The organism is Bacillus sp. JJ1521 (assembly GCF_036965165.1).
In the GTDB taxonomy this organism is placed as follows: Bacteria; Bacillota; Bacilli; order Bacillales; family Bacillaceae_L; genus Ferdinandcohnia.
The window spans coordinates 14,709-61,473 of sequence record NZ_JBALOX010000067.1; the positions used below are offsets into that span (position 1 = coordinate 14,709).

Annotated in this window: 48 protein-coding genes, 1 pseudogene and 1 riboswitch (1 of these 50 running past the window's edge); of the genes and pseudogenes, 32 read left to right on the forward strand and 17 right to left on the reverse strand. The window is 36.3% G+C overall.

The genetic code is table 11. The annotated features are described in order from the left end of the window. From V7147_RS10305 to V7147_RS10325, 5 genes are all read right to left on the reverse strand, one after another. Nucleotides 1-932 carry the 5' portion of a peptidoglycan recognition protein family protein gene (locus tag V7147_RS10305; protein ID WP_438824575.1) on the reverse strand. It extends 34 nt beyond the left edge of the window, so 932 of the gene's 966 nt are visible here — the first part of the coding sequence; it begins with the start codon at nt 930-932; its stop codon lies off the left edge, out of view. A gap of 437 nt (nt 933-1,369) precedes the next feature. Then, complete coding sequence (locus V7147_RS10310) at nt 1,370-2,458, reverse strand: DnaD domain-containing protein (protein ID WP_335367767.1); 1,089 nt, start codon at nt 2,456-2,458, stop codon at nt 1,370-1,372. Nucleotides 2,459-2,569: 111 nt separating this feature from the next. Beyond that, the gene (locus V7147_RS10315; protein ID WP_335367768.1) at nt 2,570-3,073 is read right to left on the reverse strand and encodes a competence protein ComK; all 504 of its coding nucleotides are present in this window, start codon (nt 3,071-3,073) and stop codon (nt 2,570-2,572) included. Nucleotides 3,074-3,209: 136 nt separating this feature from the next. Next, complete coding sequence (locus V7147_RS10320; RefSeq protein WP_335367769.1) at nt 3,210-3,563, reverse strand: helix-turn-helix domain-containing protein; 354 nt, start codon at nt 3,561-3,563, stop codon at nt 3,210-3,212. Between the two features lie 656 nt (nt 3,564-4,219). Then, on the reverse strand, nt 4,220-4,780 hold the full coding sequence (locus V7147_RS10325) for a hypothetical protein (RefSeq protein WP_335367770.1): 561 nt from the start codon (nt 4,778-4,780) through the stop codon (nt 4,220-4,222). Between the two features lie 218 nt (nt 4,781-4,998). Here V7147_RS10325 and V7147_RS10330 point away from each other — a divergent pair, with 218 nt between their 5' ends. The 9 genes and pseudogenes from V7147_RS10330 to V7147_RS25195 form a co-directional block, all read left to right on the forward strand. Beyond that, nucleotides 4,999-5,766 carry an IclR family transcriptional regulator gene (locus V7147_RS10330; RefSeq protein WP_335367771.1) on the forward strand — a complete coding sequence of 256 codons (768 nt, stop codon included), beginning with the start codon at nt 4,999-5,001 and terminating at the stop codon, nt 5,764-5,766. Between the two features lie 157 nt (nt 5,767-5,923). After that, the gene (locus tag V7147_RS10335; protein ID WP_335367772.1) at nt 5,924-7,327 is read left to right on the forward strand and encodes an APC family permease; all 1,404 of its coding nucleotides are present in this window, start codon (nt 5,924-5,926) and stop codon (nt 7,325-7,327) included. Between the two features lie 15 nt (nt 7,328-7,342). Next, nucleotides 7,343-8,152, forward strand: a complete 810-nt coding sequence (locus tag V7147_RS10340; protein WP_335367773.1) for a creatininase family protein — start codon at nt 7,343-7,345, stop codon at nt 8,150-8,152. Nucleotides 8,153-8,892: 740 nt separating this feature from the next. Next, complete coding sequence (locus V7147_RS10345) at nt 8,893-9,861, forward strand: LacI family DNA-binding transcriptional regulator (protein WP_335367774.1); 969 nt, start codon at nt 8,893-8,895, stop codon at nt 9,859-9,861. A 63-nt stretch (nt 9,862-9,924) separates the two neighbouring features. Next, nucleotides 9,925-10,806: a ribokinase gene (gene rbsK, locus V7147_RS10350; protein WP_335367775.1), complete on the forward strand. Its 882-nt coding sequence runs from the start codon at nt 9,925-9,927 to the stop codon at nt 10,804-10,806. Nucleotides 10,807-10,834: 28 nt separating this feature from the next. Then, nucleotides 10,835-11,248 (forward strand): GNAT family N-acetyltransferase, encoded by a 414-nt coding sequence (locus V7147_RS10355; protein ID WP_335367776.1) that lies wholly within the window; start codon nt 10,835-10,837, stop codon nt 11,246-11,248. Nucleotides 11,249-11,345: 97 nt separating this feature from the next. Further along, on the forward strand, nt 11,346-12,266 hold the full coding sequence (rihC, locus tag V7147_RS10360; RefSeq protein WP_335367777.1) for a ribonucleoside hydrolase RihC: 921 nt from the start codon (nt 11,346-11,348) through the stop codon (nt 12,264-12,266). 117 nt (nt 12,267-12,383) lie between these two features. Then, nucleotides 12,384-13,802 (forward strand): C4-dicarboxylate transporter DcuC, encoded by a 1,419-nt coding sequence (gene dcuC / locus V7147_RS10365; protein ID WP_335367778.1) that lies wholly within the window; start codon nt 12,384-12,386, stop codon nt 13,800-13,802. A 784-nt stretch (nt 13,803-14,586) separates the two neighbouring features. Beyond that, nucleotides 14,587-14,781 (forward strand): annotated as a pseudogene (locus tag V7147_RS25195) (helix-hairpin-helix domain-containing protein); the annotation flags it as partial. A 98-nt stretch (nt 14,782-14,879) separates the two neighbouring features. Here the strand turns inward: V7147_RS25195 and V7147_RS10370 are convergent. The 8 genes from V7147_RS10370 to V7147_RS10405 all read right to left on the reverse strand — a co-directional run bounded on the left by V7147_RS10370 (nt 14,880) and on the right by V7147_RS10405 (nt 22,917). Next, nucleotides 14,880-15,746: a YitT family protein gene (locus tag V7147_RS10370; RefSeq protein ID WP_335367779.1), complete on the reverse strand. Its 867-nt coding sequence runs from the start codon at nt 15,744-15,746 to the stop codon at nt 14,880-14,882. A gap of 688 nt (nt 15,747-16,434) precedes the next feature. Continuing rightward, the gene (locus V7147_RS10375; RefSeq protein ID WP_335367780.1) at nt 16,435-17,277 is read right to left on the reverse strand and encodes a YitT family protein; all 843 of its coding nucleotides are present in this window, start codon (nt 17,275-17,277) and stop codon (nt 16,435-16,437) included. Nucleotides 17,278-17,299: 22 nt separating this feature from the next. After that, nucleotides 17,300-19,219: a BglG family transcription antiterminator gene (locus V7147_RS10380; protein ID WP_335367781.1), complete on the reverse strand. Its 1,920-nt coding sequence runs from the start codon at nt 19,217-19,219 to the stop codon at nt 17,300-17,302. Between the two features lie 65 nt (nt 19,220-19,284). Next, complete coding sequence (locus V7147_RS10385) at nt 19,285-20,103, reverse strand: PTS system mannose/fructose/sorbose family transporter subunit IID (protein ID WP_335367782.1); 819 nt, start codon at nt 20,101-20,103, stop codon at nt 19,285-19,287. After that, nucleotides 20,096-20,878 (reverse strand): PTS mannose/fructose/sorbose/N-acetylgalactosamine transporter subunit IIC, encoded by a 783-nt coding sequence (locus V7147_RS10390; RefSeq protein ID WP_335367783.1) that lies wholly within the window; start codon nt 20,876-20,878, stop codon nt 20,096-20,098. Before V7147_RS10390 ends, V7147_RS10385 begins: the two co-directional genes overlap by 8 nt. Nucleotides 20,879-20,902: 24 nt before the next feature. After that, a complete protein-coding gene (locus tag V7147_RS10395) occupies nt 20,903-21,388 on the reverse strand; it encodes a PTS system mannose/fructose/N-acetylgalactosamine-transporter subunit IIB (protein ID WP_335367784.1) in 486 nt (161 codons plus the stop codon). A 16-nt stretch (nt 21,389-21,404) separates the two neighbouring features. Continuing rightward, nucleotides 21,405-21,833 (reverse strand): PTS sugar transporter subunit IIA, encoded by a 429-nt coding sequence (locus tag V7147_RS10400; RefSeq protein ID WP_335367785.1) that lies wholly within the window; start codon nt 21,831-21,833, stop codon nt 21,405-21,407. A gap of 25 nt (nt 21,834-21,858) precedes the next feature. After that, nucleotides 21,859-22,917 carry an SIS domain-containing protein gene (locus V7147_RS10405; RefSeq protein WP_335367786.1) on the reverse strand — a complete coding sequence of 353 codons (1,059 nt, stop codon included), beginning with the start codon at nt 22,915-22,917 and terminating at the stop codon, nt 21,859-21,861. A 357-nt stretch (nt 22,918-23,274) separates the two neighbouring features. Between V7147_RS10405 and V7147_RS10410 the strand changes: the two genes are divergently transcribed. From V7147_RS10410 to V7147_RS10435, 6 genes are all read left to right on the forward strand, one after another. Next, the gene (locus V7147_RS10410; RefSeq protein ID WP_335367787.1) at nt 23,275-24,105 is read left to right on the forward strand and encodes a hypothetical protein; all 831 of its coding nucleotides are present in this window, start codon (nt 23,275-23,277) and stop codon (nt 24,103-24,105) included. A gap of 277 nt (nt 24,106-24,382) precedes the next feature. After that, a riboswitch (cyclic di-GMP riboswitch) is annotated at nt 24,383-24,468 on the forward strand. A 445-nt stretch (nt 24,469-24,913) separates the two neighbouring features. Further along, entirely contained in the window at nt 24,914-25,147 is a 234-nt protein-coding gene (locus tag V7147_RS10415) for a hypothetical protein (RefSeq protein WP_335367788.1), read from the forward strand. Between the two features lie 393 nt (nt 25,148-25,540). Beyond that, a complete protein-coding gene (locus tag V7147_RS10420; RefSeq protein WP_335367789.1) occupies nt 25,541-25,813 on the forward strand; it encodes an HU family DNA-binding protein in 273 nt (90 codons plus the stop codon). A 298-nt stretch (nt 25,814-26,111) separates the two neighbouring features. Further along, complete coding sequence (locus V7147_RS10425; protein ID WP_335367790.1) at nt 26,112-26,390, forward strand: hypothetical protein; 279 nt, start codon at nt 26,112-26,114, stop codon at nt 26,388-26,390. 349 nt (nt 26,391-26,739) lie between these two features. Continuing rightward, entirely contained in the window at nt 26,740-27,273 is a 534-nt protein-coding gene (locus V7147_RS10430; protein ID WP_335367791.1) for a sigma-70 family RNA polymerase sigma factor, read from the forward strand. Continuing rightward, nucleotides 27,266-28,303, forward strand: a complete 1,038-nt coding sequence (locus tag V7147_RS10435; RefSeq protein WP_335367792.1) for a DUF4179 domain-containing protein — start codon at nt 27,266-27,268, stop codon at nt 28,301-28,303. Before V7147_RS10430 ends, V7147_RS10435 begins: the two co-directional genes overlap by 8 nt. A 169-nt stretch (nt 28,304-28,472) precedes the next feature. On the opposite strand, the gene V7147_RS10440 is transcribed toward V7147_RS10435, so the two are convergent. Together V7147_RS10440 and V7147_RS10445 are read right to left on the reverse strand one after the other, a co-directional pair. Further along, nucleotides 28,473-28,691, reverse strand: a complete 219-nt coding sequence (locus V7147_RS10440) for a hypothetical protein (protein ID WP_335367793.1) — start codon at nt 28,689-28,691, stop codon at nt 28,473-28,475. Nucleotides 28,692-28,711: 20 nt separating this feature from the next. Then, complete coding sequence (locus tag V7147_RS10445; protein ID WP_335367794.1) at nt 28,712-29,002, reverse strand: ArsR/SmtB family transcription factor; 291 nt, start codon at nt 29,000-29,002, stop codon at nt 28,712-28,714. Nucleotides 29,003-29,659: 657 nt separating this feature from the next. On the opposite strand from V7147_RS10445, the gene V7147_RS10450 reads away from it, so the two are divergent. From V7147_RS10450 to V7147_RS10490, 9 genes are all read left to right on the forward strand, one after another. After that, a complete protein-coding gene (locus tag V7147_RS10450; protein ID WP_335367795.1) occupies nt 29,660-30,127 on the forward strand; it encodes a VOC family protein in 468 nt (155 codons plus the stop codon). A gap of 306 nt (nt 30,128-30,433) precedes the next feature. Further along, on the forward strand, nt 30,434-30,931 hold the full coding sequence (locus V7147_RS10455; protein ID WP_335367796.1) for a DinB family protein: 498 nt from the start codon (nt 30,434-30,436) through the stop codon (nt 30,929-30,931). A gap of 571 nt (nt 30,932-31,502) precedes the next feature. Further along, on the forward strand, nt 31,503-31,769 hold the full coding sequence (locus V7147_RS10460) for a hypothetical protein (RefSeq protein WP_335367797.1): 267 nt from the start codon (nt 31,503-31,505) through the stop codon (nt 31,767-31,769). 88 nt (nt 31,770-31,857) lie between these two features. Continuing rightward, complete coding sequence (locus tag V7147_RS10465) at nt 31,858-32,673, forward strand: lipid II flippase Amj family protein (RefSeq protein ID WP_335367798.1); 816 nt, start codon at nt 31,858-31,860, stop codon at nt 32,671-32,673. A gap of 404 nt (nt 32,674-33,077) precedes the next feature. Further along, nucleotides 33,078-33,329, forward strand: coding sequence for a hypothetical protein (locus tag V7147_RS10470; RefSeq protein WP_335367799.1), 252 nt, complete (start codon nt 33,078-33,080; stop codon nt 33,327-33,329). Nucleotides 33,330-33,388: 59 nt separating this feature from the next. Then, a complete protein-coding gene (locus V7147_RS10475) occupies nt 33,389-34,429 on the forward strand; it encodes an alpha/beta fold hydrolase (protein WP_335367800.1) in 1,041 nt (346 codons plus the stop codon). A gap of 61 nt (nt 34,430-34,490) precedes the next feature. Continuing rightward, nucleotides 34,491-35,186: a DUF1361 domain-containing protein gene (locus V7147_RS10480; protein WP_335367801.1), complete on the forward strand. Its 696-nt coding sequence runs from the start codon at nt 34,491-34,493 to the stop codon at nt 35,184-35,186. A 131-nt stretch (nt 35,187-35,317) separates the two neighbouring features. Then, nucleotides 35,318-35,878, forward strand: a complete 561-nt coding sequence (locus V7147_RS10485; protein ID WP_335367802.1) for an NADPH-dependent FMN reductase — start codon at nt 35,318-35,320, stop codon at nt 35,876-35,878. A 26-nt stretch (nt 35,879-35,904) separates the two neighbouring features. Continuing rightward, nucleotides 35,905-36,210, forward strand: coding sequence for a monooxygenase (locus V7147_RS10490; protein WP_335367803.1), 306 nt, complete (start codon nt 35,905-35,907; stop codon nt 36,208-36,210). Nucleotides 36,211-36,238: 28 nt separating this feature from the next. Here the strand turns inward: V7147_RS10490 and V7147_RS10495 are convergent, their stop codons facing one another. After that, on the reverse strand, nt 36,239-36,613 hold the full coding sequence (locus V7147_RS10495; RefSeq protein WP_335367804.1) for an SLAP domain-containing protein: 375 nt from the start codon (nt 36,611-36,613) through the stop codon (nt 36,239-36,241). 38 nt (nt 36,614-36,651) lie between these two features. Then, on the reverse strand, nt 36,652-36,786 hold the full coding sequence (locus tag V7147_RS10500; RefSeq protein WP_335367805.1) for a hypothetical protein: 135 nt from the start codon (nt 36,784-36,786) through the stop codon (nt 36,652-36,654). Between the two features lie 387 nt (nt 36,787-37,173). On the opposite strand from V7147_RS10500, the gene V7147_RS10505 reads away from it, so the two are divergent. The 8 genes from V7147_RS10505 (at nt 37,174) to V7147_RS10540 (ending at nt 46,523) form a co-directional block, all read left to right on the forward strand. Then, nucleotides 37,174-37,989: a ZIP family metal transporter gene (locus tag V7147_RS10505; RefSeq protein WP_335367806.1), complete on the forward strand. Its 816-nt coding sequence runs from the start codon at nt 37,174-37,176 to the stop codon at nt 37,987-37,989. A gap of 103 nt (nt 37,990-38,092) precedes the next feature. After that, on the forward strand, nt 38,093-39,637 hold the full coding sequence (locus tag V7147_RS10510) for a spore germination protein (protein WP_335367807.1): 1,545 nt from the start codon (nt 38,093-38,095) through the stop codon (nt 39,635-39,637). Beyond that, the gene (locus V7147_RS10515) at nt 39,634-40,734 is read left to right on the forward strand and encodes a GerAB/ArcD/ProY family transporter (protein WP_335367808.1); all 1,101 of its coding nucleotides are present in this window, start codon (nt 39,634-39,636) and stop codon (nt 40,732-40,734) included. Before V7147_RS10510 ends, V7147_RS10515 begins: the two co-directional genes overlap by 4 nt. Next, nucleotides 40,731-41,855 (forward strand): Ger(x)C family spore germination protein, encoded by a 1,125-nt coding sequence (locus V7147_RS10520; RefSeq protein ID WP_335367809.1) that lies wholly within the window; start codon nt 40,731-40,733, stop codon nt 41,853-41,855. The genes V7147_RS10515 and V7147_RS10520 overlap by 4 nt, the downstream gene beginning before the upstream one ends. Nucleotides 41,856-42,045: 190 nt before the next feature. Continuing rightward, complete coding sequence (locus V7147_RS10525; RefSeq protein ID WP_335367810.1) at nt 42,046-42,741, forward strand: response regulator transcription factor; 696 nt, start codon at nt 42,046-42,048, stop codon at nt 42,739-42,741. Continuing rightward, on the forward strand, nt 42,738-43,742 hold the full coding sequence (locus V7147_RS10530; protein ID WP_335367811.1) for a sensor histidine kinase: 1,005 nt from the start codon (nt 42,738-42,740) through the stop codon (nt 43,740-43,742). The genes V7147_RS10525 and V7147_RS10530 overlap by 4 nt, the downstream gene beginning before the upstream one ends. Before the next feature lie 91 nt (nt 43,743-43,833). Further along, nucleotides 43,834-44,589 carry an ABC transporter ATP-binding protein gene (locus V7147_RS10535; RefSeq protein ID WP_335367812.1) on the forward strand — a complete coding sequence of 252 codons (756 nt, stop codon included), beginning with the start codon at nt 43,834-43,836 and terminating at the stop codon, nt 44,587-44,589. Beyond that, nucleotides 44,586-46,523 carry an ABC transporter permease gene (locus tag V7147_RS10540; protein WP_335367813.1) on the forward strand — a complete coding sequence of 646 codons (1,938 nt, stop codon included), beginning with the start codon at nt 44,586-44,588 and terminating at the stop codon, nt 46,521-46,523. Before V7147_RS10535 ends, V7147_RS10540 begins: the two co-directional genes overlap by 4 nt. The last annotated feature ends 242 nt before the right edge of the window (nt 46,524-46,765 follow it).

Genomic DNA, 46,765 nt, shown 5'->3' on the forward strand with positions numbered 1-46,765 from the left:
ATGTAATACCCTTGATTTCTTAATTCGTTAATTAATCTTAAGTTTGATGTATCTACGACCTTGGCAAGGCGATACATATTTGGTGACTTTTTAGGTAGTAGATCTACTTTCATGCTTTCTTTTGACTCGATTGCATCACGCATTACATTTCCTACTTCTGTCGTATAAATAGCATTTTGGGTAAGTCCATAATCCTTCTGAAAAGCAAGCAAGGCAGCTTCTGTATATTGATCGAAAAGATCATCCGTTTTTGTTGTGTATTCAAGTTTATTCAGCATTTCATTAAGGATACGTACATTTGGACCACGTTCACCCCGTATTAATTTGCCATCAGCACTATCTGCCGGAGCCGCATCTACTGTTGCTTTTTCATCATTATGCCATCGATTATAATAATCAGTTACATGAGTAATAAAGTTTGTCCACGACACTCCGTTTTGTTTTAGCCAAGCAACGGGGTCAGTTCTTCTTTCAGGATCAAGGGTTTGATGCGCAACAATATGCTTCTTTGGATCTAAAGCAAACTTTCTACATAGATATGCATGGTACCAAACGTATTTGTCGTAGGACTTGCTGAAATCCCCGGGACGACATAATTCTACTCCAATTGCCGCGTCATTCGCATCAGCACCAAACATCCTGTTATCAGTGGGTTTGTTATAATTCACATGCCAAGCCTTCTCCCACAGGGGAATAATTTCAAGAATTTTATTCTCATCAACAAAAGTATGAGCAGATGCATTTGGCTGACTGTTATTAAAGTAATTAAAATGATTATCGGCATCTGCACTCGGATTAGCAGTATCATGAGATACGACGAATAACACCTTATTTATACGTTGACCAGACCGCGCATTCCCCAATTTAATGTATCGCCTTTCAATTTGATATTTATTTGAAAGTGTTGCCAATGAAATCACTCCTTTATCCACATAATATGAATTAATTGCCCTATTCGTTCAGGCGCTTAAAACAGTTGAAGATATGACCTAATATAGGGATGCTTGTCAGGCTATAAGGGGTAGGTCGTCGAGGATCTATATCAACGAATGGAAAGTATAGAAAAAATTGGAAAAAATTCAAAGTTACTGATGACTATTATGAGGTACATTTAGAAGTGGATAAGATAGAGCAGAAGTTATTCCAATTAAACAATAACATTTTTTACTGAAAAACAAAGTAGCTTACAATTAGAGTAGTTTAAAGATAACCCCAGTATGGAAAACTATGATGTATTAGAGTTAGAGACAGAATTATTACGAAAGGAATAATCGTTTGTGAACGCAACTGTTATACCATTAATTTAGTAGCCTAAAATAATGAAAATAGGTTAAGGGTTTGGAATGCAGTCCAGGTTCATTGTCCCAAATCATTTTTGCCCTTTCATCCTCTTTTTACGTTCCTCAAACAGCCTCTTTTTCTCCTCAAAACTGGGATTGTGTACAGGTCCTTGTTGTGGGTCAGGGGTTTCCTTAAGCTTATTCAATTGTTCCTCAATGCTCTTTTTATCTTCTTCAAAGGTAGTGCCATTTTTAGCTTTATAGTCCTGATTACGCTTATGAAACCAGTCTGGAAGTAGCTCCTTTCTGGTTGGCTTTTTTCTAGATTGGTGGTTCATTTGATTTTTAAAGGCTAGACGGGCAGCTTGTACATCATCCACAGTTTGATAGCCTTTATCGACCCAATCTCTTAGGATCGCTTCAACATAGTTCCATCGCTTTGATGAATTTACGATAGCTAGTTTCATAACCTCAATCACTAGCTGATCTGACAAATCAGTGCACCAAGCCTGTATTTTATCAGCTAGGAAACTGCCAATTGTTCCAAAGCCATTTTGCTCAAAGAAACGGAACGGGTCTTCTTTTACTTCTTCCTGTTGTAAATCTTTTGAAGAAGAAGAAGTCTCTGATGAAATCTTTGAAGTAATCTCTGTAGTAGTCTCTGGTATTGGTGTGTTCAGATTGAACTCCTCTGCGTGCCAAGTTGACTCGCTCGACTGATTAACTTGAATAGATGGACAGTTCACTTCGGGCATATGGTCTGTTTGTTCTGAACACTCCACTTGTTCAGAATGGTAAGATGGGGAAAGTTTATCTTCAACGATTGTATGGTCATCAGTCATTCCTTCTTTTTTTAGTTCATCTAGATTTTCATAATTGATTGTGTACCACTTCGTTTTGTCTATTTTCAACTTGTTGAAGTTATTGGAGGACAGGTAGCCATTGCGTTCCAATTTTAGAACGGTCCTTTGAATGGTGCTTTTTGAGAGGAAAGGAATTTGTTCCATCAATTGATCGTAAGTGAAATACACCCACTTTTGGTTGAGTTTGATATGACTGCTGCGCTTTAGCCAATAGTGAACCTGCTGTAGAATAATACATTCATTTAAGCCAACCATTTTTGCAAGAGTAGGCGCAATAATTAACGGGCTTTCATCGAGTAGAATATTTCCATACATGTTTATTTTCATCCTTTTTGATTATATTTTGAGGGCCATAGGGAAATATCCGTCGTCCCATGAGTTATTGAAGTTGGGGAGGAAGCGGCATAGTGACACTTACCCATATGGTTAGATTCCTAGTAGTGGATACGTTATCAATTTTTCTTGTGTGGCATATTGTAAGACGCACATAGCGGTACGTGTATATTGCTTTTCTAGCAGATAGTGAGATTCAGTCATGGGGAGCTCTTGTTGATTTTTGAATTGGATAATGGATTGGGTTGCATTGTTTATTTGTTGGATTGGTATGATTGTTTTTATGTGGTGGTAGAAGATCCAGCTGCACTCAAACGCGGTTGGTGAATGAGTGGGAAACGCGAAGATATTTCTTCGAGGGTTGATTGGAATGGGTACCTTCTGTATCGCGCCGGTCAGATAGGTGACGGCTTTTCGCCTTCCTTCATACGTGGCGCCACCTTCTAGGCAGGCCGTTTTGATGATTTGAAGTGGTGTTTGCCTTACGTAGAGGGTTTGATACTCCTCAATGACAATCGCAAAGTAGTCGATGTCCCTAGCGGGGAGGATTGACATTGTTAGGGGGGTTACTTCATAAATTGGTAGAATCATTTTCATGTGGTTCGCTCCTTTTTTTTGTGGTGGTGTTGCGGGGGATTTTTATTATTAGATTCAATAATTGGTCGGGATCAGGTGATATTGAGGTGGGACAATGTGGAATTAGTTCTTGATGTGTAATCCATATAGTCCTATATCACTTTGTTTCGAATTCCCTTTTGTTAATGATATTTGCTAAACTTTTATTAAAGTTTTTGATCTCTTCGTGATATTTTTGCGGAATGTCTTCATAAATTTCAGCAAGAGTTAGTTTTAAATCTATATTTTTGTCACTCTTAATTATTTCACCATTTACCAAAAGCTCATTACTTGAAATGTCAAGTTCAGAAGAAATCTTTTCAATCAATGGAATTGAAGGTGTTGCTTTACCGGTCTCAATATTACTTAAGTGGGTAGGGGATATCCCAATATCTAACGCTAAATCTTCCTGGTAGACTTTTTTCTTTGTTCGAATCCGCTTGATATTATGACCAATTACTTTTTCTAGCACAAAATCACCTCTAACCTTAGTAAAGCCTAGATCAAAGGAAACGTGAAGAAACCCCAAGTTCAATAATTGTCCAATTTAAACTAACAGTTCAACTGTTGCAAAATTAGTTATAAAAAGAGAAAAGAATCGCACTGGTTAGATTAGAAGTGATCATATTTAAGTTCCAATTTATAGCCCCAAAAGCGATTCGTAAAATGAGTTGTATATAGCAACTGAGGTTTTTAGATATGAATTTATATATAAGAGAATAGCAATAGCCCGATTAGTAAAAATCCGTACTAATCGGGCAATTTTTTTAAGTCGATTTCAAACAATTGTTTGTTTAATGGTCTGAGCCAGTAGTACCCAGTTAATTTGCGATAAGCATCAGTCCTCTCCCTTATGGAAGTACATTGGGTAAAATAGGTGTCCAAACAGTCAAGTGTATACTAGTTTATTTTTAGTCAGTCATGCCCTTATTTTTTATTTTTACTGTAACGGAATTTGATTATCATCCTCTTCATTAGAAAATCCCGTTGAGTATTTATAACTTACTTCATTCCAATATACAATCTCAACAAAGATTTTTGTGCCAATAATTTCAACTATTTGTTTTCTAAAATCATCCACATTGGTAGTGAGGAAATTCCCCTTATTTATATATCTTTTTACTGTTTTTAACTTTTCGGTTGTAAGTCTGGCTTTGGTCCAACCACCATATCGTAAAGAATTAACTTTTGGTCACCTATAAAAGCATCATCTTCATATATGGTGTTTAATAAAGTTCCACACCCATGTTTGATCCCTTCCTCTTTGTAAAAGTCCGGTATTCCCTTTTTGATGATGTAGTCCTCAATTTTTTTTGTCTTTATTCCTGTGTAGTCCGAAAGAAATTTTGTAGAGTATAGGAAATCATGTATTAGTTGATTTATTATTTTATAACGTAATTGCCAAGGAACATCACGATCTTGAAAGGCATTTGATAGTACTCTTAGTAACCGATCAGATTCATTGGGTGTTTCTGAATTAATTACATTGCATATGACTAATCTGTTCTTGTTAATTGTATTAAGAGCTGCAAAATTTTTAAAAAAGTTAATTAAAGAGCACTTTTTGTTAAAATACTCCACAATTAATACAGTCTGGTTTGTTAGGTTGGTTAGAATATTATAACGATTCTTAGCGCTTTCGGGCCCAAGAGTATAAGGGTAATCACAGATGATATCGTTAACAGACAAGAAGGCTAATCTAGTTTCATAGATTGTCTTATTACTGAAAAATAAAGGTGAAATAGGAACATTTAACTAGTTCTGGTAATGAAACAATGGGGCGGTTCCCCAGTGGCAGATATAACACACAACTGTTACACTTAGTGTGGGGGCAGAGGGCAGGTCCGTCGTCCTAGGAAAAAAACGGTGGGGCAAGAAACCAGTCCCCGTGTCCAGGAGATATGCAAATGAGAGAGAAAACAAGTAAGAATGGTAGTGTTGAAAAAGCGTTACAGGTTATTGAATGCTTTGATTTAAGAAGCCCATCTTTGTCATTGGACGAACTTTCGAAAAAGACGGGGTTCTCCAAGCCAACGGTCTTTCGCATGATTTCTTCGCTTGAGAAGTTTGGTTATTTGAAACGAATTAATGAGGATGGACTTATGAAGTATCGGCTGGGAATGGCATTTCTAGAAAAAAGTCATATTGTAAATAGTCATTTTGATATTCGAGAATTGGCCAAACAGGAAATGCTCGCACTTCGAAATGAAACTGGTTTATCGGTTCAATTAGCCATTCGAGATGGAAATGAGGCAATCTATATTGAACATTTTGAAGCCTTATCTGCTTTTCGGGTTTTTCCTCAGGTAGGAAGAAGAGTTCCTTTGTATGCGGCAGCTTGTCCACGAGTTTTACTCGCATTTGTTCAAAGCGAAGAACAAAAGTCAATATTAGATAGTTATACATATACCATGTTCACCCCACACACCAAAATTGATCACGAACTCATTTTTTCTGAATTAAAAGATATAAAAGAAAAAGGGTATGCGGTTAGTAGGGGAGAATTGCATGAGGGAACAGCTGCGATTGCTGTACCTATTTTTGATATCAATCACAATGTAATCGCTGCGTTAAGTGTGATTGGCCTTGACCACGAGTTCGATGAACAGTTATCGTCATATGTTGCTAGATTAAAAGTAAGTGCAGAGATAATACACGAAAAGTTACGCTATTAAATCTGTTTGTTACAGGCTATCCAATTGGATGGCCTTTTTTAGAATTAATTAAAAAACTCGAAAAAATAAGTGAAATATTTTGATTATTAGTGTAAAATGAAAACAATATTTTTAATTGTGAAATAATTATTTCATATAGTGAAATGGAGGTAGAGGTATGAATCTAGAAACATCAACCAATCAAGCTGTTTCAGGAACTGGAAAGCTTAATAGGGGATTAGGTTTTGTCGATTTATGGAGTGTTGGAGTTGGAGCGTTAATTGGGGGAGGGATCTTCACGGTAATTGGTCCAGCAGTAGCACAAGCTGGTCCAGCCTTATTTGTGGCCTTTTTGATTGCTGGTATCATTGCAATTCTTTCAAGTATGAGTTACTCAGAATTAGCTTCGAATTGGCCATATGAAGGAGCATCATATGCGTATTCTAAATTTGCGTTTTCTCCCATTCATAAGGATTTAGGAAGATTGATGGCGTTATGGTGTTCAGGTCTTTACTTTTTATCCTTTGCTTTTGCGGCAGGGGCAGTAAACCTAGGCTTTGCCGGTTATTTTAATTTTATTTTTCCATCACTTTCACCGACGATTGTGGCACCTTTGGTATCAATTGCGATCACAGGGTTGTTGTTAGTTGGAATTAAAACGACAGGAAAGGTAAATACCTTCTTCTCGATTATTCAAGTTGTGTCCTTATTTGCAATTGCTATTATTACGATTTTCCACAATCCAACAGGTCCCTTTATGCATAGTGACTTTTTACCAAATGGATGGACTGGGGTATTTGCAGCAACTGCGTTAATCGCTTTTGGACAAATGCAGGTAGAGGCAGTATTAACCCTAGGAGAGGAAGCAAAAAATCCAAGACGGAATCTTCCATTAGCGCAAATTTCAGCTCTTGTAACAGTCGTTATCCTCTATTGTTTGACTGGATTTGGTGTTGTTTCTGCAGCAGAACCAAGTGTGCTTTCGGCTTCCACAGCACCATTATCACTTGCAATTGAAACCGTATTACCTGGGTTTGGTGCCATATTGATTGCAATAGCAGCTCTTACTGCAACAGGAACCTCAACAGTAGGCTGTTTATTAGGGTCTTCAAGAATGTTATTCGCTGCAGCAAGGGAGAACGCTGTCCCAGCCTTTTTAGGAAAGGTCAGCCCGAAGACGCATGTTCCTGTGGCGGCGACTGTGTTTACAGGAATTATTGCGCTTGGAACTACCCTTATGAGTACAATGGGATATGGGCAGGCCATTTCAATTGCAGTTGGTGCAGCCGTATTTGCAAACTGGCTGATGATGGGTCTTATGAACATTGCATTAGTTATAGTAAGGATCAAGCAACCGCACTTAAAACCGGTATTTCGTTTTCCTGTGAATATTAAAAACATTCCAGTGCTTGCAATAGTCGCAGCGGTAGCATCATTCTGGATTTTAACGTATATACAGCCAATTCCATTGTTAATTGGGATTAGCTGGCTTGTATTGATCACTGCATTTTATTACCTTTATTCAAGAAGTCGTTGGAACTATTTAGATGAAAACGATATGGAAACACTCACAAAAGACTAACGGGAGATGAGATAGTTGAAAAGCGTATGGCTTCAAGAAAATAAGTGGGAAGATGTAGAAAGTTATTTACAAACTAAAAAAACTATTATTGTACCAGTTGGAAGTGTGGAACAACATGGCAAGCATTTGCCACTTGGAACAGATTCCTTTGTGGCGCTACGTGTTGCTGAGGAAGTAGGGAGAAAAACACATACATTGGTGGCTCCTCCGAACTGGGTCGGATGGGCACCCCATCATATGGCGTTTCCAGGAACGATTACATTGCGGCCTGAAACATTAACAAACCTTGTCTATGATATTTGTAAAAGCTTAGTCTACCATGGTTTTGAAAAAATCATAATCCTAAATGGCCACCGAGAGGCAAATTTACCACCGCTAAAAATAGCAATTACAAAACTTCGTAATGAAACAGGTGCTTTTTTAGCAATAGCTGATCCATTTTACATTGCGGATCAAATTGGAAGAGAGATTAAGGTATCCGAACCAGGTGGAGTAGGCCATGCAGCTGAAATGGAAACATCTCATATGTACTACTTATATCCAGACCTTTGTGATCCTTCACAGGCTGTGAAGAATGTACACAACAAGCATCCATTCCTACAACATGACCCATTTGTGGAAGGGGACACTGTATTTGTACCAAGTGATGTAGCTATGTACCGAGAAGGAGCGAAAAACATTGGGGTAATCGGTGACCCAACCGTTTCAACAAAGGAAAACGGGGAAATCTACCACAACGCACTCGTTAAAAACCTAATCGAACTCATCCGCTACTGCGAAGAAGAAGTAAAAATAGAAATCAGAAATAGAGAAATCCCACTCTAAGGGGGAACAGGGGGACGGTTCTCCCGTTCCCCTGTTTTTTCCCATTCCTAGATCGTAGTGACGCCACGAACGTCCCGATACAATATTTAACCATAACAGTCTTCAGATAGAACAGATGGCTTTTTGTGTTCAGATGGATGCGAAATGAGCTTTTTTACGATCTGTACTGATCGAAAATTTTAATTCGAACAAATGTTTGTTTGGCGAATCACCACTACAGCCCCAACCGTTTCAAATTTCAAACAAGCGCTTGTTTGAATGACTTTTTGGCTGATTTGAGATTATAGTTAATTAGTATTCCTGATACTAGCCAGTCATATCAGAAATGAATAATTCATGAGAGGAATGATTTTCATGTGGTTCGCTCCTTTTTTGTGGTGGTGGCACGGTGGATTCTAATTAATAGATTATATTATTGGTCGGTTGAGAGGTGAATCAATATTGGAGGAAGAACAGATAGAAGTTTGCATTTATTATTTCTTTTTAGGATCGGAATTAATAAACTTTACAATTTTTTGATTCATTATTAATATGTCTTCGTGGTATTCCTTAGGGATTTCTTTATACATCCCGCCCCCCGCCAAAATAAAGTATTATGCTGTTGACAAATTAATTATTTTGATTTACGATAAATGTGTAACCGGTTACGGAATATCGCTTTATTTTTTTTGTTGGTGTGTAACCGGTTACGCATCAGTTTGCTTTAAAAATAGAAACAATTAGGGATGGTTGGTGCGATAATGGCAACAATTCGGGATGTGGCAAAGCTGGCTGGTGTATCAGTAGCAACAGTGTCACGTGTATTAAATAATCAGGGATATGTCCATGAAGATACTAGGAAAAATGTGGAACAGGCGATTCAATCATTAAATTATCAACCGAATGCTGTTGCAAGAAGTTTATTTAAAAAAACATCGAAAACAATTGGGTTTATTATCCCAGATATTACAAACCCATTTTTTCCACAACTAGTCAAGACTGTCGAAGAAACATTAAGCAAGGCAGGATATAGCATACTCTTATTTAATAGCGATGAACAATTAGAAAATGAACTTAAATTAATCGAAATAATGATCTCAAAATATGTAGATGGAATTATCATTGTTTCGAATACCCTCAAGAAGGAACATTTGAAAAATGTAAAGGTTCCCATCGTTGCTTTGGACCGTGTAATAAGTAGAGATATTCCGTCTATTTCATTAAACAATTACGAAGGTGCAAGAGAAGCAGTACGCTATTTATTGTCGAAAGGCTGCAGCCATATTGCTCATTTGCAAGGGCCAAAGGATATCCATGTGGCAGATGAAAGGTTGCGTGGATACATAGATGAATTACAGGAACATAAAAAGTCTACCTATATTTATGTTGGAAACTATGATTTAAAAACATCCATGAAATCCACAATGAAACTTCTTTCTGAACATCCAGAAGTTGATGGGATTTTTGCTGGTAATGATATTATGGCGGTCGGTGCAATTAAAGCTATCACTGAACTTGGTTTGCAAATACCAAATGATATAAAAGTAATTGGATTTGATGGCATTGAATGGGGAATAGCAATTACCCCGGAGCTTACAACAATGGAACAACCGATCTATAAGCTGGGAGAAAAAAGTGTGGAACTTCTTCTAGAATTAATGACGGGAACTTACACAGGGCAAAAACATTATGTTTTTGACGCAAACTTAATTGAACGCCGTTCTACTTAACTATTAAAATCTACAAAATAGTATCCCATTGTGCAACTAAGAATGAAGGAGAGATTCATACAGATGATTACGGTAATAGGGAGTTTAAATGTCGATTTAATGACAACAGTAAATCGTTATCCTCGATTAGGAGAAACATTGCTTGGGAAGACTTTTCAAAGAAATTTTGGGGGAAAAGGTGCAAATCAAGCAGTAGCTGCAGCAAGACTAGGCGGGGCGGTGAGGATGATAGGTTGTGTCGGACAAGATTTATTCGGTGAAGAATACATTTCCCACTTGAATAAGGAGGGAATTCTTATAGACAATGTGGAACCGGTTACACATGCAAGCACTGGTACAGCATCCATATTTATTACGGAAGGTGATAATTTAATTGTTGTTGTTCCGGGTGCAAATTTCGAGCTCACGCCTGAGAAAATTGAGAAATATAAAGAGATAATCTCTCAAAGTAATATCTTACTTATTCAATTGGAGATTCCAATGGAAACTATTGAGAAGGTATTAGAAATAGCTCAAGAATTTGGGATTAGAGTTATCTTAAATCCTGCACCTTTTCGATCGATTCCATCACATTGGTGGGACACTATCACTTATCTGACGCCAAATGAACATGAAGCAGAGTGTTTAATGCAAGAGGATTCATTTAAAGAAGAATATAGGGAAAAATTAATAATAACAAGAGGAAATAAAGGACTTTCTTTTTTTAATCATGGCACAGAGATTGAAATTTCTGCACCAAAAGTAGAAGTCGTAGATACTACTGGAGCTGGTGATACATTTAATGGGGCTTTAACACATTTTCTTAACGAAGGCTATTCTCTTAAAGAAGCTTGTCAATATGCAGTTCATGCAGCAAGCCTATCCGTTACCAAGGCTGGAGCCCAAGGTGGAATGCCTTCACTACAGGAATTGCAAGACTTTATAACATCTACTTCATCCAAGTAAGATACATCCAACTAACAGGTGATAAAAAATGTTAACAAAAATTAAAAACGGGTTAACTCCAAATATTTACTTTGAACTTAGACAAAAAGCTTCATTCCAAGAGTATTCTTTCCATGATGTTGAGATTGCCTTGAAAAACACATTATTTTCTATTGTAATTTACGAGGATGATCGCCCAATTGGTATTGGAAGAGTGGTTGGGGATGATAGAATTGTATTTTTTATCAAAGATGTTGTTGTTGACCCAGAGTTTCGACAAAGGTCAATTGGTAAGCTCGTTATGGAATCTCTTCTAGAATATATTGAAGAAAAGGCTTGTTCGAATGCTTATGTCGGCTTGATGGCAACTCCAAATACAGAAAAGTTTTATGAAAAATTTGGTTTTATACAACGTCCAACAGACACATTAGGACATGGAATGGTCAAATTTGTAAATTTGTAAAACAGTAGTTTTAGATAGAACTTAAGGGGGTGATGACAAAAATTCAAAAAAAACTTTCCTTTATAAAAACAAAATCACACTCAAAAGGAGAATGAACATGAATAAACGACCAATTATTATTGATACAGATCCTGGAATTGATGACGCAGTTGCATTGGCTATCGCACTTTTCAGTGAAGAACTGGATGTTAAATTACTTACGACAGTTGCAGGAAATGTGGGAGTAGATAAGGTAACTTACAATACACTTAGACTATTAAAATATTTCAATAAAGAAGTGCCAGTTGCAATCGGTGCAAATGAACCACTTATTAGACCAGCGGTAGATGCGAGTAATGTTCATGGTGCAAGTGGTATGGAAGGCTTTGACTTTGAAGAGCCAACCTATGATTTAGTATTAGAGGAAAACGCTGTTAACGCAATGTACCGAGTTATTATGGAAAATGATACTCCTATTACTCTAGTACCCATTGGACCATTAACCAATATTGCTCTTCTATTTAAAGTTTACCCAGAAGTAAAGGAGAAAATTTCCGAAATCGTCCTAATGGGGGGCTCTGCTTCTAGAGGGAATATGGGAGTTATGTCGGAATTCAATATGCATGTAGATCCTGAGGCAGCAAAAATTGTATTTAACAGTGGTGTCCCAATCGTGATGGCTGGATTAGACGTTGGATTGAAAGCGCTTGTCTTCCCTGAAGATAGTGCACAAATAAAAGAGATGAACAATGTAGGTAAAATGATTTATTCTTTATTCCAAAAATATCGTGGTGGCAGTATGAAAACTGGCTTGAAAATGTATGACAGTACGGCCATTGCCTATCTTCTGAAACCAGAAATGTTTGAAGCGATAGACACATATGTAGATATTGAATTGAATGGGGAAATGACAGCAGGTTGTACGGTAGTCGACTTGAAAGGTTATTATAAAAAACCAAGTAATGCAAAAGTATGTATGGATATCGACCAAGATATGTTTAGAAATTGGTTACTCGATAGTTTGAGAAGATGTAACTAATAATCAGTTTCCCTTTTCAAACATGTAAAGGAAACCTATATAAATTTCACACATAAATGAAAAATCAATCGCACTATTATCTTCCAGTAAGGAAGGAATTATTAAGGGGGAACAATTATGACGGATATCATGATGTATGGTTCCGCAATACTCGCAGTATTACTCGTAATCTACATGCTTATAAAACAAATGGATATAAAAATCACTTTATTCTTGATTGGAATTATCCTGATGTTTATTGCCATCGGAATGGGCAAAGGTATTAATGTGGCAGATTTCACCTCAACAGGTTCTGTTTTTCTGGATCCGTTGTTAACCATTGCAGACCAATTTAAGTCCACACTTACTTCAGCAGGGTTTATCATTCTTTTACTCGGTGGTTATACAGCTTATATGTCATACATTAAAGCAAATGACGTAACCGTTAACGTATTGACTAAACCAATTGCAAGTATTAAATCAGTTTATATTTTAGTTCCAATCGTTTTTCTACTAGGTAATCTATTATCTTTGGTAATTCCTAGTGCATCAAATCTGGCAATTATCTTACTTGCAACACTCTTTCCAGTCTTAAAAAAGGCGGGAATGTCAACTTTATCTGCGGCTGCTGTCATAGCAACCTCAGCAACTGTAATTCCTACACCTTTAGGTGGTGATAACGTTGCAATTGCAGTTGAGCTTGCCAAATATCCTGAATTTGCCAACTTAACCGTAACTGATTACGTTATCCGTTATCATGCCATAATATCTATTCCTACTTTGATAGTAATGGCGATTGCTCATTACTTTTGGCAAAAACATATGGATAAAAAACAAGGCGCAAATAGAAGTGAGGAAGAGGTTGTTGTAAAAGAATTAACGGAAATCGAAGGCGGAAAATTATTTAAGACTGTTTATGCTATTCTCCCTATATTTCCGATATTGCTACTTATTTTTGTGTTTATTCTTCAATCCGTTTCGGATGTTACAATAGACATTAGTGTTGAAGTAGCCACTTTATTCTCATTTGTACTTGCCATTATTTGTGAAGTAATTCGTCATAAAGGCGTTAAGGTAGTACTTGATGGCACAGAAAGCTTCTTTAAAGGTATGGGTGGTGCAATGCCAATTGTTGCCTTGCTCGTTGCGGCTTCTGTCTTTGTAACAGGACTTAAATCAATCGGACTAATTGAAGCATTGCAATCAGCTATGGTAAGTATACATGGTTCTGGCCTTGGATTTGTACTTCCATTAATACTAGTTGGTTTGACAGCTATAATCGTTATACTAAGCGGAAGTGGTACAGCCTTGTTCTACGCTATGGTTCCACTTATCGTACCTTTAGCAGTTGCTGCAGGTATTAGTCCAATTGCAGTTTCTGTCCCAATGGGACTTGCAGGAAATCTCTTAAGAGCTGTTTCACCAGTTGCAGCCGTTGTTATGATTGTGGCAGGAACTGTCAAATACAGCCCGATTGAGATTGTAAAGCGGACTTCCGTTCCAATGATTATTGGTGTGATTTTCATGTTTGTACTTTCTATGATTGTGCTTCTTTAATAAGAATATCAAAGGCTTGCTCATAGTCAGAATTACTCATGGGTAAGCCTTAGTATCGACTTGGTGAAAGTACACTACTGGCTGGCAGTTTTCCAGACAATACTACTGTGGTTGGAGAAAGAACAACCTATATTGAACAATAGATATTGATGTGACAAAAAAGTATTAACCTAATCCCTTCGGACACAAAGAGTAGCCGAAGGTTTTTTTGTTTTATTTTTCTTTTCACAAAATATACATTTTCCACTGTAACAATCGAATTTATGGTACCTACGAAAAAAACATAAAATAGAATAAATTAAAAGGAAGAAATAATATTTTTACAGTTTATTTGTTCTAGTTCAAAAGTTGATGGTGATGGTCCCGTTGCTATAGTAGGCTACTAAATTAATAGTATAACAGTTTAACTTTTCAACTCGTTTTTTCACGAAAATAATTCAAACAAACGATTGTTTGAAACAAAGTATTCGCGGTATCATCGGGCTATCCTGTTAAACAAACATTTGTTTAAAATCGCATTTTTGAAAATGACCAAATTAGTACAGATTACTGCATAGTCGTGTATTGGTATTGTAATATGATTTAAAATTATTCTAATTTTATCCCCCTACATCCATTCCTTTTTAGAATCCATAGTAAATAATAATAGGAGCCCTCCCGTATTACAGCAATGTTTTCAAATATTCGAAGAACTGGAAATAGGTTTTTTAATCGCAATATAATATGAGGAAGAGTATAAATTGACTCGAAATAGTACTTTTCATGGAATGCAAATTTATTATCTCTCCCAGGGATTAACTTGAATGTAGCCGAGAAGTTTATCGAGGAAAGAACCAAGAGAAACGGGTTTACTCATTTTCATGAAGTAAGAAAAGTAATGAACCTACAGCCTCACCAATTCGAAAAAATTCGTAAAACCACTACTTTACAATCATTGCGTTCAAATGTTGTGGGGAGGGGATGGGTGATTGATTATTAATGGGGAAACACAGGGGATGGTTCCATTGTTCCCCTATTTTTTTACGTTTTTTCAGTGAACAAATTTGAAAAAGCGATTTTACAGCTCTATACTATACCTTAAGAAACTAGCATTTTGCTAGGGGAAGACTGCAAATCTGGAGTGAATCCCTCACCGAAAACCTTGGTTGCATCATATAAGATGATAAAAGCATGAGGATCGATTTCCTGAACCATTAATCTTAGATCATTTACCATAGATACATCGAGGACAGTCATCATAATCACTCTCTCGCTATTGGTGTATCCCCCTGCACCTATTATTTTGGTTAAACCTCGATCTAAACAATGCAAGACAGACTCTGTTATTCTTTGTTCATATTCTTTCGATGATATGATATATGCAACCTTAGATTCTTTATTTTTCCCTTGAATAAAATCTATCGTCTTTCGTGTCACAAATGCCCCAACCAAAGCGTATAAGGCTTTTTCAGGTGAAAAAATGAGTCCTCCTCCAAGCATAACTGTGGCATCCATAAACATAATCGTAGTACTGTGTTTAACAGACTTTCTCTTGTGGAGAATCTGAGCAATTAAAGTAAAACCACCAGTATTTCCCCCAACTTTAAGAACAATCCCTAAGCCAACTCCAACACCTAATCCTCCAAAGATAGAAGCTAATAGGGGATCGCCTGTCAGTGGCTGTATCCCATTTGTAAGATAGATAAAAAACGGGATTAATAGAGAACCAATACCCGAATTTAAAATCGAATGTACCCCTAAAAAATAACAACAAACTACTAATAGAATAATAGTAGATAATATTAAAAAAATTTCTGTAGGAACACTAAATATATTACTTAGAACAAGAGATGCTCCCGTTAATCCACCAGAAGCAATCTGGTTAGGTCCCTGTAATAAAGTAAAAGATAAAGCAATAATAAAAGTACCAACTAACATAGATGCATAAAACTTAACGTGATTCACTCAATCTACTCCTTTCATTTAAGCGATTATAAACTGTTAAGAACTTTCTAGCAATGACACGAGTTAACGCTTATATACCTTTATGCTTCTATGCTTTTTTTCTTTAAATTGATAAAGTGTGTTCTGATAGGAGAAAAGGGACGGTTCTATCAATCCCTTATTTTTTCTCTTCATTCTCTGTAATAATGCATTCTGATTTAGTAGCTAGAACTTTATTACAAAAAACAAACTATTATAATGGAATATCTACTACGGGATTAAAGATAAGCTGTACTAATCGGGCTATTTTTTAGAACGTCGATTTCAAACAAAAAATTGTTTAGTGGTTTAGACCAGTGATGTCGTAAAACTTCTAATTCAATCAATCGTTTGTTTTAATTTATTATGTAAGGAGAAAGGGGATGTGAGCTAAACTGTTATACAATTAATTTAGTAGACTACTATAGGGAAGGAGGGACAGATCCCTTGTCCCAATTTTAATATTTGTCATAATAATTCTTGAAAGCTCTGAAGGGCTTTTTGTATGTAAAGGAAGGAAAATAAAACGGACCACCTAATTGTATATCCTTTTTGAGAAAATGTTGAAAAGATTGAGGGAAGCAGTAAATTTTTTTGCTTCCCTTTAATAATAGATAAAATTAACTTTGTAAGTTTGATTGACCCTTAATTATGCAATAAATAAAATGTACTACTTAGCCATTGAAGCCTTATATCCCTTGCGCAGCATTTCTTGTACTTGATGTACTGTAACATATGCATTATCATCAATATCGTTAATTAGTTTTTTTAGTTTGACTAACTCTTGCCTGCTAAGAACAAGGTAAAGAACCTTTTTGTCGTCCCTGGTGTATCCTCCATGACCATTTAAAATGGTAATACCCCGGGACATACTATACAAGATCGTATCTGCTATTTTATCAGCGTGGTTTGACATAATGAGGACGGCTACTTGCTCATCCATACCGTCGACAAAAAAGTCGATGACCTTTGCGCCTAGGTACACGGAAATCAATGTATACATTCCTTTATCGATTCCAATCACAAATATAGACCCTATCACAACAATGATGTCAATGATGAGCATGGCTTGCCCAATTGTCAATCCGAAGTATTGATTTGCGATTCTCGCTAGTACCGTAGTGCCTCCGTTTGTTCCACCTGTACGAAAGATCATACCTAGTCCGATTCCAACAAGTAAACCAGCGAAAACAGCTGAAAGAAGGGTATCCTCTGTTAGGATACGTCCGTAGCTTTCTGTTAGATACAAAAGTAAGGAGGATGAGAAGATTGAGAATAGTGTATAATACCGTGTTTTTCGATCGAAAAATTTAAATCCTATCACTAATAGAGTTAAGTTTAATACTAAATTAATGAAACCCGGTGACCAACCGAATAGATAATGTGTAATAACAGTTAAGCCAATAATCCCACCTTCAGAAAGTAAATTAGGGATTATAAAAAAGTTAACACCTATTGCGAAAATAAGGCCACCCGCAAATATGACAAGCAAATCCGTTGCAATTTTCTTCATGACTCTTCCCTTATCTTTCAAGTTAATAATTTTGGATGTCTGTTATAAATACATCATAGTTCATATTGTTTATCAGTCTATTCACCTTTTTTCTATCCCTTGTCCAATTGGAGAACATATCGCATAAAATATTCAAATGCTGGTCTCCATCCCTTTTGGTTTTAATCAGGAATAACACCTTAATAATATCCTTATCCCAGATTGTTGGTGTCTTAAGTACTGCAATATAGCATACTGGTTTTCTGCAAATTTTATGAAGGTCTTGAAGATGCACGATGTTATTGCCGATTTCATGTGAAATAAAGGGTGTGTCTACAGCAGTATGTGGTTCAATAATGTTTAATCGTTTAAGATCGGCCACAATGTTCTGTAGGATACTTTCTTTAGTTTCTCCTGCTAATTGGAAATTTGAAAATTCAGGTTTAAAATATTTATTGATATCCAAATGATGGATTTCAAGTTTGTTAATGAGTTTACGAATTTGATCAATGTAATTTCCCTTCTCAATGGCTACCTGTGGAATTGGACGTGAAATTTTGATCTCATAGGAGGACACTAAAATATCAATATGGCTAATATGTTCAATCGCTTCATCAAGTGAATTATAGTTAATGAGACAATATGAATCGTCAGGAAAGTTTTCTTTTAGTTCATTGATATACATAATTGTTTCTGCTCGTCCACGTCCGCTTACTAAACATATTGTAACTTTTTGCTTCTTTTTTATATTTCGTAATGCAACATTGAAGTAAAGAACAAGGTATCCAAACTCATCCAAATTAATTTTTATATCATAGTAGTCTTCAATAATCTTCGCAGCTGAAATCGTAACCTTTGTGGCAAAAAGATATTTTTGAAGATTTTCATGCACAACAGGATTTCTGAGCACCATTTTATTTTTAATTCTTCGCACCATTTGAAGGATGTGCAGGGCTAAATATTCATTTAATACTTCGTCCAATGAAATATCTATATCAAAGTTATTTTTAATTTCGGTATAGACATCCTGTAATACATGATTTACTTCATCTAATCTGGTATATTTAGTGCCGGTTTTGTGTAATAACTGTTTACTTTCTAAGTGCATGCCAATATATGAGATATCACCATCAGTTAACTTAGTATCGAAAAGGACATTGATGGTAGTACAGAGCTTTTCGCTTGCTTCATATATATTGGGATATTCTTTCTTGATTTCATTCTTGTATTGTTTAGGTATTTCGATGGTATAACTGGACCTGCTTCTAAAAATCGTAATTAATACATGAATGGTTATATTCTTTATAGAAAAATCGGAAAGAATGATCTCGTATTGTTCACAAACGGTTCTTAATTGTTCTTCAATTAAAGGAATAATAGCCTGGTTATAACCCTCAATCCTGATATCAAGTTCCTTACTATTTTCAAAGGTCGTTTTATTATGAAAAAAATACTCAGCAATACAAATTCTTTTATTCAATTCGCTCCCTTGGATAGCGATTCCATAGTTTGCTTTAGATATTACATCTAATTGATAATTTGCAAGGATACGTTTAACTTCAGGCATATCTGTGTTTAGTGTAGAACGACTAACAAACATTTTGCTGGCAAGATCGTCTAATTTTATATAGTCTTTATTTATTAATAATGTTCGTATAATAAAAAAGATGCGCTCATAGTTATTTCGTTTAAACAAATTTAATCTTTTTATGTCTAGCTGAGCGAATAACTCTGTTAGATAGTCCTCTGAAGAACGATCATGATAATGTAACTGATACCCTTTATTAGGACTAGATTCTATGGAAATTCCATGGTTACGAAGTTTTTTTCTCAGAATAGTAATATCATTTTTAACCGTCCTAATTGAAGCCTCTACTACCATGGATAGATTTGCAGCTGTTCGTGTTTCTTGTTGAAATAGTTCATGTAACAAGAGAAGCTGCCGTCTAGTGAAATCTAACATGATCGTATCCTCCTAAAAAAATTACTGTAATCAGTAGATTACAGTAATTTTATCATAGTTGCTTTTTAGATAATGCCTAAGAGCGATCCGCCAATACCGATTGCAATGGTAATTAAAAGAATAGTTGTTGGCTTCATGCCTTTTTTCAATAAATAGTACATAAAGATTGTATAAAGCAATGGCAATAATAGTGGGAAAATCTGATTTAGATAATCCTGCATTGGTATTTGTTCTTCCCCAACTTTAAAAATGAGTGCGGACTCGAGTTTTACCATCGAGGCAGTCATCGCACCAATAACCATCAATCCGACTATGGTCGCTCCTTTGGAAATCTTTTGCATGATCCCAGAGCTATTCGCCTTGTCCATGATCGATGTTCCGAATTTATAGCCAAAGACACCGCCATAATATCGGACTAGCATATGTGGGACATTAAATAGTAATAAGAATAAAAGTGGTCCTAAAATACTGCCTTGTTGTGCTAAGGATAATCCAATCCCAACGGCAATAATTCTTATTGTTCCCCAGAATAGAGAGTCACCGATACCTGCAAATGGTCCCATCAATCCAACTTTTACGTTGTTAATAATATTTTTATCAAAGGAAGGATTTTGACTGGCTTCTTTTTCAAGAGCTGTTGCAACTCCAGTAATCGTGGTTACGATATGTGGAGTCGTATTGAAAATGCTCATGTGACGTTCTAAAGCTTCTGCTTGGTCCTTTTTATTTTTGTAAAAGCGTTTGATGGCTGGCCACATCCCGAGTGAGAAGCCAAGTGCCTGTTGTCTTTCATAATTGTAGGACGCTTCTAAGAGAAATGAGTTCCAAAATATTTCCCGCATTAATTTCTTTTCATCTTTGGTCAATTTCTTTTTCTCAGACATCGAATAACTCCTCCTCGTCCGCTTGTGCGTTAGTACCAGCTGCTTGTACATCTTTATCCTTTATTTCATAAACAATGACGAAGGCAAGTATGACACCAAAAAGGGTAATACCTAAGATTGGTAGATTCATATAAGCAAATAATGCAAAACCAAACAGGAAGTACAGGATATTTGTTTTCTTCATCATAGGTAGTAGTAATAAGGCAAAACCGACTGCTGGTAATAATCCACCTGCAACTTGTAATCCATTCATGATTACTTCAGGAATATTGTTTACAAAGCCTTCTACTGCTTTAGATCCAAATAGAATAGCTACAAAACCAACTACGAAATACATTGCACATTGAAGTAAGAGTCCAGCTATATTCAAAGTGTAGAGCCCTTTGACATTAGCTTCCCTTGCTAATTTCATGGCGAAGTTCATGAACCAGCTTCGAACAATAAATACGACAACCTTTAAAGATTGAGCTAATAATGCGATAGGTAAAGCTAATGCAAGCGCAACTTCTGCACCATTCCCACTCATAATAGCAAATGATGTACCGAGACCTGCTCCTACCAGAACATCAGGTGGGACTGCGCCTCCAACTTGAATGAATCCCATGAACACTAACTCTAGTGTTGCACCTACTAATATACCAGTTTGCAGGTCACCTAAGGCTGCTCCAACAATTGATGAAACAACTATTGGTCGAATGACCATTGGTGTACCAAGCATTTTTTCTATAAACCATAGAACTGCTAAGATCAAACCAATCATTAATGCTGTTAGCATAAATGTATCCCCCTTACTTAAAATTTAGAATGAAAGTTTATTTTTTAGATCATTGTAGTTTTTTGCATTTTCAGTTGGAACTTGACGAACTTCAATTTCAATCCCTTTTTCTTGGATTTTGTCTAAATAAGAGATGTCTTCTTTAGATACATACACGGCCGGTGAAAGCAATACTTTGTCATCGTGCATTTGCATTCCGCCAACATTTAGAACTGGTTTTTCATCAATTTTTTCGATAAATTCATAGGCTGCTTTTGGATTTGCAAATATGACAAAGACTTTCATAGCTTGAAGCTTAGGGTTTTTTACTAGAGTTGCGGCATCTTCTACTGAGCGAATGGCAAGTCTAACTCCATCCGGATTGCTTAATTTAAGCGCCATTTTTCGAACTTCATCAGTAGCAACATTGTCATCAGCGATTACAATGGCCTCATAGGATAAAGCTGATTTCCAGCTATAGGCAACCTGTCCATGTAGTAAGCGATCGTCAATTCTCATTTTTATAATCATGTTTTATCCCTCCATATTAAATATCAAAATCATCGTCTGAATCATTGTTAAGGTTTTTCACTTCATCATTTGCAAAGATAATTTGCTCTTTACAGCTATTGACTAGCACCTTGAGTTTAGCTTCATTGACACTATCATCATCCAGCATAATGGCCTCTAACAAAACTGGAAGGTTTACACCAGAAATAAGGTAAATATTTTCTCTAGTTAAATACCTAAGACTAGTCTGGTTAACACTTCCACCAAATAGATCGGTAAAGATTATCAACTTATCTTCACCTGAAATTTCTTCAGTTAGGAAGCTTTCTAGTTTTTCATTAAAAGGTGTTTCGTCCACGTAGGCATTGATGTAATGAAGGTTTTTTTGTTCTCCTAAAATTAAATTTATTGCGGAACAAATACCTTCTGCAAACTTCGCATGTGTTGCTACTAATATTTTCTTCATTTCTAAACAACCACCTTATTGTATGTTAAAAAGTTTTGTTAATGTAATTTACCACTTGTGGATATATGCCCCTGGTTAAATCTCGTCCTTTGTCCGTAGCGAGTAGGTAAGCAAGGACTTGGAAAAAGGTAATATACTCTAAACTACTAAAATACTTGCTTTTCGGATCCACATTGAAGTCAACGGATGGTGTATCCCCAATTAAATAACAGGGTGCAATCTCATTATTAATGAATTTGGCAATTTTTTCAGCTTTTTCTGAATCCTCACCTGATCGTTTTAGAATGAAATATCCAATGTTACCATCAAACGCATTTTGTGGTCCATGGATCAACTCTTCTAATTCAAAACTATTTGTAACGATTGGCAGCATTTCCATGAATTTAATATCCGCTTCTTGTGCGACAGGCCATAGATCATTGGTTCCAGAAAACAAAAAGCTTGATTTCCGCATTAATGAATATTTATGGTTTTTATACCATTCAAGAGTGTTTTGTTTAATCATAGGTAAGTTATCAATCATTAAAGAATAATCATCGGCAAATGTTTGAATATCTTCATCGGTCGCTTTGTTGTTACTTTGTAAAATCGATAGATATAGCCAAAACAAGGTTGCACAAGTTGCAGAATATCCTAATGTTCGGTAAAGATACTCTTCGTTATCAGATCCAATTTCAAGTGCTACATCCGCCAATTGAGCGATAGGAGTATCCAATGACTCCGTAAGGGAGATGGTTTGATATCCCTTTGATTTAACTAGTTTTAAAGATTCGTATACGAGCTTTGTTTTCCCACCTTGTGAAATGAAGATATATAAATTCTCATCACTCAGCAATGCTTGATTATAGTAATTAATAAATATATTCGGGTAAATAATCTCGACTGGTAAACCGGTTACATTTTCAGCGAAACTTTTTGTTGTAAACGCCGCATTGTAAGAGGTACCAGATGCAATGATAACAATCCTTTTGAAGCTAGAATGCGCTTTCAAAAGACCTTGAACTTTAGAGAGTAGCTTGTCCTTGTTATCAACGATCATCTGTAATTGGGTTGGAATCCGACTAATGGTATCCAGCATACTCATCGAATCACTCCTTAGCTGTTTTGATACCTTAATGTTAAATCCAATAGTCCTAAATATCCATATCCATTTTTGCACTATTAATGGTGCAGAAAAATGATTTAGGGGTGGATGGGGGACTGTTCCGAAGTTTACCTTTATTTTTCCGAGAGAGGGATAAGAGGATTGGTTCTTTTGTCTCTATGAAAAGAATCCGTTAGATTATGTGTTTTTATACCTACATATCCATCTTTTTGAATATTAGTTTGAAATTTACAGGACTTGGTATTACCATAAAAAGCGAAGCAGTTAACTTACTTAGGTCCAGTATTATAAAGATTATAATAAACTCAATTAAAATTATCATATGGAGGATTTACAATGGAAATCATTGAGAAATTAATTCAATCAAAGACAGGAGATATAGAAACCTGTGAGGATTCCTATTTTTTTGATCAAAATTTTGTTGCTGTGATAGATGGGGCAACAAGTGTCTCAGGTCGCTATTATGATGGGAAAACACAGGGACAACTAGCTACAGGTACTGTGAAACAAGCGATTGGTACCTTATCAGGTAATGAAGATTTCAGTGAAATCTTGGAGGTTATTAATACGTATTTTGAAACTTTATATCAATACATGGGGATTGCTGAAGAAGTAAAGACCACTTCCTATCTTCGTCCAAGTGCAGCCATGATTCTTTATAGTAGGCAGAGAAGTAAAATATGGATAGTAGGAGATTGCCAGTGCTTCTTTAGTGGAGACATTTACCAAAATATTAAACATATCGATGAAGTTTTAGCAGAAGCAAGGAGTGTTGTGGTTCAGGCTGAAATCATGAAGGGGAAAACAGTGGAAGAGATTTTAGAGGTAGGAGATTTTGGGTTTGACCTCATCAAACCTTTAATTCAAAAACAATATAACTTCCAAAATGCCGATCCGAATCATCCCCTTAGCTATGGAAGTGTAAATGGTAACCCGATCCCTCAAGAATTAATAAAAACTATTAAGGTTCCAGAAAATGTGACAGAACTCTCGTTGGCAACAGATGGTTATCCGAAAATTTGGGGGACTTTGGAAGAAACAGAAGCAGAATTAGCCAGAATAATTAAAGAAGATCCACTATGTATTTATGAAAACATGTCAACAAAGGGTATGGTAAAAGGAAATGTATCATTTGATGATAGAACCTATATAAGAATTAAACTGTAAGGATAAGAGTGCGTATCAGACTTTGTTATTTTTCCTTGCAAAGCTCTGCACCTATTAGTTTGCAAAAAACACCCAATAAAAAGTAGTCTATAACCTATGGACAAGCCTATAATACAAACATTCATAATTAGATCATTGAAAAGAAAGGTTACAACAATTTGTTCAGAAATTATTGTAATCTATTTGGTAATTACTTCACTTCGAATAAAATTTGTTGAAATTTAGCGAATTTTGTCTTATTCTATATAAGTCAAAAGTACTACATATAAAAATACTATACCGAAAAAGGCAAACTTATCGAAAGGTAAGGACGCAAAGCTACGAGCCTAAAGTTCTGATAACTATGATAGCCGAGTTGCCAAAAAATTTGTGAATAAATATATCGGTTATAGAAATAACCATTATTCAAATTTATCCACCATCTTTTTTGGTGGATTTTTTTATTAAAAACAAAAGAGTTTCTATAAATGGCTATTAAAAGAATCTTTATTAATACGAAAGAAGGTTGAAATAAGGTGAAGACTATCAGTAAAGAACAAGTTTGTTTTAAGTGTTAAGAACTAAAATCCGTTAATGACTTTTATGATAAAGGAAATCGCTTTATGAATTGTTCGGAATGTCGTAGGGCTAGATACAATAGAAAAAAGTCGCTTTAAATATTATTAAATAAAGTGAAACAAACAAGACAGTATGTTTAAGAATGATCAAAAACTCATATCCAACTGTAAATATAAATTAGTATGGTAGTTAGTTTAACAGATATTGGCTGCTCTAGCCTTGATTTTTATATAATAAGGAGATGTTTATCTTGACTGTGTTATTTGGAACTGTTGAATATTTCGAAAAAGAAATAGTGAACCAAATGTCTACTCAAAAATTGCAAAATTTGTCTGTTATTAAAAGTTTAGAATTTGCCTATTTATCGGTAAAAAGTGAAATTACGAATGTTTTTATATGCAGTGATATATTTCGGAAGGATTTATTGGTGAATATTGAAAAAGCATATGAAAAGGTTAGAGGTTCTATGGTTGGTGTTGATTAAAGGTTTTAGTTGAGCTTTTTGAAGGTGAATTAAAACCAAAATTGTATGTGTCTACAGGTGAAGAAGTAACCCCAAATATGGGAACTGCATAAGTCTAGGTACCCGTCTCCTTGAAGAGAGGGTTATTTTATTATTTGAGGTATTCTCTTAACTCTTTGGGATTCAATCCGATATTATAAGTAATGTAATATTAGAGAATATCGTAAAAGATGAAGTAGTTCCTGTTGTAAATGGATATCTGGATGAAGGAACTAGTATATACTGTGGTGATGTATTGAATAGGAATGATCAACATTGTTAAATGGACGAATGGTATTAACAGAGAGGAACTTATCCTTTTTGTTTATATAATATAAAAAAGTAACACTTTGAGGCATGAAAGGAGAAATACACATGAATAAGACAGAATTGATCAGTATTGTAGCAGAGAAAAGTGAGCTAACTAAAAAAGATTCAGCAAAAGCTGTAGATGCGGTTTTTGAATCAATCTCTAATACATTATCAAACGGTGATAACGTTGCTTTATTAGGTTTCGGCACGTTTGAAGTCCGCGAACGTTCAGCACGTAAAGGGCGTAACCCTCAAACTGGAGAAGAAATACACATTGCAGCAAGCAAAGTACCTGCATTTAAAAGTGGGAAAGCACTTAAGGACGCGGTGAAATGACTCTTTGAGCTCTAAATACAGAAGGGATTTAAGTAGTTTTCAAACTACAGTAAAATCCTTAAGTTCAAAAAACCCCTCAAAATATGTGAGGGGTTTTGTCTTTTTTGTTTTCAATTATTTATAATTCTTGCTACATATGTACTGATTTGAAATTTAGATTAAATGCACAATTAGTGTAACACCAGTTTAGAGAAGATATCGTACTAAAGGGGCGGGTTAGTTTAACAAGATAAATTGAAACTTAAAGGGCTTTCAATCTTAATTATTAAATTAAAGGGACTAATTAGGGAGGAATCTTATGATTTTCGTTATATTAGTGTTATACGGAATTATAGCTGGGTTTTTCATTTCAAAAAGAAAAATGAAAATGTCTCAAGCTGTAATACTAATGATAGCTTTCGCAATTCTTTCGAGTGTTGCTTTGGGTCAAAACTATACATTGAGTTTAATTCCTGAAGCTAATGATGGTATAGGGATTTCTAATTTTTTAGCTACATTTTTATTGCCAGCAGATGGTTGGACAAAGAATTGTTTTTATCAAAATTTGAATTATATCTTGGCATTTCTATCGCATTAATTCTCTTATATTTTATATTTGTAATTGTTGAAAAAATAAAATCGGATATTAAGACATAAGGCTTGTTGTACGAACGGGTGCAATAGTTGAAGATCGATGTTTAACTTCTGCTCGACAATCGGGCCATTTAATTGAGCAACAGCCTTAAAGAAAACTGGATATTCACAATAATTTATACGGAATATTACGGAAAATTATTTTTACCCCGTCATTATTTAGAACGGGGTTATTCGTGTTGTAGGTTTTGGAAATTAATAAACTTTATTGTCACTTTACAGCATTTTTTAATTATTTTGCAACGTTTCCACTTACCTATTCGACTTTATTGTGTACAGGAGGGGAAATTTAAATGGATATAGTTAAATTAGTACAAAAAGCAAATAAAGGTAATGATGAAGCATTCGAACAATTGATTAGTACTGTTCGCCATAAATTGTATCGGACGGCCTATTCATACGTTAGAAATGAACAAGATGCCCTTGATATTTATCAAGAAACAATTTATAAGGCCTACACTTCTCTTAAGATGTTAAAAAAACCAGAGAGTTTTCAAAGCTGGATTATAAAGATTCTCGTTTTTAAATCTATTGATTTTATTCGAAAAGAGTCCCGACATTTTACTACAGATAATGAGGAAATATTTGCTGAATTAATATCTAAAGAAAACATCGATTACATAGCTCATTCAATGGACTTATCAGAAGCCTTTAAATTCTTGGATCCCAAATACAAGACCATTATTTTGCTGAGGTATTATCACGATCTATCAATTAAGGAAATTGCCAAAATCATGAATTACCCAGAAGGAACGGTAAAATCGCACTTGAATAGAGCGCAAAAAGAGCTTAGGCCAATTTTAAAGGAGGGCTATTTTTATGAATAAAGAAAAGTTTAATCGATCTATCGATAACATAGACATACCACTTGAGAAGTTAGTTGCTAGGGAGAAGGCGGCTATGTACCTTGCAAAGAAAAGACGAAAAGTTGGAAGAACAACTAAGCATTCAATACTGGTTGCATGTGGATTATGTATCACCCTACTTGGCTCCGGGTTTGTTTCAACTGGAATGGCAGAAGCGTTATCCAATATACCACTTATTGGACCGATTTATAAGGATTTTAGAGACATTGCCTCTGATAAAATTGAAAGTGAACAACTTATGACGGTGATTGAAGAACAAGATAGCCATGATGGAATAACAATGACTGTAAAAGAAGCTGCTTACGATGGTGGCCGGTTAATCGTAACAGTAGTTTACACAGGAGAAAAAGATCTTTCACTAAAAGAAGAAATTGTCGGCTATAATTATATAACAATTAACGGACAGCCAGTCAAACCAGCGATTGGTTCAACAGGCCAAGATGATATAAACTCGAAAACAATAATTGAACATCACCAATTTACCTTATCAAATTATAATGAATACGGTGATAAAGTTGAGATTGCGGTGCATGGAGAAAATTTATTTGGATATGAGGGTAAGTGGATGGTGGCTTTCCCACTAAGTAAAATAAAAGGTGATATATCCGAGTTCTATCCGGAAGTGAAAGCAGAAACAGTTGATGATGTTTATACTTTAACAGCCGACAAAGTAACATTTTCACCTCTATCAACAAGAATAGATTTAACGATTGATTACCCTGCTGAAATGGATGAGAACGATACATGGCCATGGTTTAATTTTTCCATAGTCGATGATAAAGGTAATGTATATGAAGGACTTAAACTGCAAGAAGGTATGGCAGGAAACAACGGAAGACATATGGTCCTGACTTTGCCTCCAATGGATACTTTACCAAAGTCATTTACACTCAAGCCTAATAATATTGATGATGTAGGGCGAAGGAAAGAAATGAAGGAATTAGAGTTGGTCATTCCTTTGGATAAAAATCATAAAGAAGTTCAACATTAAATAATGTTGAAACTAGGTATTTAATACGGGAATAGCAAACGATCATTTTTGAAATCTCATTCTAGCACTTAATTTAACCCTTCCTTTCCGCTTATGAAACAGTAGTTCATCAACTAATTGAATGCAAAAGACGAACTCAAATAGAGAGTTCGTCGAGTTTGCATTTTTCTCATTCGACTTCTTTTAGCATTTTTTCAATGCCTGCTAATCTCTCATTTAAATCATCTATTCTATTTTGAAGTGTTAGAGTATTTTCACGTTGAAGCATTAACTGTTCATTTGCCCTTTTTTCATACCTTTTAATAGGCTTTAAGACAATAAAATAAATAACTAAAATAACCAATCCGATAAAAACTAATAAATTTACTAAACCCATTATTCCACTCATTAATGAACTCTCCTTTGTACTTATGTGTTTTTCTTTTTAAAGGTTAATGTTGGTACCAAATTAGAAATCACTTCCTCATTGATTTCTACCTGAAATGAATTAAGCATGTAGTATTTCGCTGTTTTTCCACTTTCTAAAATTTCCATTCTACTTGAAACCAAATTCGCCTCCTCAAGCTTTTGTAAGTGGAGATAAAGTAAAGGTCTACTCATACCTAACTCACGTGCCAACTCGCTTACATACTGTTGTCCTTCCGATAAAACCGAAATAATTTTTAATCTGTGAGGATTAGACAAAGATTCTAAAAACAAAAGCAACTCATCACCGTAATTAAAATGTATCATATGTAAGTATTTTATTACATGTGTAGAATAAAGGCAAATGCTTTTTACGATTGTGGTGTTTAGAATGAATAAGTGTTATTAAATGGGTGCGGTAATCCAAGAAGGATTATCGCTTATTTTTGTTGAAGTTATTATGCTAACGGTGGAGGTTTGTTGAGAATATTTATTATTAGAGGGAATAAGATGAATTTACGCATTGAACAATATGTTGCTATGTTACTGTTAATATCATTTGGATGGTTTTTTCTTATTACATTGTGGATGGATGGAACGAATGAACCTTATAGAGATTTATTACTTTTGTAGTAGTTCACTTTGTTATGTGGAAACTTTTTACTATAAAAAAAAACGAAAAAAACACTGAAAGCAGCGACAGGTTCTAAAGATATTCCAGCAGTTTGTTTTTATAAAAAGAATGGATTTCAAAAAATTAAAGAAGTCATCGTAAATGAACAACTATCCATAACCTTTTTTGAAAAGAAAGTATAATTTTTTATTGAAGTAACGAGTGCATTGCTTCAAGCAGCACTCGCTATTCAACTAATAGGCTAGGATTGTTGAGGAAAATATTCTTTTAACGGTAATTTTTAGATACAAAATTTCTATTTATAGGGGATGGGAGAAATGATAAAGGGGCTTTATGAAGCACATTTACCTGTGGAAAATTTGGAGGTTTCCATTGAATTTTATCGAAAATTAGGTTTGAAATTTGCTTGGCGTGATGAAGACACTGCATTCTTTTGGATAGAAGAAGGGAAGAGTTGGTTGGGATTGTGGGAAGGAAATGAATACCAAACTCCGTACCATCCATCTTTAAGGCATATTGCTTTTCGAGTCACATTTCAGGATTTAAAAGAGTCATTAAAATGGCTTGAATCCATCCAAGTTGAACCTGTTCCTTTTGGAACGAGAACATCAATTGAGCCTTTTGTAAGACCAAATCAAGGAAATGCTTCGGTATACTTTAATGACCCAGATGGAAATAGTTTAGAATTGATGTGTTATGTTGACGTTCCTAATGAATTAAAACATACTACAGAAAAATTGTCGCTCGAGGATTGGGAGAATTTAGTTAATAGTAAATTAAAATAATCAAGCTTACCTTTTCTATTATTGCAATTGTGTACCGCTTTATATTTTGGGGCACCACACGAACAATTAGGAAAATCATCTAACTTTATGGTGTAAAAGACAATGTTCAAGAATTAAAATGTCCCCTATAAAGTAGACACTCAAAAAGGTCTGCCTAAGGGTACTTTATTTATCATGATGAAGGAATAAAAGCTGGATGAGCCGAATAAGTCATAGTGATCAAGGTTTTGTTGTATTCTGAAAGGTCAGATTTTTCTTATCTTTTAACTTTGAAAGATCAAACTAAACAGTGAGGAGATTGGTTGTATGCAAGTTGTAACCAAAATGTTTGTAGAACAACTCGACATGCATTGCCATGAGAATGATTGGTTTGCATCCTTGGACCAGGCGCTTCATGGAGTAATCGCAGCTGAGGCAGCTTGGACAAGTTCGGGAATCAGCAATTCGATTTGGCAGATTGTCAACCACTTGATATTTTGGAATGATGACGTAATCCATCGAATTAAGGGCACAGAGAATCCGCATAAGGCGGAAGACAATGAAGAAACCTTTGGAAATCCAGGGGATCCAGAAGACGAAATTGGGTGGGCCGAGACAGTACAGCGCCTTAATGAAGTCATGAAAAAATTAAAAACGGTCATTGCGGACCTTGACGATGAAAAGTTAAAAGCTCCGTATGCAGCTAACAGGTACTCTATTGAGCGTTTACTAAGCCATATCATGATGCACGATACGTATCATCTTGGCCAAATTGTTCTGTTGCGAAAGTTGCAATCCTCTTGGGGTGGCGTTGATTGGTCCTAGAACACCATAATTCAGCGACCTTCCTCGCCCGGCAGTAGAAGCAGTATTGACGGTGTGAAGCCCTTTTTATTCTCTATGGTGAAGCAAGTGATTTTCCTGCTTTATGGATGCTAAACGGGTGTGTTAGTCATCAAATAAATTGAAACGTATTTGCAGAGTTATCTTACTATCGGGTGTGTTGATCTAAGAAGGATTAACCACCTTTTTTGTATTGAACAGACGGAGTTGGATAGTTGAAGTAGAAACCATTTTTAATATGGATCGTATTATAAATAAGATTCATAGCAAATAACTTAAGAGGTTCTTAAATGAAGCAATTTGAATACAAAGTGGAAAACATCCAGATTCAATTGTAGAACGGTATTGATTTTAATACAGTAATGACTAATAAGTTGAATTCGCTTGGCAAAGAAGGTTGGGAATTAACAGGTGTTAATGGCACGATTTTTTATTTTAAAAAAGAAATTTCTTAGTTTTTGTTTATCAAACTATTCATTTCTTGTGCAAACGGTACAGAATAGTGTGTAAAAAGCAGTAGTTTCTTTTGGAAGTATTAAAGGGGGGACTAGATATGGTTTTCTTTAATAAAGAAGATGTTTATATAGGATTTTCACTGGAAGAACTATCAAAAGTTAGGGCAATTTTAGAAAGGGAAGGCATTAAATACACCTATATAACTAATGACCCTTCAGGAAAATGGGTGGGGCCTGGTACATCAAGAGGAAATTTTGGAAGTTTCGGAATGGACAAGAATTACGAAAAACAATATGTTGTGTCTGTTAAGAAAAGAGACGCAGAGAATGCAAAATATTTTGTTCAAAGTGTTTTGCATTCATAAGGGTCGGAAATAAAAGTAATACATTTCTATCTTCGAGTTTATGTTAAAGTTAGGTTATTAAGATTCATTTGGAAAAGAAGGTAACAGGATGGAGTTTTTAACTGAAAAATTATTATTTATAGCTTTGTTTATTTTTATCATCCATTCGATAGAAACACTAGCTTATGCTGTAAGGTTATCTGGTGCAAGGGTTAAAATGATAGCCTCAGCTTTATCGCTATTTAATATAATGGTGATCGTTTCAAGATTGGCGAATATGATGCAACAACCTTTCACTGGGAGTTTAATTGACAATGCTCCAAAAGAGAATGCTTTGGAGTTTGTTGAAACTCAATTTCGAATTCTCATTGGTGCATCAACTGCTGGAACGGTATTTGGGATCATTCTGCTTCCAACCTTTATTGCTTTATTTTCAAGAGCAATCATACATTTATCAGAGGAGAGAGGTTCTGTACCTTTATTATTGAAACGGATATTTTCTCTACAGTACATAAAGCGTGCCATAACACATTTTAGTCTACCTAAGTTTACATATTTAAAGGATACAAGAGTTAAAGAAATGCCCATTAGATTATTTTTTATAAATATGGTCATTACGGCCATCTATACAATAGGTGTTTTATCCGCTCTATATGCCGCTTTATTGGCTCCAGAAAGAGCATCTACTGCAATTATGGCATCAGGTTTAATAAATGGAATCGCAACAATACTTTTGGTTATCTTTATAGATCCCAAGTTATCTGTAATAGCAGATGATGTTGTTAATCAACGAGGAAGTTATAATAAACTAAAGAGTATGTCGTTAATGATGGTAACTTCTAGGTTGTTTGGTACAATACTTGCTCAATTTTTGTTCGTCTGGGGAGCTAGATACATAGCTTGGTTTACAAAATTCATAGTGTAAATGATATCCAAGGGGCTGCTTTCCTTTAAGAAGGAGAAGTAGCCTTTTTGCAGAAGTTATTGTACAAACGGGCAGAATATTCGAATTCTAATTGGAAAATTAGATGTTGGTTTTATAAAAGGTGAGGGAGAAATATGTTTACCAAAGAACAACTTTTTTGCGCAACGGTGCTGTTTAGTGAAGTGAGTTGTTTAACTTGTGGTCAACAACTGAGTTATTTAATGCTTTAATTCTTTCAAAAGGAGAACCAGGTAAGTGAATAAAAGAGTATTTTACATAATCGGGTGGATTTTGCTATTAGGGATGGTTGTATGTGGATTGTATTTGGTTATTCGAGCTGGAACTCATTGTTACTTCCGTTAACTTATATTTGTTTTTCAATTAGTAATGGTAGGATTAAGAAATTGAAAAAGATAATACAGATGTCAATCCTACAAGTCTTTTTAATCTTATTTGCCTTTATAGTTTCGGTGGGTATTCTATTTGGAATTATTCAACTGGCTAATTTCTTGATTAACGATATGTTACACCTAACGGGAGGAGTAAAGACATTTAGCCTGATTGTTGCTGTTATTCTTTCGCTTTATCCTGTAAAGTTTACATTTTGCAGTGTTGTTCATAAAGTAACCAGTGATTTAAACGCAAAAGAGTTGTAGGTTCCGAGGAACGTTATACAATCGGGCGCGCGACTGTTTAATAGTTAGGAGTTTTCTATGTGAAAAATAAAAGAAAGCCAATCATTTTTTTCATATCCATAACTCTGTTTATCGTTCTTATTCTATTATTTCCTACTTGGACACCTAAGATAAAAGGGGAAAACAGCATTGCTAGATTAGAGAGCATAGAAATAAACGGAACAGAACTTGAGGTAATGATCAGAGGTGTTGATAGAAACAATCCAATTATCATTTTCGTACATGGTGGACCGGGTTGCTCTGAAATTCCTTATGTAAGAAAGTATCAGGATTTACTTGAAGAGCATTTTACAATTGTTCACTATGACCAAAGAGGAAGTGGAAAATCATATCAGTTCTTTGAGGATTATTCTACTATTTCTTCAGATCAACATGTGGAGGATCTATTGGCTCTAACAGACTATATGAAAAATGAATTTTCTCAAGAAAAGGTTTTATTAATTGGTCATTCTTTTGGTACATACATAGGGATGAAGGCTGCGAGTATTGCTCCTGAAAAATATGCTGCATATATCGGGATTGGTCAAGTTTCGAATTCTACTAATAGTGAAGTAGATAGCCTCAACTATACAATTAGTCAAGCACATCAAGCCGGAAATCAAAAGGATGTAGATAAACTCAAGCTTCTAGAGAATTCTATTAAAAAAGGGGAAGCCCATACCCCTAGAGATCTGGTTCGGAAGTATGGAGGGGCATCCAGGTTAATTAATGATAATATGGATTATTACACGGGATTTCTAATGAACCCCGAATATAATTTGCTTGATGTTATTCGGTATATAAAAGGGATTTCAGCTACACAGAGCATATTACTTTCTGAGGAAAGGGAGCATGATATTACGACAATAGTTAGTAGCTTAGATATCCCTTTCTATTTTGTCATGGGAAAATATGATTATATGACATCTACGAATTCAGCAAAAGCCTATTATGATACCGTCATGGCTCCTAATAAGGATTTTGTTATCTTTGAAAAATCAGCCCATTATCCACAATTTGAAGAAAAGATCGCTTTTGCAGATTGGTTAATACAAACCTGGGAAGGTTTGGAGAAAAAGTAAAGGAAATTAAACAATATTTTCAATTGTTAATGTTCAATATATATGTTGGGAGTTTTATGCTATGGGGGAATTTATAAAGAAATATAATGGAATATTACTGTTCATGATTGTTTATTGGTGTATCTGTTTTGTCATGCTTTTTACAAATGTTAATTTTCTTTATGCAATGCTATCATGGAATGTCCTGTTAGCTACAATGCCATTGTTTTTTATTATAAAAGCGGAAATGGCTGAGGAGCAAGGAAAGATTGGCTGGTCTGTTCTTTGGAAGATTCTTTGGTTATTGTTTTTCCCAAACTCGGTTTATATGATAACAGATTTCATCCATATTTCCGACGATAAATTCATGTGGCTAAAAGAGGTCGAAATGTACTCGCCTAACATCGTTATCTACAGTAATGAAATTATGATTTGGGCAAAATTGTTGGTGATTGGAATTGGTTTCTTATTTGCTTTATTAGTTGGCTTAGAGTCCTTATACATTTTTGAACGGAACATAAGAAAAAAATCATCAACAGTTGTGAGTGTTTTAGCAATGTTAGTAGTATCCTTGTTATCTGGTATCGGTGTTTACATTGGAAGATTCTTACGATTTAACAGTTGGGATATCCTTTTCAACCCAATCCAATTATTCAAGCAAGTAGTAGGAATTGATGGATTTGCCATGCAATTTATTTTAATTTTTACCATCTTTATAATAGGCTGCTATGTCCTTTTTCGAGCCTTTAGAGCTGCGAGTCCCTCAAAAGAGATCTAGGATAGTGGTCATTTTTTATACACTTTAGTAAAAGTGTTGGATAAACAACAAAACCAATTTACTGTTGGTGTCCTCCTATTTTTGAACTTGTTATAGTTAAGATACATCATAAACATTAGGAGGAAATAAGAATGGTTAAAATCGGTATTATTACAGGAAGTACAAGAGATTCAAGAGTAAATCTACAGGTTGCAGAATGGGTAAAATCAATCGCGGACAAAAGAACGGATGCAGAATTTGAGCTAGTAGATATTAAAGCGTATAACTTGCCAAAGTTTAATGAACCAATTCCAGCGATTATGTCACAGGATTATCAAGCACCGGAAGCACATGCTTGGTCAGAAAAAATTAAGAGCCTCGATGGATTTATTTTTGTGACTCCTGAGTATAATAAAGCTATTACCTCTGGCTTAAAGGATGCAATTGATTATTTATACGTAGAGTGGAACCACAAAGCAGCGGGAATTGTAAGCTACGGCTCAACTTTAGGTGTAACAGCTGCAAATGATTTACGCCTTATTTTAACAGTACCTAAGGTTGCAACTGTTGGACCTTCAGTAGCGATGAGCCTATTCACTGATTTTCAAGATATGAGTAAATTTAATCCAGCCCCTCACCATGAGGATTCCTTAAAAAATACACTAGACGATGTTATCGCTTGGTCTACTGCATTGAAAACAGTGAGAAATTAATAACTTTTGATAAAAGGAGAATCTTAATGCCTTACGTATTACAGGTGGATTTTAAAATGGATGGACCATTCGGGGATGAGATGGCTGAAGCGTTCGCTGATTTAGCGAAAAGCATTACCGAGGAACCAGGCTTCATCTGGAAAATCTGGACTGAAAATCCCGAAGCAAAAGAAGCGGGTGGGATCTATTTATTCGAGACAACAGAAACCGCTGAAAAATATCTCGATATGCATACGAAACGATTAGGTGGTTTTGGGATAAATGGTGTAAACGCAAAAATCTTTGCCATCAATTCGAAGCTTACCGACATCACAAAAGGCCCAGTGAAATAAAAAGCGAAAAGTGGATTCTAAATAGAGTCTACTTCTCTTTTTTTAGTCGTAATGTGGCGGAATCTGGGACCTCAAAACTAGCCGGAAAAATAAACGTCCACGGCATGCTGGTTACAGGTGGTACTTTCAAAGCGGGAAGGGTAAATGTATGCTCAGCTAGATGATTAGCTCCATCCCAAATTTCTAGCGTTGTATTTTCGAATAAGAGATTTTGTGCCGTGTTATTATGTACGATTGTTGTGACTAGACGCTCGTTCTTGTGATTAACCGCAACCCAGATGGTTGTGAATGTAATTCCGGTTTCCAGTTTCGTAACTGCCTTATGAAAAATATGTTTGATTTCTTCCCGGTCTTTCTGTGAAATCGTCCGATCCCACGCTTCTTCAAAAACTAGCTTCTGCATGTGCTCACCTCTTGTAGAGTTCATTATATAGAATAGTTTTAGGTTTGTCCGATATATTTTAAACTCTGTCCGATATCTTTTAAACTTCGTCCGATAACCTTCCAGTTCTGTCCGATAATCGTCCCCCAATGTCCGATAAAATCAGATTTTGGTCCGATATCATAAAACCCCATTAGATACTCTGCCTTCCGAAAGAACCGGAAGGCTTTCAATAGGAGGAGATATTAGGTTTGTCCGATATCTTTCAAACTATGTCCGATAAAAATTCAACATTGTCCGATATCCGTATCACAATGTCCGATAAAATAAAAATATTGTCCGATATCCCAAAAACGTTCTACTTCCGGATTAACCAGAAGGCCCTTTAATCGGTCGTTACTAAGGGGTTGACCGATATAATTAAAATTTGTGTCGATAAATTGATATTTTGGACAGATATCCCACCAACTCGGACCGATATCCTCCCAACTTCAACCGAAATCTATCAAACCCAGCTCCATATTTAACCGATAGTTTGGTTAAGCTATGAATAATTTACTTAAAGTAGAAGGTGTTTTAAAATGATTGCATTTTTCGAGAATTTTCATCCGGTTATGCAGGCGTTACTTGCTACATTGTTTACTTGGGGGATGACTGCGCTTGGGGCTACCCTTGTTTTTGCAACGAAGACGATCAATCAGCGCTTATTAGATAGCATGCTGGGATTTGCTGGTGGCGTAATGATTGCCGCCAGTTATTGGTCGTTATTGGGACCAGCGATTGAGATGTCCAGTAACCACAAAATCGGTGCATGGTTTCCGGCGGCGTTTGGATTCTTATTAGGTGGTGTTTTTCTCTGGGGGATTGATAAAATTTTGCCTCATCTCCATCCAAATGCTCCGATCAAAGATGCGGAAGGAATAAATACAAAGGGCCAAAAACGAAGTACACTGCTGGTACTCGCGATAACCCTTCATAATATTCCAGAGGGATTGGCGGTAGGAATTGCGTTTGGTGCCCTTGCAAATGGCGGAACGGAAGCTTCTTTGGCGGGTGCATTGACATTGGCGCGTGGAATCGGAATTCAAAATTTTCCCGAAGGTGTCGCGGTTTCAATGCCATTAAGAGGAGATGGCATGTCGCGCAGAAAAAGCTTCTTCTACGGGCAATTTTCAGGAATGGTCGAACCAATCGCTGCTGTAGTAGGAGCATTTGCCGTATCCTACATCGAGCCATTGCTTCCGTATGCACTAAGCTTTGCAGCGGGTGCGATGATCTTCGTTGTTGCAGAAGAGGTTATCCCAAGCTCTCAGGAAAATGGAAATAAAGACCTCGCCTCGATGAGTCTAATGATTGGATTTGTTCTGATGATGATTCTTGACGTGGCGTTAGGGTAGCATATGAGAACCGGGCAAAATTGCTCGGTTCTTTTTGGATGAAAGTGCATGATTTTCCAGTCAATGTAGGATACTAAACTATCAACTTGTAGGTGGGTTTTGTATGTCTTTTTTTAAAAAAATGAAAAAGGAAATTCAGCATCAAGAATCAAATCAAACAGAGGATTCTGGACCCCAAAAAGAACTGATTACCGAGCAATTAGTAGATAACATTGATGAAATCCAAAACATTTTCAGCGGGACGCCTGATTTAGTTGTGAAAAACCTTGTGATTAAACAAACAAAGACGAAGGCCACACTCGTCTATTTAAACGAGCTTGCAGATAGTAAGGTCCTCAATGAGTATGTGTTTAAACCACTCTTATTCGATTTTGATGATGATACCCAGGATCCAGCACATAAGATATCAATTGGTCAAATCAAAGAAGTGAATACATGGTCACAAATTACAGACGGAATTTTACAGGGGAAAAGTGTGTTATTTGTGGACGGGACCGAAGTGGCATACCTTTTAGACACTGGGAAATGGCCTGAACGTTCATTGGAAGATACACCAATTGAATCCTCCATTTATGCAGAGCACGTTGGGTTCACTGAAGCAGGAAGCACAAACATTGCACTCATACGAAAGCATATTAAAAATCAAAGTCTAAAAATAATAGAATATACTGTTGGTGAAAGAGGGAAAACAAAGCTCTCTCTTTTATATTTAGACGATGTTGCGAATCCAGATTTGCTTAAGGTACTTGAAACTCGAATTAAGCAGATTAAGGTTGATAGTATTTTAAATTGTGGTGTTCTTGAAGAATACATAGAAGATAATCCCTACTCTCCATTGCCGCAAATACTTATAACGGAGCGTAGCGATTTTGCCGCTTCGGAAATTTTAGAAGGAAGAATCGTGGTCGTGGTTGATGGGTCACCAAATGTTATCGTGGCTCCTACGACATTTTTTTCCTTTTTTAAAAGTATGGATGATTATACGTCACGTTGGTTTGTTGCCTCCTTTATGCGGCTGTTAAGGTATGCTGGTTTTTTTATGGCTATTTTTCTGCCGGCTACCTATATTGCGGTCATTGCATTTCATTTCGAGGTGATACCCTTAAAATTGCTTTTGTCGATTGGGGTTTCAAGGGAGCGAGTTCCATTTCCTCCGTTCATTGAAGCGCTAATTATGGAAATTGCCTTGGAGATGCTACGTGAGGCAGGAATTCGACTCCCTGCAAAAATTGGACAAACCGTGGGAATCGTCGGTGGTATTGTGATTGGGCAGGCTGCCGTACAAGCGGGTATCGTGAGTAATATTATGGTCATTGTTGTCGCCTTAACAGCAGTTGCCTCTTTTATCATCCCAAATTATCAAATGGGGGCCTCCATCCGGCTGATTCGATTTCCAATGATGATCACAGCCTCAGTATTTGGTTTTGTGGGGTTAAGTGTAGGTTTCATGACATTAGTAGCTCATATGATTGAGCTAAAATCACTTGGTATCTCCTATGCAAGCCCGGTATCGCCATTCCGTATACAAGACTGGAAAGATTTATTTATTCGATTCCCGCAATGGTCGATTTTCAGACGTCCGCTTAGTTCAATGCCCATTCAATTAAAAAGGGCCGGTACAAGCCGTCCAAAGGGTGACAAAAAATGATAAATGTTAAAGGAAAAGAAATCTCATTATTACAATTCATCTTATTAATCCATGGTGTTCAAATGGGGGTGGGGGTACTAAGCCTCCCACGTGAATTAGCAGAAAAAGCAGGGACAGATGGGTGGATTGCGATTATTTTAGGTTGTTTCATTTCTGTAACTTGTAGTTTAATTATCATTCAAATTATGAAAAAACACCCTAACGGAACAATTCTTGATTTAATAACTTTTTACTTCGGTAAGTGGGTTGGTAAATTGGGTGGCTTCTTATTTATTATGTATTTTGGCTTCTTTGCTTTTGTCACGTTTACGAGGGAGGTTGTGTTCATTCAAGCCTGGATCTTACCTCGGACGAAATTATACCTACTCATCTTATTGTTAGCGATCCCAACGTATATGCTTGCCCGAAACAATGTTCAAATCTTAGGTAGGTATGCTGTCGTTGTCTTTTTTATGACGCTTTGGACTATTATCTTATATTTAATTCCTTTGAAGGATGCCCACTGGTTACATCTCCTTCCGATTATAAAGGACGGATGGTATCCAATTTTTACTGCTGTAAAAACAACTATTTTTACCTTTATTGGCTTTGAAATTGCTTTTTTCCTATATCCGTTTTTACAAAATAAGCAATCGGCATCACTTGGAGTTATCATTGCGAATACCATTACTATGTTTGCCTATTTGATTATTACGATTGTCTCATTTGCCTTTTTTAGTCCAGATGAAATTACAAGATATAATGAACCCACCATTACCATCTTGAAGGTGATTGAATTTAATTTTATTGAACGATTAGAGGTTGTATTGTTTGCATTTTATTTGTTTGTGATGTCTTCGACAGTCGTCCCACTTATGTTCATGTCTGTATTTAGTACAAGTTGGCTATTTGGACAGGAGGAACACACAAAACCGTTATTCTGGTTCCTCGTATTTATGGTCATTTATATGTTTTTCTTTCCGCCATCCTTAAATATGGATCTGAAATGGCAAAAGGGAGTACAGTTGCTAGGTTTAATTTTTGCATATGCTTTCCCAATCGGTTTATGGGCAATTCTCCTTATTCGTGGTCTTTTTAAAAGGAGGGCTTCATCATGAAACGTGGGTTCCGTATTTTTTTGATCATTCCACTTCTATTGATGCTCGCAAGCTGTGGGTACCAGGTTCCATTGGAGGATACAACAATTGTCTTTATCTTGGGGATTGATCTTGATAAGGACAATAACCTCATTTTTTTCGAGTCCCATCCTGTTTTTAGTAAGGGCGCAAAAGCACAAACAGAGACATTTCAGGTTAAAGCGGATACGATACGAGATTCTAGGAAGTATTTTGATGCGGAAACTGCTGGTGAGGTTTCCGGAGCAAAAATTCAGATCTTGCTATTGGGAAAACGTGTTGTTGAACATGAAGACTGGTTTCCTATCTTAGATACAATGTATCGGAACAGTAATTTTTCAATTAATTCGAGAGTTGTTGTTGTGGATGGTGAGGTTAAAGATGTCATCAACTATGAACCAGAAAGCTATGCACAGCTTGTCATGTATTTGAAGAATGTCATCGATAAAAATTATAAAAGAACAAGGACAGAAAAAGGGACTCTCCAACAGCTCCACTCTTCATTTTATGAGAAGGGCCTGTCACCAGTCCTATCCGTTGTAAAAAAGGATGGAAAGCTTAAAGTCAAAGGTACTGCGTTGCTTGATGATCGTGGAAAATATGTAGATTTTCTTGATTTATCGGAATCAATGTTAGTGCTTTTTATTAAGCATCGAAAGAAACACCCCATCAGTTTCACGTCCATCACGATTCCAACTGACAAAGTAGAGAAAGGGATTTTTCACAAGGACGATCTGAGTTTTGTCATAAATAATGTAAGGTCAAAAGTTAAAACATCATATGACATGGATAGGTTTACATTCGATCTAAAAATCACCATGTCGGTCAATATTCTCGAGAGTTTATTAACTGTAGACATGAATACGGATGAAAAGAAACTCCAGAAGATAATCGAAGAACGAATGAAAACAGATTATGAGAAACTATTTAAAAAAATCCAGAGCCATCAAGTTGACCCGATCGGATTAGGGCTATACGCTCGAGCTTATCAATACAATCAATTTAAAAAAGTAGAAAATAATTGGGGCGAAGCATTTTCAAAAGCAGATATCAATGTTTCCGTTAAAGTCGACATAATGGGCATGGGCGCCATCAACAAATGAACCATAGGGACAGTTCCTATGGTTCCGTTGGGATAAAATTGGACCCACGATACACCTGAAACCAAAGTTTTTTATGGGATATTATGGTATGATTTATTCTAGAGTCTAACGATAGACATAGGCGGAATTGTCCATAAAAAGGTGGGACGCGGAACCTGTCCCAATGATCCGGAAGGAAATGGTGGTTTTTGTGTTTAAGATTTTGTTGATTGAAGATGATGTGACGTTATTTAGTGAGATTCGGGAGCGGTTGTCGCAGTGGTCGTATGATGTGTATGGGATTAAGGATTTCAGCAATGTGATGAAGGATTTTACAACGATTCAGCCTGATTTGGTCATAATTGATATTCAATTGCCGAAGTTTGATGGTTTTCATTGGTGTCGGATGATTCGAACGCATTCGAAGGTCCCGATTATTTTTCTATCATCAAGAGACCATCCGACAGATATGGTGATGTCGATGCAGCTTGGCGCCGATGATTTTGTGCAGAAGCCGTTTCATTTTGATGTACTCATTGCGAAAATCCAGGCTGTCCTTAGAAGAGTCTACAACTATAGCCTCGAGCAGCAAATCCATTTGAAAATTTGGAATGGAGCATCTGTTGATTACGTGAAAAATACAGTGCAAAATGACAATGGAACGATTGAGCTAACGAAAAATGAAATGTTCATTTTGAAAATCCTAATCGAACATGTTAACCGAATCGTCAGCCGCGAGGAACTCATCAAAAGCCTATGGGATGACGAACGGTTTGTGAGTGACAACACGCTAACAGTGAACGTCAACCGCTTAAGAAAACGACTTGAAGAAATCGGACTTGGCCAATCTATCGAAACGAAAGTTGGACAAGGGTATCTGGCAAGGGAAGAGGATGGCGCAAAATGATGATGAAATTTCTCATTGAAAGGCGCAGCTGGATCCTGTTTTTCTGCTTCCTTCAAGTGTTAATCCTGTTGATTGGCTACCTCGATCCATCCTTATCATTTCGTTCTATGCTCTATATTGTTTTTGTGTTTTTTGTCATTTTTGTCTTATTTTTGATCGTGCGTTACAATCGGGAACTTTCTTTTTATAAAAACTTCGAAGACTGGGATCCTAGCGTCGGTGTTGATAGTCTTCAAGAAGGAAAGGCCCCATTTGAAAAAATGGTAGAGTCCACACTCAATCGGCAGCATCGTTTTTACATAAAAGAAATAAGCCGTCACGCCACAAGTGTGGAGCTGGAAAAGGATGAGTTATTGTCGTGGATTCATGAAGTGAAGACTCCACTAACAACGATGCAATTAATGATTGAAAGAGTCGAGGATCACAAATTAAAGGAACAGCTCATGTCGGAATGGCTTAGGGTCCACTTGCTTCTAGACCAACAACTGCATCAGCGACGGCTGCCTTTTATGGAAAATGACCTTTATATCGAAAAAGTCGATTTGGAAAAAGTGATCATCCCAGAAATACGCTCCTTACAATCATGGTGCTTTCAAAAAGGAATTGGTTTTGATGTGTCATTCGAGGTGGCAGAGGTGTTCTCTGATGGGAAATGGCTACAATTTATTTTACGTCAAATCCTTACCAATGCGGTGAAATACAGTGAAAATACCGATATCGAAATTAGAGGCTTTCGAAAAAATGACACGACAGTCCTGGAAATCAAGGATTACGGACGGGGAATAAAGGAGAAGGACCTTCCACGTATTTTCGAAAAAGGCTTCACGTCCACAACCGATCATCAGGATCACGCCGCAACTGGCATGGGACTTTTCCTTACAAAAAATGCAGCAAAATCGTTAAAAATCCGAATGGATGTCCAATCTATATATGGAGAAGGAACGACTTTTAGGTTAACTTTCCCGAAGAAAAATGACTTTCTTAAGCTAACAAGCATGTGACAAAACTGTCACATGCTTTCATGTTTTGTTCGCTGATTCGAAGGAAAAGGGACCGAACTCTGTCTATGATAGAGATAAGGAGTTGATAAGATTGAATATTTTAGAGGCTAATAAAATTGTAAAAACATACGGGAATAAGTGGAACCGTCAAGAGGTTTTAAAAGGAATTGATATAGAAGTAAAAAAAGGTGAGTTTGTAGGGATTATGGGTCCGTCAGGCTCTGGAAAAACGACTTTACTGAACGTTCTTTCATCAATTGACCGGGTTAGTTCAGGTTCGATTCGAGTGGAGGGTAAGGAATTCACGAGCATGAAGGATAAGGATTTAGCTGAGTTTCGAAAACGCCATCTCGGGTTTATTTTTCAGGAATACCATTTATTAGATACATTGACGGTTAAAGAAAATATTATGCTGCCACTGACTGTTAACAAGATTTCTCCAAATGCCGCACAAATCATGTTTGAAGATGTCGCAAAGGAATTAGGCATTTTTGAAGTGAAGGAAAAGTATCCAAATGAAATTTCAGGTGGCCAGAAACAGCGTACCTCGGCAGCACGTGCTTTCGTTCATGAGCCGAGCATTATTTTTGCGGATGAACCAACTGGGGCACTTGATTCAAAAACGGCTTCAGATTTACTTAACAAACTTGCTGATCTCAATGAAAAGCGGCAATCAACGATTGTCATGGTCACCCATGATCCCCAAGCAGCAAGCTATTGCAGCCGGGTAATTTTTATCAGAGATGGACAAATCTTTACGAAATTAAATCGTGGCGATGAGAGTAGACAGGACTTCTTTAATGACATTATTAAAACGCAGGCTGTGTTAGGTGGGGTGAGAGCATGAGCTTTAAAAGCCTCATCTTTCGAAATCTACTAAAGAACATCAAAAACTATTATCTTTATGTGTTTGCGCTTATTTTTAGTGTTTCATTGTATTTTGCCTTTGTGACCCTGCAATATGACTCAGCGATGGATGCAACAGAGGGGTCGATAAAAGGAGCTGCAGCGATGAAGGCTGCGTCTGTCATGCTTATCGCCATCGTCACGGTCTTCCTTGTTTATGCCAATACCCTTTTTATTAAGCGCCGCGGCAAGGAAATTGGTTTATTTCAGCTTGTCGGAATTTCGAAAAGAAAAACGTTTTGGATTTTAAGTGTCGAAAACATGATTTTGTATTTTAGCTCAATGATCATTGGAATCTTCCTCGGCTTTGTTTCATCAAAACTCGTAATGATGATTCTTTTGAAAATCATTGGAATCGACGAGGTTGCGGCACTTCGATTTTCAACAGAAGCACTCGTCCAAACAGTAATTGTGTTCGCGGCCATTTATGTTGTGATCATGGCAATGAACGCGTTATTCATTAAAAGACAACAGATTTTATCATTGTTTCATTCGACTTCAACATCAGAGGAGAGAAAACGAAAAGTCTCTGCGCTTGAAGTTATCATGGGGATTCTCGGACTTGCGCTTGTTATCTTTGGCTATTATTTATCTACGGAACTATTTAGCGGCCATTTTAAAATGATGGATCAAATGTTTTTAGTCATGTTAGTGATCCTTGCTTCTGTAATCATCGGAACGTATTTCTTTTACAAGGGCTCCATCCGGTTAATTTTTAATCTGATTCGTAAAAAGGATAACGGATATCTGTCTGTTAATAAAGTATTGTCCTTGTCGTCAATCATGTTTCGAATGAGATCGAATTCGATCTTACTAACAGTGATTACAACCGTTTCTGCATTGGCACTCGGGTTGTTATCGCTCACCTATATTTCGTATTATTCTGCCGAAAAGGCAGCGGGTGAGACTGTGGTCAATGACTTTTCGATTCCGAATGAGGAGCGAGCGAAACAATTTACGGATCTATTGGATAATGATCACATTAGCTATACGAAAACAGAAATTGATTTGATGAGTGTGAAGACGGATTTAACGAATGTTTTGGATATGGAACAAACAGAAATGCTCGATCTCACAGCTCCGATGACAGTCGTGTCAGACCGTTTTGTCTTGGATATTGATGTGGCTGAAAATGAATCTGTGTTCGTTAATAGCAACTCCGCCATGCAAGCATTCATGACCTTTAAAACAGGTCCAATCAGCATGTCCGGAAAAACCAAAACATTCGAATTGAATTTCAGTAAATATGAAGATAAACGCATACTTCCATTGCGATTAACGGGCGGTGGATTCCCAGTTGCAATTGTTGATGACGCGGTGTATCAACAATTAGCAGCAGACATTGACCCAGAAGTTGTGACTGAGTTTCCAATATATGTAGGAATTGATATTGACAAAAGATCAGAGCTAAAAGAGGCTAATCAAATCTTCAATGACTCAGAAATAGGACAATGGGCTGGCCACGAGTCACAGCTTGATATTTTTACTATGCAAAAATCAAACATGGGCTTTATCATGTTCATCGTAGGCTTTCTCGGATTGACCTTCTTAATTACATCTGGTTGCATCCTTTATTTCAAACAAATGGATGAAGGCGAGGATGAAAAAGGGAACTACACCATACTTCGTAAATTAGGATTTACTCGCTCGGATTTATTAAACGGAATCAAAGCGAAGCAATTGTTTAACTTCGGCATCCCGTTAATCGTGGGATTATGCCACAGCTACTTTGCCGTAAAATCCGGCTGGTTCTTCTTCGGAACCGAGCTATGGACACCAATGATTATCGTCATGGTGTTCTACACGTTGCTCTATTCGGTCTTCGGAATTTTGTCCGTAATGTACTATAAAAAATTGATAAAAGAAGCGTTGTAATGCGGGGCCGATTTCCTGATTTGCGGGGAATCGGCTTTTTGGTGTTCGGTGAATTTTGGTGTTGTGTAAGCATGAAGCCCTTTTTGAGTGAAAATCCTGTGCGGAATGTCCTTCATAAGCCCGATGAAGCCCATTTCGAGTGAAAATCATGTACGGAATGTCCTTCATAAGCTCGATGAAGCCCATTTCGAGCAAAAATCATGTTCGGAAAGGTCTTCATAAGTGGTATGAAGACCACTTCG

What these genes read in the sequence shown, in the direction of transcription:
- V7147_RS10310 (WP_335367767.1), bottom strand. Translation starts at nt 2,458, where the DNA reads ATGTATGGAAATATTCTACTCGATGAAAGCCCGTTAATTATTGCGCCT.
- V7147_RS10315 (WP_335367768.1), bottom strand. Translation starts at nt 3,073, where the DNA reads ATGAAAATGATTCTACCAATTTATGAAGTAACCCCCCTAACAATGTCA.
- V7147_RS10330 (WP_335367771.1), top strand. Translation starts at nt 4,999, where the DNA reads ATGAGAGAGAAAACAAGTAAGAATGGTAGTGTTGAAAAAGCGTTACAG.
- V7147_RS10335 (WP_335367772.1), top strand. Translation starts at nt 5,924, where the DNA reads ATGAATCTAGAAACATCAACCAATCAAGCTGTTTCAGGAACTGGAAAG.
- V7147_RS10345 (WP_335367774.1), top strand. Translation starts at nt 8,893, where the DNA reads ATGGCAACAATTCGGGATGTGGCAAAGCTGGCTGGTGTATCAGTAGCA.
- rbsK (WP_335367775.1), top strand. Translation starts at nt 9,925, where the DNA reads ATGATTACGGTAATAGGGAGTTTAAATGTCGATTTAATGACAACAGTA.
- V7147_RS10355 (WP_335367776.1), top strand. Translation starts at nt 10,835, where the DNA reads ATGTTAACAAAAATTAAAAACGGGTTAACTCCAAATATTTACTTTGAA.
- rihC (WP_335367777.1), top strand. Translation starts at nt 11,346, where the DNA reads ATGAATAAACGACCAATTATTATTGATACAGATCCTGGAATTGATGAC.
- dcuC (WP_335367778.1), top strand. Translation starts at nt 12,384, where the DNA reads ATGACGGATATCATGATGTATGGTTCCGCAATACTCGCAGTATTACTC.
- V7147_RS10375 (WP_335367780.1), bottom strand. Translation starts at nt 17,277, where the DNA reads ATGAAGAAAATTGCAACGGATTTGCTTGTCATATTTGCGGGTGGCCTT.
- V7147_RS10380 (WP_335367781.1), bottom strand. Translation starts at nt 19,219, where the DNA reads ATGTTAGATTTCACTAGACGGCAGCTTCTCTTGTTACATGAACTATTT.
- V7147_RS10385 (WP_335367782.1), bottom strand. Translation starts at nt 20,103, where the DNA reads ATGTCTGAGAAAAAGAAATTGACCAAAGATGAAAAGAAATTAATGCGG.
- V7147_RS10390 (WP_335367783.1), bottom strand. Translation starts at nt 20,878, where the DNA reads ATGCTAACAGCATTAATGATTGGTTTGATCTTAGCAGTTCTATGGTTT.
- V7147_RS10395 (WP_335367784.1), bottom strand. Translation starts at nt 21,388, where the DNA reads ATGATTATAAAAATGAGAATTGACGATCGCTTACTACATGGACAGGTT.
- V7147_RS10400 (WP_335367785.1), bottom strand. Translation starts at nt 21,833, where the DNA reads ATGAAGAAAATATTAGTAGCAACACATGCGAAGTTTGCAGAAGGTATT.
- V7147_RS10405 (WP_335367786.1), bottom strand. Translation starts at nt 22,917, where the DNA reads ATGAGTATGCTGGATACCATTAGTCGGATTCCAACCCAATTACAGATG.
- V7147_RS10410 (WP_335367787.1), top strand. Translation starts at nt 23,275, where the DNA reads ATGGAAATCATTGAGAAATTAATTCAATCAAAGACAGGAGATATAGAA.
- V7147_RS10420 (WP_335367789.1), top strand. Translation starts at nt 25,541, where the DNA reads ATGAATAAGACAGAATTGATCAGTATTGTAGCAGAGAAAAGTGAGCTA.
- V7147_RS10425 (WP_335367790.1), top strand. Translation starts at nt 26,112, where the DNA reads ATGATTTTCGTTATATTAGTGTTATACGGAATTATAGCTGGGTTTTTC.
- V7147_RS10430 (WP_335367791.1), top strand. Translation starts at nt 26,740, where the DNA reads ATGGATATAGTTAAATTAGTACAAAAAGCAAATAAAGGTAATGATGAA.
- V7147_RS10435 (WP_335367792.1), top strand. Translation starts at nt 27,266, where the DNA reads ATGAATAAAGAAAAGTTTAATCGATCTATCGATAACATAGACATACCA.
- V7147_RS10440 (WP_335367793.1), bottom strand. Translation starts at nt 28,691, where the DNA reads ATGAGTGGAATAATGGGTTTAGTAAATTTATTAGTTTTTATCGGATTG.
- V7147_RS10450 (WP_335367795.1), top strand. Translation starts at nt 29,660, where the DNA reads ATGATAAAGGGGCTTTATGAAGCACATTTACCTGTGGAAAATTTGGAG.
- V7147_RS10455 (WP_335367796.1), top strand. Translation starts at nt 30,434, where the DNA reads ATGCAAGTTGTAACCAAAATGTTTGTAGAACAACTCGACATGCATTGC.
- V7147_RS10460 (WP_335367797.1), top strand. Translation starts at nt 31,503, where the DNA reads ATGGTTTTCTTTAATAAAGAAGATGTTTATATAGGATTTTCACTGGAA.
- V7147_RS10465 (WP_335367798.1), top strand. Translation starts at nt 31,858, where the DNA reads ATGGAGTTTTTAACTGAAAAATTATTATTTATAGCTTTGTTTATTTTT.
- V7147_RS10480 (WP_335367801.1), top strand. Translation starts at nt 34,491, where the DNA reads ATGGGGGAATTTATAAAGAAATATAATGGAATATTACTGTTCATGATT.
- V7147_RS10485 (WP_335367802.1), top strand. Translation starts at nt 35,318, where the DNA reads ATGGTTAAAATCGGTATTATTACAGGAAGTACAAGAGATTCAAGAGTA.
- V7147_RS10490 (WP_335367803.1), top strand. Translation starts at nt 35,905, where the DNA reads ATGCCTTACGTATTACAGGTGGATTTTAAAATGGATGGACCATTCGGG.
- V7147_RS10495 (WP_335367804.1), bottom strand. Translation starts at nt 36,613, where the DNA reads ATGCAGAAGCTAGTTTTTGAAGAAGCGTGGGATCGGACGATTTCACAG.
- V7147_RS10500 (WP_335367805.1), bottom strand. Translation starts at nt 36,786, where the DNA reads ATGGGGTTTTATGATATCGGACCAAAATCTGATTTTATCGGACATTGG.
- V7147_RS10505 (WP_335367806.1), top strand. Translation starts at nt 37,174, where the DNA reads ATGATTGCATTTTTCGAGAATTTTCATCCGGTTATGCAGGCGTTACTT.
- V7147_RS10510 (WP_335367807.1), top strand. Translation starts at nt 38,093, where the DNA reads ATGTCTTTTTTTAAAAAAATGAAAAAGGAAATTCAGCATCAAGAATCA.
- V7147_RS10515 (WP_335367808.1), top strand. Translation starts at nt 39,634, where the DNA reads ATGATAAATGTTAAAGGAAAAGAAATCTCATTATTACAATTCATCTTA.
- V7147_RS10520 (WP_335367809.1), top strand. Translation starts at nt 40,731, where the DNA reads ATGAAACGTGGGTTCCGTATTTTTTTGATCATTCCACTTCTATTGATG.
- V7147_RS10530 (WP_335367811.1), top strand. Translation starts at nt 42,738, where the DNA reads ATGATGATGAAATTTCTCATTGAAAGGCGCAGCTGGATCCTGTTTTTC.
- V7147_RS10540 (WP_335367813.1), top strand. Translation starts at nt 44,586, where the DNA reads ATGAGCTTTAAAAGCCTCATCTTTCGAAATCTACTAAAGAACATCAAA.